This window comes from Pseudoalteromonas prydzensis, assembly GCF_011050055.1.
GTDB classification, from domain to species: Bacteria; Pseudomonadota; Gammaproteobacteria; order Enterobacterales; family Alteromonadaceae; genus Pseudoalteromonas; species Pseudoalteromonas prydzensis_A.
The window spans coordinates 1-57,671 of sequence record NZ_DRGM01000125.1 but is presented as its reverse complement, the minus strand read 5'-3'; the positions used below and the strand labels follow the sequence as shown (position 1 = coordinate 57,671).

Below are 57,671 nucleotides of genomic sequence, written 5' to 3'. Positions count from 1 at the left end.
TAATTCTTTGATGGTAGTCATGGTGAATTATTTCTGCCACTTTTGCATCATGATACAAACGCACGGTTAAAAACAACGGATTAAAGCCTTTTAACATCCCCGTTAATTGCGTAATAGAAATATCCATAGTGTACTTCGCACAGCCATCCACTTTAATTGCAAATCGGTTATTGCCTAATTGTACTTGCCGTGTACTGCCTTGTTTGCGTTCATTGGGCAACAATTTTAAAGCGCGTAAGTAGTTATGCTCACATAACGTCAAGTATTTAGGGAGACTTTGAATATATCGTTGTTTTACTGCAAGTGCTGTCACGTTACCGCCATAAAGTTAGAGATTAAAGGGAGCATATTCTAAGTGCGCTGCTTAAGTATACGCTCACGATTAAGCGCTAACCACTGTAATGAAATAACCGTCGCGGCATTATCTATCTCACCCGTTGCTAAACGGGCCATCGCCTCATTAAAACTGATAATATGTGTTCTTATATCTTCGCCTTCGGTTTCTAGCCCATAAACACCACTTTGCAGCTGGCTTAAGTCAGTGGGAGCTAAATAAAGGTGTAACCGCTCGGTAGTACCGCCTGGGCTTGAAAGGTACGATAGCATAAATTCCAATTCATGTAGCTCAAGTCCCGCTTCCTCAAATGCTTCGCGTTTGACGACAGTTTCATAATCAGTACTGCCATCCGTCATACCGGCTATGCATTCTAATAACCAAGGTGACTGCTTGCTCTTTATTGCGCCAATCCGTATTTGCTCTATCAGCAATATATTATTGGAGCTGGGATCATACGGTAAAACCGCTACAGCGTCACCGCGTTCGAGTATTTCACGGCTTATTGTTGCCGATTGTCCACCAGCAAATAGTGCATGCTCAAACTGATATAAATTAATATTAAAAAACCCCTTATAAAGTGCTTTTATAGGGGCTATTTTAACGTCTTGCTTGCCAAATTTTATAAGTTTTTCATCAGCCATTGCATTTCCTATGGTATTTTATTACTTGAATTAGCGCTTAGATAATAACTATCATGTCCGGGATATTATATTCTGTTACACTTGTTTACGCTGTTTTACGCAATTTTTTTTTTGTTATTAAGTAAAACAGGTTACCATGCTTTTAGAACGAAAATTGTCTAAGGACTGAACGAATAATGAAAAAAAACATTCTTGCTGCGCTGATTGGTTTATCTTGCGCATTAACTGCAACAGCATCAAATGCTGAAGATTTATTACAAGTTTATGAAATTGCCACAGCTAACGATCCCACTGTTTTAAAAGCAAAAGCGCAAGCCGATGCACAAGCTTATAACAGCGATCGTGCGATGAGTGCTTTATTGCCACAAATCGGTTTTTCTATGGGGTATGAAAAAACCGATAGCACATCATTTAACGGTACTGATGCGGCAGGTTATACCAAGATCGATAGCGATTCAGATACATTCACCCGTGGTCTTAGCCTAAGCCAAACACTGTTTGATTTAGGTGCCTGGAATTCACTAGGTATTGCAGACAAACAAGCGTTGCAAGCAACTGCTCAATATGATTTTGCCAAGCAAGATCTGATTGTTCGTGTTGCTGATGGCTATTTCAACGTATTAAGTTCGATTGATAACTTAGAATTCGTACAATCGGAAAAACGCGCCATTGAACGTCAACTTGAGCAAACCAAACAGCGTTATGCAGTAGGCTTAACGGCAATTACCGATGTGCATGAAGCGCAAGCACAGTTCGATAACTCGGTTGCCCGCGAAATCGTTGCCAGAAACGGCGTTGAAACTGCCCGTGAGCAGCTTCGCGAGATCACCGGTAAATACCACGCTAAGCTGGATATGTTAAACACTGAGACGTTCTCTACAGTTCAACCGACAAAAAAATCACCCGATTACATTAAGCTAGCAGAAGAAAACAACTTAAATCTGCAGGTCTCTAAAGTAACGGTTGATATCGCTAAAGATCAAATTGATTTAGCACAAGCGGGCCATTACCCTAAGCTGACTTTAGATGCCAGCTACGGTGATACACTAGCTGATAGCAATAGCAACACGGCACGTCCACGTGGTGATAGTACAAATATTGGCATCACCTTTAGTGTGCCAATCTATTCAGGCGGTGCTACTACAGCTGCGACTGAGCAAGCACGTGCTTTTTATGTGGCTGCAAGCGAAGATTTAGAAGCAAATTTACGTGGCGTCACTCGCTCGGTTATCACATCGTATAATCAAGTAGTATCTGATATTGCGACTTTTAAAGCGCTTGAGCAAGCTGTGGTTTCAGCAGAAAGCGCATTAAAAGCCACTGAAGCAGGTTTTGAAGTGGGCACTCGTACCATTGTTGACGTATTGATCAGCACACAAAACCTTTTTAATGCTAAACGTAATCTTGCTGATGTACGCTATCGCTATGTAGTCTCGACGCTACGCTTAAAACAAGCGGCGGGTACGTTAACAAGCAATGACTTACAAGCCATTAATCAAGGCTTAAAAGAAATTCAATAGCGATAAGTTTAACATTTCTCATTTAAAAGCCAGCAACTTGCTGGCTTTTTTGTATTTTTTTATTCATCCAGTTAAACTAACTCTTTTTCGAATATGAGATATTTTCGTGGTCAACTCATCTGCATTTAAATGGTCTTTCCTAGGTCCGCGTTATTGGCTTACTTGGCTTGGTGTATTTATTTTATATACGCTGTCTTGGTTACCGTCTAAACTGCAATTATGGCTAGGTAAGCAACTTGGTCGCTTGGTATATCGCACCATGAAAAAGCGTCGCCACATTGCTGAAGTTAATATAAGACTATGCTTTCCTGATATGCCAATTGAACAGCAACGGGCGTTAGTCAAACAGAATATGGAAAACACTGGCATTGCGACCCTTGAAACAGGTATGGCATGGTGGTGGCCAAATTGGCGGATAAAGCGCGTTTATGGCTCTGTGAAAGGGCTTGAACATTTTGCACGGATCCAACAATCTGGTAAAGGTGTGCTATTGCTAGTCCCGCATATTTTACACCTAGAAATAGCCAGCCGGATCATGGGCCTTAAACACCAAGGCATTGGCTTTTACCGCCCGCATAATAACCCGCTAATGGAGTTTTTTATGACCCGAGGCCGGTTACGATCAAATGAGTATTTAATTGGCAAACGCGATGTCAAAGGGCTATTAAAGGCACTTAAAGCTAAAAAAGTCTGTTATTACTTGCCAGATCAAGACTACGGTCGTAAACGCTGTGAATTTGCACCGTTTTTTGCAGTCCAAGATGCGGCAACAACCACTGGAACCTTATTATTTTCAGCCAGTAAAAATTGTGAGACAGTGAGCTTAACCAGCCGCCGTGATGAACAAGGTAAATACCATTTAGAAGTACTGCCTGCACTGGATAATTTCCCCAGTGGTGATGATAAAGCTGATGTGACCCGCGTCAACCAGCGAATAGAGCAAGCCGTAAACGTTGCTCCTGCACAATATATGTGGCTGCATAGACGTTTTAAAACACGTCCAGATATCGATGCACCTTCTTATTACAAGTGACAACGCCACTGTAATATGCTTTTATTAACAAATATAAATACAAGAGTATGAGTTATGTGGTTTTGGGTTAAGCATTTATCATTAGCTGCCATTTTAATTGCCGCAGCACTTTATTTTTTATTAGGTCATGGCCCAGTCATGGATATGAAAGATACCAAAAATGCAGCGGCGCAAGGTTTATCACGCTTTTATTCTGCATTACGTAACCAAGTTAGTAAAAATAATGAACGTGATAAGTATGTGCTTAAACTCCCTGCTCCTGATATAAATATCGATGCCGCATTAACCGAGCGCGCTAAAGTTGTTGAACCATCTTCCCCAAACTGGACGGGGAAATTTATCCCGAGACGGTTTGAAAACGGCTCCACCTTAAAAAAAGTGTTAACTGACTATGCACGCAATGAAGACATCGTATTGTATTGGTATTTAAGTAAAGATTATGTGGTGAAAGATCACTTTAGGGTTGATAGCGATTTCAACTCAACCCTTTATCAAGTTGGTCGCGCCATCAACGATGACTTTGAAAACGAGGTTTATACATTTTTTTGCTTTAAGCAGCGGGCAGCGGTGATCACCGAACTGCCCTCTGAATATGTACGGGAAAATTGCAAACGCCTAAGGAGTTAGGCGGTTAATGCAAACACCTGCTGCCATGCGTTGGTGACAAACAGAATATGCGGGGCAACCTCCTGTTTTGCAACACAACGTCCCTGCTGATCTAAGCTCAGCACATGGTAACGGGAGCGATAATCAATATAAGCCGCGATCAACCCTTGCTTAGTCTCTTTGCTAATACAGCCAAGCCGTGCAGCGTCCGTTAAAATCCTCACATTATCTGAATAAGTTGTTAGCTCAGCAAAGCGATGCGCATTATTTAGTACCAAGTATTGCGTTAAAAACTCAATATCAGCAATACCACCTGCATCTTGTTTCAAATCAAACTCAATGTCATTGCCCTTCGCTAAGTGAGTACGCATTTTTTCACGCATGGTGATCACATCTTCTTTGAGTTTTTGTGGGTCGCGCTGCTGGCACAAAATACCTAAGCGAATTTGCGCAAACCGCCGTTGTAACTCAGTTTGTCCAAAAATCATTCGAGAGCGTACTAGCGCCTGATGCTCCCACGTCCAAGCTTGCGTTTGCTGGTAATGATTAAAGCTTTCTAAATTAATTGCCATTAGCCCTGAAGCGCCTTCTGGGCGTAATCGAGTATCCAGCTCATATAAAATACCCGACGCTGTACGGGTATTAAATAAATGCATTAATCGCTGTGCAAGTTTTAAATAAAATTGACGTGAATCAATCGCTTTAGTGCCATTAGTTTGCTCTGAGCCGTCACTGTTATGCACAAATACTAAGTCGAGATCAGAATCATAACCCACTTCAAAACCACCGGTTTTGCCATACGCTATTACCGCAAAGCCTTTATGTTCATCATCAGTATTAGGTGGCACACCAAAGCGCTGCGCCATTTGTTGCCAAGCAAGATTGACAGCTTGCTCGACTATCGCTTCGGCTAATGCAGTTAAGTGATCGCTTACTTTCATCACATCTAACACACCGGTTGCATCAGCGGCAGCAATCCTTAGCTGATGGGTTTGTTTAAACTGACGCAATGCTTCCATTTGCTGTTCTAAGTCTGCGCTATCAATACGTAAAAAATACTGTCGTATTTCGTCTTTATAGGCACTCAAAGGAGTGGGCTTATACAGCACCGCAGGATCGATTAGCTCATCAAGTAAAATCGGGTAACGGGAAATATGTTCGCCAATCCATTTACTATGGCAACACAACGAAACAAGCTGCTTTAACGCGCCTTGGTTTTCATACAGCAACTCTAAATAGGCTGTGCGTGAAATAACCTTACTGAGTACTTGGCAGATCATACTAAATACATCACCCGTTGCTTGACTGTCTGATAGTTGTTTTAGCATTAACGGCATGAGTTTATCGAGAATATCGCGACCACGATGACCAATTTTAGTTTTCGTTAAGCGTGCTTTAAAATCTTCTAATGGCATTTGCCATGCATCATTTGGTTCGCTCAAGACACTAATATCGGTGTGTTCCCAAGCACTTATAAACGCACTTTCACACGGATCGACAGGCTCACTTTCATAGCCAATGACTTGTTCAAATTCACTGTGTATGCCAGCCATAATGTCATTTATTTGTGCTAAAGATGCGCTGAAATCACGCCGCCCTAACAAGTAATTTAACCGTTGTTGGTTGAGCTCATCATCAGGTAATGTTTGCGTTTGTTGATCGGCAAAAATCTGTAAATACTGCTCTACCCGTCTTAAAAATAAATAATTATCACGTAGTAACTGCGCTTCATCTTCGCCAATAACTTGAATGTTTTCTAGCTCCGCCAGTGCTTTTTGCAAGGATTGTGTTTGCAAATTAGCTTCTCGCCCGCCCCTTACCATTTGCAGTGCTTGCACCACAAACTCCACTTCACGGATCCCTCCTGCACCTAGTTTTATATTGTTAGTCAAGCGTTTACGGCGTACTTCTTGAGCTATCATTTGTTTCATTTTACGCAGCGATTCGATCACTGAAAAGTCAATATAACGACGATACACAAACGGTTTTAATAACTGATAGAATTCATCACTGTAGCGCGTTTGCGGGCCGATCAAACGCCCTTTGAGCATGGCGTAGCGTTCCCATTCACGACCTTGATCTTGATAATAATCTTCTATTGCTGTGAAACTCATAACCAAAGGGCCACTCTCACCAAATGGGCGCAGCCGCATATCCACTCTAAATACTTGACCGTCAACAGTGATTTGATTAAGTGCGGCAATCAGTTTTTGTGCAACTTTAGTGTAAAACACTTGCGCTTCTAGCGAGCGACGCCCACCTTGAGTTTTTACGCTGCGCGGATACGAAAAAATTAAATCGATATCTGACGAATAGTTTAACTCTTGGCCGCCTAACTTACCCATGCCTAATACCATCATAGCGAGGGGTTGTTGTTGCTCATCCAGTGGTTGCCCATTAACGATTGCAACCTGAGCGAACGCCCAATTATTTGCACTGTCAATTAACTGATCGGCAAGCGCTGAAATATAGCCAATGCTATCTGCTATGTCATTGCTATAACACAAATCTAAACACGCTACTTTTAACCAATAGCGCTCACGATAACGGCGTAAAATTTTATGACACTGCGCTTCATCCACCTCTGCCAAATTTAACCCTTGAAATGGATTTGGGCTATCACGCAAACTCATTTGTGTATCACAAAGTAACATCTCAATTAACTGCGGTTGAGATTGCAAACAACGCCATGCAAAGTCACTCAAGCCGATTAAATTAATAATTAACTCACTGGGTGATTGCTCTGGGTAGAGCTGCACAAAGCGCTCGCGGCCAAGGGTGTTTAGTGCTGCTGGAAGTTGTTCGCCTAGTGTCATCAAATACTCTCTTTTATATCCGTCGTAACCGTACTAGAATGATTAGCATAATAATAACCAGCCTAGGTTCTCAATGTCATATTTATCTTTATCTAACACTAGTTTACTCGCGATTGCTATCTGTTTTATGGTTATTTGCTTAGCTGTTATTTGTTTGCGGGTAGTAAGTCAACTTAAGGCTAAACAAGCATTAAAAGAAGAGCTTGCTCAACATGACAATTTTGCTCTAGGAATTAGTTTTGCGTCAGAAATCAGTGTAGTGGTAGCGACGGTGGCATTTTTATTTGATGAAATTAGTATCAGCACAGCCCAATCAAACCCGATTAAAGTGATTGTACTGATAGTGCTGTTATTTGCTTTTATTAAAATAGGTCACTTGATCCACCGCAAATGGATTTTGCACCGTTTTAACGAAGAAGCCGCCATCTTAAAGCAAAATGTCTGCGCTGCTTTAGTTGATTCTGGCATGTTAATCGCCAACTGTATTATCACCTTAGGGCTTTACCACTGGTCTCATACTCAAGGCTTTAGCAGCTTGCTCATCGTGTTTGTTTGCTTCCTTTTATTACAAGGAATTTTTGCCCTAGACAGCAAGCTACGTGAATATCGCTTTGCTCGCGCTAATCAAGGGGCATCATTACAGAATAACTTTAATTTAGAAAATACCTCTATCGGCATCCGTTATGCGGGGAAATCCATCGGTCTTGCATTAGCTATTTATGCAGGCCTTGCCAGTGCCACTTTTCATAGTGGCAAAATGGTAGAGAATTTATTCACATTAGCTTTACATTGCGGCACTATGTGGTTATTACTGTATCTATTAACGACTATAATCAAGTTCATTTCACTGCCAAACATTGATACTGCGCTTGAAATTGATCATCAAGATAATATTGGCGTAGCCTGCATTGAATTTGCTGTTTTCAGTGCAATAGGCTATTTACTAATAAGCATGTTTTCAATTTAAGCTTGGAAATGTTCGAATACGTGGGGCCTTATGCCGTTTGAAGTAAATAACTATCTACTGATCGACAACGACAGTGAATTCAGTCGGCAATTTACTGAGCACTACTTTGCTCGGCCACACGGAACCAACCCCAGTACCCTAGTCGTAGCAGGTACGAATACCCGTCAGTTGGTGAAGTTAATGTTTGATGAGTTAATCAAAGATTATTGCTACTGCGACTTTAGCAATGAAATTAGCGTGTCAGAACTGGCAAGCTACTTACATGAACACCATGATATTGCTGGCGTGCTGTTCAATCAAACGGACTATTTGTTAGCTGATGATAAACAACGCTTTATATTCAACTCGTTACATTCTGTACGATTTTTAATTAAAGAAGCAGAAGATGGTTACTTGTTTGAGCCCGTAGCCGATATGGCGCAAAACAATCACTTATCATGTCAAACTGAAATAGCCGAAACCCCGCAAGATTTAGACGCATTATGCGAAAAGCTCAATAACTAATTACGCAGCGCTGGTAATAAGTATTTGCACCAACGAGATGACTTACATACCATAACGCCATTAGCTATTTTTGTTGAAGGTCAGCATGCGAGTTCCTCATATTTATCAAGCAAGTTCCATTGTAATTGCGACCCCATTGCAGTTAGACGATGATGCCTCAGGCCATATTGGTCGCGTATTACGGATGAAAGTTGGTGAGCATATTTCATTGTTTAATGGTCAAGGTGGCGAATACCTTTGCGAACTCATTGAAGTTGGTAAAAAATCAGTGGTGGCAATGCCGCTTAAATTTGATGACAAAGATGTTGAATCGCCACTTAGCATTCACTTAGGGCAAGGTATTTCTCGCGGCGATAAAATGGACTTTACCATTCAAAAGTCGGTTGAATTAGGGATCACTGAAATCACGCCTATTTTTAGCCAGCGTTGTGGGGTTAAATTAAGCCCTGAGCGACTTGCCAAAAAACACCTACAATGGCAAAAAATAGCCATTGCTGCTGCCGAGCAATCAGGCCGCAATAGCATCACCACCATTCACCCACCGATCGATCTTAGCCAATGGCTTGCGCAAAAGAGTGATGAAATTAAACTCACCCTACACCCTCGCGCCGAGCATAGCATCAAAACAATCAAGGTGCCAAGTGCTGGCGTGCGCTTTTTAGTCGGTCCTGAAGGTGGCTTTACCGATGATGAAATTGCCCAAACCAAACAGCAAGCGTTTGTTGATATTCGTATTGGGCCACGCGTACTACGCACAGAAACGGCCGCTTTGACGGTGTTAAGTGCATTACAGCTACAATTTGGCGATTTAGCTAATTGAAAATAGCTAAACCACCCTCATATCTATAGCAATATATTCAGTAAGGCAACGAACATGGCAATTAAGTTAGGTATAATTTCAGATCCGATCAGCGGATTTAACATCAAAAAAGACACCGGTTTTGCAATGATGATGCAAGCCCAAAGCCGTGGCTATGAAATTTACTATATGGAAATGAACGATCTTTCATTACGTAAAGGTAAAGCGTATGCCACAGCCGCCAAAGCAACCGTGTTCGACGATGAGCACCATTGGTATGAGCTTGAAGAAAAAACCACCATCGCACTTGCTGATTTAGATGTTATCTTAATGCGTAAAGATCCGCCATTTGATACTGAATACATTTACGCAACCTACATTTTAGAACGCGCCGAACTTGAAGGTACGCTTATTATTAATAAGCCACAGAGCTTGCGTGATGCCAACGAAAAGTTATTCACAGCATGGTTTAGTGAACATACCCCTGATACTTTAGTAACTCGTTGCAAACACCAAATTCGTGCGTTTTTAGCCGAACATAAAGACATCATTCTAAAACCTTTAGATGGCATGGGTGGCGCCTCTATTTTCCGGGTTAGAGAAGATGATGCCAACATCGGCGTTATTTGCGAAACCCTCACCGAACACGGTAGCCGTTTTGCCATGGCACAAAATTATATCCCTGAGATCAAACAAGGCGATAAGCGCGTATTGGTGGTAGATGGTGAAGTGATCCCATATTGCCTTGCTCGCATTCCGCAAAATGGTGAAACACGCGGTAATTTAGCCGTAGGTGGCCGTGGCGAAGCACGTCCAATCAGTGACTCAGACCGTCGCATTGCCGAAGCCGTGGCACCGACATTAAAAGCCAAAGGGCTGATTTTTGTTGGTCTGGATATTATTGGTGATAAATTAACAGAAATTAACGTAACAGCACCAACCTGCGTGAAAGAAATTGAAGCCGCCTATGATATTTCAATTACTGGGCGCTTATTTGATGCCATAGAAAGAAAACTAGGCCGTAGTTAACTAAACTATGCCATACTAAAATTGACTAAATAACTGCTTGAGATAAATTTATTTTCCGAAATTTAAGTTAAATAATAAAGGGGTATCGTTATGCAATCATTAGAAAATCATTTTTTAATCGCAATGCCATCAATGCAAGACCCTTTTTTTAAACGTGCTGTCGCGTATATTTGTGAGCACAATGAAGACGGGGCTATGGGGCTGGTGATCAATCAGCCGATCAATATTACTGTCGGCGACTTGCTCGACAAAATAGAGATTGATAACGACAAATCCACCCAAGCTGCAAGTGTTGCGGTATTTGCTGGAGGACCTGTAAAAACCGACCGTGGTTTTGTACTGCATTCGCCAAAAGCAGGTTATAGCGCAAGCCAAGAACTCAGCAGCGAAATTATGATCACCACATCCAAAGATGTGTTGGCAAGTTTAACCACCGCTCAAGCGCCAGAGCAGTTTATTATTACGCTCGGTTATTCTGGTTGGGAGCAAGGCCAACTCGAACAAGAGCTACTTGAAAACTCCTGGCTAATTATAAAAGCCGATCCCGATATTATTTTTAACACACCGATTGAGCAGCGCTGGGAAAAAGCAGTCGCGACACTCGGATTTGATATTAGCCAATTAAGTTCAGAGGCTGGCCACGCATAAGCGTGGTCAAGCACAATTTTAAAGCACAGAGCTAGCATGACTAAAAAACAACTAAAGCCCAAAGGTGAGCGTACCGTGATGGGCTTTGATTTTGGCACCACCAGCATTGGTGTTGCTATCGGCCAAGAGTTAACGGGTACCGCATCAAGTCTCACTGCGATCAAAGCCAAAGATGGCATACCAAATTGGGATTTTATTAAAAAGCATGTCGATGAGTGGCAACCTGATCTACTCGTCGTCGGTTTACCGCTTAATATGGATGGCACCAACCAAGAAGTCACCTTTAAAGCTAAAAAGTTTGCCAACCGCTTACATAATCACTATGGGCTGCCTGTAGAGACCCAAGACGAACGTTTAACCACCGCAGATGCCAAAGCACGATTATTTGCGCAAGGCGGTTACCGTAGCTTAGGCAAAGGTAATGTGGATAATATGTCGGCTGTTATTATTTTAGAAAGCTTCTTTGAGCAAGCTTACGGGTAAGTGGTAGGTTAATAATAAGCTGCTCACTCAAGTCAGGAATAAATCCAGCTTGGCGATAAGCTTTTTCTATCGCGCCTTGTTGTCGTAGTATTTTTAAGCCTTTTTGCAATGCTTGAAAAGCCTGAGCGCCATCGGGATGGCGTTTTGATATCACAAAGTGACGACTATCATCTAACAATATCAGTATATTAGGTATCGCTTGTAAAACAATATCTTCTAGTACATATTGGTTATTCAGCTGTGGCATCAATGGCATTAACATAAAGTCTACCCATTGCATCGATACCATGCGCACTTGACTGAGCCATTCATCTTCGGCAACTAACTCTTTTAAGGGCAATTGCGATAAGGTTTTCCAGTCAGTTCGCCAACGCGGTGTAGAAACACTGGTTAGCTGATTAAAATCAGATAAGGTATGTAGATTAAATACTTTTTTATTGTGTGGTGATGCAAAAATCCCCGCAAAATACTCACCTTTACGGATCACCGCATTACTTATATATACTTTATCGGCCAGTGATTTAGCGTCTTCGTACCAATAGGTATCAAAACTTATCAGTAATCCACCTTGCTCTAACAGTTTGGTATTACGAAAGTTAATTTTACCAACTTGATAATTAAAAGTTTTATCAAAGCCTCCTAAATGCAAGGCTTGTTGGGCGATGATCATATCGACTACATCACGGCGAATAAACTGGCCACTAAAATCAGTGATGTCTTGTGGCTGTCTACCCACTAAAAAACGCGTGTAGTCATGATACACATCATCCCGAATAAAAATGCCGATGGATTGCTCTGTCTGTATCGCCATGGCATAAACTGGTGCACCAACAAGCCATATCACAACCGTGACCAGTAACCATTTTATGCACTTATTCATACTACTGACCTTTTGGTTCTAACCCGTCAATGGTTACTCCCTGTAAAAAACCAGCCCCTTGCTGTTCGTTATTTCTAAGTTTGATCATCAACCGTAAATCATTAGGTGAGTCGGCATGGTGCAAAGCATCTGCGTAGTTAATTTTTTGCTGCTTATACAATTCAAACAATGCCTGATCAAAGGTTTGCATGCCCATATCTTTGGCTTTGGCCATCGCCTCTTTAATACCGCCAATATCACCTTTTTTGATAAGCTCACCGACAATTGGGGTATTCAATAAAATTTCGATAGCAGCTACTCGACCATTACCATCTGCGGTCGGCACTAGCTGCTGCGCTATAATTGCCCGTAAGTTTAAAGATAGATCATATTTTAACTTATCGTGCTTTTCTTTAGGCACTAAATGCATAATACGGTCAATGGCTTGGTTAGCGTTATTGGCATGTAATGTAGCCACACATAAATGACCAGTTTCAGCAAAACTAAGTGCGTATTCCATGGTCTCTTGCGAACGTATTTCACCAATTAAAATTACATCGGGGGCTTGGCGTAAGGAGCTTTTTAACGCCGCCTCAAAACTTTCCGTATCAAGACCGACTTCACGCTGAGTAATAATACTTTTGCGATGTTCATGAACAAATTCAATCGGGTCTTCAATGGTCAAAATATGCCCGCGCTGATTACGGTTACGATAACCTAATAAAGCCGCCAATGAGGTTGATTTACCGGTGCCAGTGCCACCGACAAACAGCACTAAACCACGCTTAGCCATGATCACATCGGTCAATGTCGACGGTAGACCAAGCTCAGCAACCTCAGGAATTTGCGTAACGATACGACGTATAACCATGCCCGCTCGGTCGCGTTGCCAAAATGCCGAGATCCTAAAACGTCCTTCATCTGTCGCAATTGCAAAATTACATTCTTTGGTATTATGAAACTCTGCTTGTTGTTTTTCGCTCATCGCCGATTCAACTAACTCAAGCGACTCCTCGTCTGATATTTTTTCGTCACCGAGTGCAATCAGTTCACCATTGATCTTAGCGCTGACCGGCAATTGGCTTGACACAAATAAATCAGAACCTTGCTTTTCAATCATCAAATGTAAAAAGTAATCAAGAGAATGTGTCATTACTGCTCCTTATTGGGCCTAGCCGCCGAAATTATTTTTATCTTGTGCTTTAGCACGCGCTTCGGCATTGGTAACAACACCATGGTTCACTAAATTGATTAAACACTGATCCATGGTTTGCATACCATGCGATGCGCCAGTTTGAATCGACGAATACATTTGCGCAATTTTATCTTCGCGGATCAGGTTACGGATCGCAGGCACTGCAATCATAATTTCATGGGCTGCGACTCGCCCGCCACCAATTTTTTTCAATAAAGTTTGTGAAATAACCGCACGTAACGACTCTGAAAGCATTGAGCGGATCATACTTTTTTCTTCACCAGGAAACACATCGATAATACGGTCAATAGTTTTTGGCGCTGACGTAGTATGCAGTGTACCAAATACTAAATGACCGGTTTCAGCGGCGGTCATAGCAAGGCGAATGGTTTCTAAATCACGCAACTCACCAACCAAAATAACATCAGGGTCTTCACGTAAAGCACTGCGCAGCGCATTCGAAAAACTATGTGTATCGCGATGCACTTCTCGCTGGTTAATTAGTGATAGTTTATTGTCGTGCACAAACTCGATGGGATCTTCGATGGTTAAAATATGATGATGTTTGTGTTGGTTTATATGATCCACCATCGCAGCCAAGGTGGTCGATTTACCAGAGCCTGTTGGTCCTGTTACCAACACTAAACCACGCGGCGTATCTGAGATAGTTTTAAAGATATCCGGCGCACCTAAATCATCAAGCGTCAGCACTTCACTGGGAATGGTACGAAAGACAGCTGCGGGGCCTCGATTTGAGTTAAAGGCATTAACACGAAAACGTGCTAAATTTGGCACTTCAAACGAAAAATCCACTTCAAGATTTTGTTCATAGTCCTTGCGTTGATTATCGTTCATAATATCGTAAACTAGGCTGTTCACATCTTTGTTTTCCAGCGCTGGTATATTAATACGTCGCACATCACCATCAACACGGATCATTGGCGCAACCCCTGATGATAAGTGTAAATCGGATGCTTTGTGCTGCACACTAAAGGCCAATAATTCGGTAATATCCATTTATGACTCCACAACTAACTGATAATTATATGGTTACAATAGCAGAACGACTTAAGTCCGCCTATGCTAGAATTGCCCTAGCGGCAAAAAAACATCATCGTAATGAACACGATGTCTGCTTGTTGGCAGTATCAAAAACCAAACCTGCTGATTTCATTCTAGCGGCTTATCAACAAGGTCACCGAGAATTTGGTGAGTCATACGTTCAAGAAGCTGTTGATAAAATAACCCAACTAGCAAATTATAGCGATATCGTTTGGCATTTCATTGGCCCAATTCAATCAAATAAAACGGCGGCAGTGGCTGAACATTTTGATTGGGTGCAGAGTATCGAACGTGAAAAAATTGCCAAACGCTTAAACGAGCAAAGACCCGCAGATAAAGCCCCTTTAAAAGTACTGATCCAAGTAAATATCAGCTTGGAAGACTCAAAATCAGGCTGCCATCCCGATAAACTTGCAAGCCTCGCTGAATTTATTCAGCATTGTCCGAATTTAGAATTACGTGGCGTGATGGCCATCCCAGCCAAAACCGATGTTCAACAACAACAAATACAATATTTTGAGCAATTACGGGCTTGCTTTGATAGACTTAAAGCCCAATATCCTCAAATAGACACCTTGTCGATGGGGATGAGTGGCGATGTAGAGGCTGCGATTGCAGCAGGCTCAACCATGGTACGCATCGGCACGGATATTTTTGGCCAACGAAGCTAAGGTGATAACTAAGATATGTCAGATAAAACAATCGCATTCATAGGCACAGGTAATATGAGCTACGCCATTATTGGCGGCATGGTAAAAAAAGGATTTGCTGCATCGAATATTATTGCAACAAATCGTAACCAAGAAAAACTCGCTAAGGTAGCAGCAGATTTCGGGGTTAAAACCACCGCAGATAACAACGCAGCACTGCGCGATGCCGATGTTATTGTGTTGTCTGTAAAGCCGCAAATGATGGGTGATTTATGCCAATCATTTCAAGATTCGGGTATCGATTTTAGCGATAAGCTATTTATTTCTGTTGCCGCAGGCTTAACCGTTAAGCGATTACGTGAAATGCTCGGTCAAGACGTTAAAATGGTGCGTTGCATGCCAAATACCCCGTCTCTATTAGGGCGCGGTGTATCAGGTTTATTTGGTGCCGGCGAAACCGAGCAAGAACACGAATTTGTGCAACAAGTATTTGAATGTACAGGTATTGCGGTGTGGGTTGAGCAAGAGTCACAAATTAACGATGTTATTGCTGTAACGGGTTCATCACCGGCTTACTTTTTCTTATTTATGGAAGCCATAGAAGAAAAAGCCAAAGCACTGGGCTTTAGCGATGCAGACGCGCGCCGTTTAGTACAACAAACCGCACTAGGCGCAGCTGAAATGGCAGTATCACAGCCTGAAATTAGTATTTCACAATTACGTGCTAATGTGACATCAAAAGGCGGCACCACCCATGCAGCCGTTGAACATTTAAAAGCACAAGGCCTAACAGCCACCGTAGCCTATGCGATGGATGCCTGTATTGCACGTGCTGAGCAAATGGAACAAGAACTTTAAAAGCATTGCTAAGCTTTTAGCCCAATTTATGTTTACGGTTTTTTAATTAAGGTACGTTATGAACGCCATGCAATTTTTAATAAGCACATTATTCGATCTATTTTTAATGGTCGTATTAATGCGCTTTTGGCTACAAGCCGCCAAGGCTGATTTTTACAATCCGTTGAGTCAGTTTGTGGTCAAAGCCACTTCATTTGCTGTTAACCCACTGCGTAAAATTATTCCAGGCTTCGGTGGCCTAGACTTAGCCTCATTATTACTGGCGTTCATTGTCGCCGTTGCAAAAATTACCGCGCTGATCTTGTTAGTCGGTGCGACATGGGAGCTTGGCTTTGTACTTTTAAATGCGTTAGTAACTGTGATTAAAGAAGGCTTAAACTTGCTGTTTTGGGTGTTAGTTATTCGCGCGTTATTAAGCTGGGTAAGCCAAGGCAACAATCCGATCGAAGCAGTTTTTCAGCAACTAACAGAGCCAATGCTTAAACCTATTCGTAAAGTATTACCTCCGCTAGGTGGCTTAGATTTATCAATTTTAGTGTTAATTATTGCACTGCAATTTGCCCAATTTTTGTTTATGGATTTAATTCGTTAATCACATTATTCTCACCGAGGCCTATTATTAGGCCTCTTACTTAAGAGCTTCCTATGAAACAAATAGTCAGTATTTTATTCTTTGCATTAGCAGGCATTACTTTTAGTGCTCACAGTGAACAAATGCAAGGTGCACAATACAAAGAACTCGGCCCATGGCACGTACATTACATTGCATTTCCGTCAACCTTTATTCAACCACAAATTGCCAAAACCTATGGCCTAGAACGCAGTGGTTATAAGGGTATTGTGAATATTTCAATTCTGCAAGCCGATGCTGATGCGACAGCGCAAACCGCCACCCTTAAAGGTACAGCTAGGAATTTGCTGGGGAATAAGCAAACCTTAGACTTTAAAGAAGTGATTGAAGGCGACTCAATTTACTACCTTGCGCAAGTTGATTTTACTAACGAAGAAATCCTGCGCTTTGAAGTTGAAATACAGCAAGGTAAGCAATTTCAAAAGCTGCAATTCCAGCAAAAATTTTACGTAGATTAAACCATGAAAAAAACCTTAGTTTTAGCCTCCGGTAACCAAGGCAAAGTCAACGAGTTAGCGCAGATGCTAAGCCAGCTTGCAATCAACGTAGTGCCGCAAAGCGACTTTAACGTGCCAGAAGTGGCCGAAACTGGCAGCACCTTTGTTGAAAATGCCATTATTAAAGCCCGCCATGCTGCAAAAATTACTGGCCTACCAGCCATAGCCGATGACTCAGGTTTAGAGGTAGATGGATTAAACGGTGCCCCTGGCGTTTACTCAGCACGTTTTGCTGGCGAAGGCGCTAGCGATCAAGACAATATTGATAAATTATTAAGCGAACTTGCTGATAACCCAAACCGCAGTGCACGGTTTTGGTGTGTGCTGGTATTAATGCGTCACGCCGATGACCCAACCCCACTGATTTGCAGTGCTAGCTGGGAAGGTCAAATTACCTTAGCTCAAAACGGCCAAGGTGGTTTTGGTTACGACCCTATTTTTTATGTGCCAGAACTTGAATGCACCAGTGCGCAACTGACTAAACAGCAAAAAAATGCCGTTAGCCATCGTGGTCAGGCATTACAACAGTTACTGTCAGAGCTTAAGCTTAAAGGCGGCCTGTGAATTTACCACCATTAAGTTTATACGTGCACGTGCCTTGGTGCGTGCAAAAGTGCCCATATTGTGATTTTAATAGTCATGGTCAAAAAGGTGAGATCCCTGAAAAGGAATATGTGCAGCATTTAATTGATGATTTAAAAACCGATCTGCACTTAGTGCAAGGACGTAAAATTCATTCAATCTTTATCGGCGGTGGCACACCTAGCTTATTAACTGGTGAGGCCTACGTTAATTTATTAACGGCGGTGGATTCATTAATTGGTCTAAGTGAAAACTGCGAGATCACCTTAGAAGCCAACCCCGGCACCGTGGAAACAGGCCGCTTTAAAGACTATGTGGCAGCTGGCATTAATCGTATTTCGATTGGCGTGCAAAGCATGCAAGACGATAAGCTCAAAGCGCTGGGGCGTATTCACGGCGCCGATGAAGCCATATATGCCGCCGAGCAAGCCCATGAAGCGGGTTTAAACAGCTTTAACCTTGATTTAATGCACGGCTTACCGGGGCAATCTGTTATTGATGCGCTGAGCGACTTGAAAAAAGTCATCGCCCTTAATCCACCGCATATTTCGTGGTATCAATTAACGATTGAGGCCAATACCCAATTTGCCTCGAAACCGCCAACGTTACCGGCCGATGACACCTTATGGGATATTCAAGAGCAAGGCCAAGCCTTACTTGCTGAGGCAGGTTATCAGCAATATGAAATTTCCGGCTATGCAAAACCGGGCTTTCAATGCCAACATAACTTGAATTATTGGCGCTTTGGCGATTATTTAGGCATTGGTTGTGGTGCCCATGGTAAGGTAACCGATGCTAAAACAGGCATCATTACCCGCACTGAGAAAGTAAAACATCCTCGCGGTTATATGGATTTAGCTAAGCCCTATTTATTTAAACAGTGGCCAGTTGCACAGCACGACTTACCGTTTGAATTCTTTATGAATCGCTTACGGTTATTTGAAGCCTGCCCAATTAGTGACTTCACAGCGTTAACTCAATTACCGCTGCAAAGCCAAGCTGACGCACTGCAACAAGCAGTGGCTAAAGGTTTGCTTGAGCAAACGGATAGTCATTGGCAGGTAAGCCAAAAAGGTCATCGTTTTTTAAATGATCTGCTAGAGTTATTTGTGTAATTGCCAGTCAAGCATTGGTAATGACTCATTTTAATAATAATTAACAACCTTTAATGGTTTCTAACAACAAAAGGGAAAACATGCGTAAACTTACCTTTATCGCCGCCGCAGTGAGTATTGCACTGTTAGGTGGTTGCCAGCAAACACCTGAGCAATCAAGCACAGCCGTTGTACAAACACAGCCAGTGCAAAGTGAAATAGACAAAGCCAATGCATTTTTCGAAGATACCTTTAATCGTGATGTGATGAGCAGCCCGGTTTATCAAACATACATGGGTATCAAACAAGACTACGACAAATGGGATGACGGCAGCGAAGCACGCATACTAAAAGATCATCAACAAACCAAAGATGATTTAGTGGCATTAAACGCAATTAATCGTGACTTGCTAGATGACACCACAAAAGTTAGCTATGACTTAAAAAAACAAGACCTTGAAGAAAGCATCGCTGACTTTAAATGGCGTTACCACAACTACCCGGTAAACCAAATGTTTGGTACTCACTCGATGATCCCAGCATTTTTAATCAATCAGCACCAAATTTCTGATGTGGCCGATGCCAAAGCGTACATCTCACGTTTGAATGGCGTAACCACGGTAATTGATCAACTGATCACCGATTTAGAAGTACGTGCCGATAAAGGCATTATCGCTCCTAAATTTGTATTCCCACATGTGATTGATTCAAGCAAAAATATCATTCACGGTGCGCCATTTGAACAAGGTGATGATTCAACCTTACTTGCCGACTTTAAACGCAAAGTAACTGCACTTGAAATTGCTCAAGCTGATAAAGACGCGCTAATTACAGACGCTGAAAAAGCCCTCAAAGCGGCGGTTAAGCCATCTTATTCTAAGTTAATTAATTACTTAGCACAGCTGGAAAAACGTGCTGATGATCGCGATGGGGCGTGGAAGTTCCCTGACGGCGAAGCGTTTTACAATAATGCGTTAGCGCGTACCACCACCACGGATTTAACAGCGAAAGAAATCCACACTATCGGTTTAGCTGAAGTATCACGTATTCATGATGAAATGCGCCAAATCAAAGAAAAAGTTGGCTTTAAAGGCGATTTACAAGCCTTTATGCAGTTTATGAAAACCGATAAGCAATTTTACTTACCTAATACTGAAGCAGGCAAGCAGCAATACCTTGACGAAGCCACGGCGCTTATCAATACCATGAAATCACACTTAGATGAGCTCTTCATTGTTAAGCCTAAAGCCGACATGGTTGTTAAACGTGTTGAAGCATTCCGCGAAAAAGCGGCTGGTAAAGCATTTTATCAACAGCCTGCACCAGATGGTTCACGCCCTGGTATTTACTACGCAAACCTTTACGATATGGAAGCAATGCCAACCTATCAAATGGAAGCGCTGGCTTACCACGAAGGTATTCCGGGTCACCATATGCAAATAGCTATTTCGCAAGAGCTGGAAGGCGTGCCTAAGTTCCGTAAATTCGGTGGCTACACAGCCTATATCGAAGGTTGGGGCTTGTACTCAGAGTTATTACCAAAAGAAATGGGCATGTACGCAGACCCTTATTCTGACTTTGGTCGTTTATCGATGGAGCTATGGCGTGCATGTCGCTTAGTGGTTGATACAGGTATTCACGAAATGAAGTGGACTCGCCAACAAGGTATTGATTACTACGTAAATAACACACCAAACGCGACGTCTGACGGCGTTAAAATGGTTGAGCGTCACATTGTAATGCCTTCACAAGCAACGGCTTACAAAGTGGGTATGCTGAAGATTTTAGAGCTTCGTGAAGCGGCAAAAGTTAAACTGGGTGACAAGTTTGATATTCGCCAATTCCACGATGTAGTACTTAAAAATGGCGCAGTGCCACTAAACGTACTTGAGAGCTTTGTTGATCAATGGGTTGCAAGCAAACTAGCAGCTTAAGCATCCTTACTTTATAACATATACAAAGGCCGTATCTACGGCCTTTTTTATTGTCTGACAAATAGATAAACACTTGACCAACAAGTGCTTTACGCTAGGATAAAGCAATTGGTATACAAGCAACGTATAGGATTAACAATGGATACATGTATCAGTCAACTAAATCAACAGATGCAGCAGCATCAGTTGCAAGCCATTGTTGATAGCTTTGCCAGTTTATCTGCAACACAACAAGCCATGCAGTTACAGCACTTATACAGCAGTGCGCAACGCATGAGTGTAAAATATACTTATCTGCAAAATATCGCCACCCGTATATTAACTCAACACCCGCTACCAACGCCCATCATCAGTCAGCTAAATAATACCGAACAATTAAGTTTTTTTACCCCAGGGCTAAAGTTCAATCATGGTTTTACTCAGCAAAACCAACAGCAGCAAAATGTATTGCACCGCTTATTTAGCGAGTGTAGTGAGACTAAATTACCGTTTAATTATGTACGTTCACTGATGCTATTTGAAAGTAACGAAAACTTGCTGCAAGCATTAGCACAAGTTAATGATCTCGGGCTGACCCCAGTTGCTAGTTACATTGCAAATAACCCAGCCCCACATAGCTTACCAAAACATGAGTTTTCAGCCTTGCTGGCATTAATGGAAGTTGAATTTAAACAAACTCAGGGCAATATCAACACTGCCGCCTTCTTAAAAGCGTTACTCACATTATGCCAAGCAAGCCCAACTAAATCGCTTAGTGACTATAAAATATTGCTCAGTGGCGCTTACTTACGCTGTAAAACAGAGCAAATTGAGCGCTACCTTGCACAACATAAATAATATTAGTCAGATAAATAATATTCAACGCTGGTTACAACCCGTACTTTTTTAATTTGTGGGGTGTTTGAATCTCGGTCGATGATGCTAAATTGCCCTTGTCTTGCGGTGCGAATTTTACCAAGTTTTGACTGTGAGTCTTTGGCAAATTTTAATGCCACTTCACGGGCCTTCTCGGTGGCCTCTTGCACCATTGCTGGCTTAATATCATTAAGGCCAGTAAACATGTACTCAACGCGGGTTTCGTAATTATCTTGTACGATGGCAATACCTTGCTTGGCCAACTGCCCCACTTTAGTTAAGGCATTTTGCACTTTATCAGGCTGCTGTGAATACACGGTAATATTTGCGCGGGCAATATAACGAAATTGTTGATTTTCAGCGCCGTATTCGCGCGCTTGTTTATCAACGATTGATTGTCTGCTCAAGCTTATTTCTTGCTCATCAAAACCATGCAATTTTAAAAATGCGACCACGGCGGTACTTTTTTGCTCGACGCGTTCCACTAATTTTTCTAAATTGTTATCAGCGTCGCTAAATTGCACAGGCCAAATTACGGTATCGGCAACAACTTCGCGCTCGGCAAGTCCTTTAACTTCAACAGTGCGCTCCATATTTTTTACATCAAGTGCCGCTGATTTTAAAATCCAACCGCAACCTAAAATAGCAACACTTAATACCGCGGCTCCAAGTAACTGGTAATATCCATTTGGCTTATTCATTTTGCTTCCTTTGATAATTATCAATGTTAAGTTGGTTTGATACTCGAAAAATTAACCTAAACAGGTTACATTGAGCTGTATAAATTAGCAAAATATTAGCAAAAAGATTCTATTGCAGCGCCTCGCTAGAAAACACATAACCCGCAAGGAAAGGCCATGAGTGTAAAACGTATTAGTCAGTTTTTTAACCCTACATCGGTTGCCGTGATTGGTGCCTCAAATAATGTTTCTCGGGCAGGGTTTGTGGTGATGCGCAACTTATTACAGGGCGGATTTAACGGCCCGATAATGCCAGTAAGTCCAACTCATAGCGCTGTACATGGCGTGTTAGCATACCCTACAATTGGGTTGCTGCCGAAAATCCCCGACCTTGCAGTGATCTGCACCAACAAACACACACTACTGACAATTATTGCCGAGCTTGGTGAATTTGGCTGTAAAAATGCCGTGGTGATCGCAGCGGGGCTTAATCATCAGCAAAAAATAGCACTGCAAGAAGCGGCAAAAAAAGCCAATGTGTCATTACTTGGCCCCAACTGTTTAGGCTTGCTGATCCCACATATTGGCCTTAATGCGAGTTTTTCTCACACGGTTGCAAGCGAAGGTAAAATTGCCTTTGTTTCACAGTCAGCGGCTGTTTGCTCCACCATTTTAGATTGGGCTAAAAACAAAGAAATTGGCTTTTCCTACTTTGTCTCTGTGGGGGATTGCTTAGATATTGATTTTGCTGAGCTGCTGGACTTTTTAGGCCGCGATGCCAAAACCAAAGCCATTTTGCTGTATATAGATAATATCGAAAACATTCGTAGTTTTATCTCCGCCGCTCGCGCTGCGGCTTTTAGTAAACCAGTGATCGCAATTAAAACCGGAAAAACCGCCGCAGGGGCACTCGCCGCAGAAATTCACACTGGCGGTAAGCAAAGCTCAGATGCGGTGTATGACGCTCTATTCCAACGTGCTGGTATGTTACGAGTGAGTGATTTAACAGAGCTGTTTGCTGCCACCCAAACCCTTGCTATGCACCCTAAATTACTAAAAGTTGAGCAGTTGACCATTTTAACCAATGGCGGCGGCCCCGGCGTAATGGCCGTTGATAGCTTATTACAAAGTTCCGGTAAGCTGGCACAATTGAGTGAAGAAACCCGTGCGGCGCTCAATAAAGTGATCCCGCAGTCAGATATGACTTCGAACCCGGTGGATATTTTTGGTGACTCAGTTCCGGCACGCTACCAACAAGCACTGGAAATTTTATTGCATGCCAAAGAAGTTAAAAACTTACTGATCATTCACACGCCATCAGCACTGGCACCAAGTGAAGACTATGCGTTGATCATAGCGCAAACGCTCGATAAACTGCCGAAAATGGCGCGTCCTTATGTGATCACAAACTTTATGGGTGAAGATGCCGCCTATGCCGCGCGTCGCTTGTGCAGCAACTATGGCATTCCTACCTATCGTACTCCTGAGGGCGCAGTTCGCGCCTTTATGCACTTAGTAAGTTATCGCCGCAATCAAAAACACCTTACGCAAACCCCTGAGTCAAACACGGATGATGCAAAAATAAATAAGCACGCCGCAAAAGCGCTCGTGAATGAATTTTTAGCAGAGCAGCAAAGCTATTTATCAACCCATCAAGCGAGTCAAATACTCGCACACTATGGGGTTGAATGTATTCAAACCGAGGTCGCATACACACCAACAGAGGCCAAAGAGCAAGCCATAGAGTTAGGCTTTCCTGTGGCTCTTAAACTGATCAGCCCTAGCATTCCGTCTAAATCAGAAGTCGGTGGCGTGGTACTTAATCTCAATGATGCGCAAGAAGTTGAACAAACCGCTTTTGCAATGCTACTAAGAATAAAAAACACTTACCCAGATGCGATTATAGAAGGTTTCTCATTGCAAAAAATGGCACCCAGAGCGGGTGCCAATGAACTACGTATCGCCGTAAAAACTGAACCTAACTTTGGCCCAGTTATTCTTTTAGGTGAAGCCGGCACCGGTCTTGAGTTTGCACAAGCGGCGGTAGCCCTACCCCCTTTGAACATGAACTTAGCTAAATATTTAATTGCCGCAGCTCACGACAAAGGTGTGCTCAAAGAGCGTGTTTTGCCTGAGAAAGTTGATAAATACCGTCTGTGTGCACTGCTTACGCGTATTTCTCAGTTAGTGATTGATCAACCCGACATCACTTCGCTTGAGTTAAACCCAATTTTAGCCAGTAACGGCCAGTTTTTAGTACTCGATGCGACCATGACCTTAAGCCGTTATCAGGTACAATCGCATCGTAAGCGGTTATCAATCCGCCCTTATCCAATTGAGCTGGTTAAACAAGTGACGCTTAAAAATAATACCCTCGCGACACTCAGACCAATAAAGCCAGAAGATGAACAAGCGCACCAAGAGTTTGATCAGTCACTCAGCAAAGAAGATCGCTACAAACGTTTCTTTGGTGAACTTCCCCAGTTTAATCACGATCAGCTCGCCAAAATGACGCAAATTGATTACGACCGCGAAATGGCATTTATTATCACTCAAGACAACGCTACGCTTGGTGTATCTCGGGTATTAATGGACCCAGATAAAATCCATGCCGAATTTGCCATTGTTGTACGTTCAAACTGTCAAGGGCTTGGCTTAGGCAGCTTGTTAATGCGTGCTGCCATTGAATACTGCCAAAGCCAAAGTGTACAATTTATTGAAGGCATCACCCTGCCAGAAAACACCGGCATGATTGAATTAGCCCGCAAATTAGGCTTTAAGATCAGTCGTGATTTTGAAGAAGGCAGTATTAACATGGTACTTGCTTTAACCCCAATTGATAAACACGGATAATAACTTGAAAAACTTACGACAACGCACTGCTTTGCTCTTAGAAGGCAATGGTGAATATCGCAAAATCGGCCACATTATCGATATATTTTTAATAACGCTGATCATGATTAATGTGATTGCGATTGTACTTGAATCTGTCGTTACCCTAGCCCATCACTATAAACATGCGTTTTTAATGCTAGAAATCAGCTCAGTTAGTATATTCGCTATCGAATATTTATTACGCTTTTGGTCATGTGTTGACCGCGTAGAATATAAAAGCTTAGCCTGTAGTGACTTTAAACGCCGCTTAAAATACTTACTTTCGCCTTTAGCTGTCATTGATTTACTGGCAATCCTGCCTACGCTATTGATGATGTTTATCACCTTTGATTTACGTTTTTTAAGAGTATTTAGGCTGCTGAGGATCTTCAAGCTCACCCGTTATTCGCGGGCCATGCAGCTGCTATTACAATCATTTCGTGAAGAAAGCGGCTCACTGATCGCCGCCTTTTTTATAATGACAGTCGTGCTCATTTTAGCCTCTTGCGGCATTTACTTAATTGAACATGATGTTCAACCCGATAAGTTTGCCTCCATTCCTGCGGCAATGTGGTGGGCAATGGCAACACTCACTACAGTAGGCTACGGTGATGTTGTGCCTGTAACTCCAATGGGGCGAGTATTTGGTGGCGTTATTACACTACTAAGTATGGGGATGGTGGCTATTCCTACAGGTTTACTGGCTTCTAGCTTTTCAGAGCAACTGCGTAAACGGCGGGTACTTTTTAGTGATGCAGTACATGAATGTCTACATGACGGTAAATTAGATGATGAGCAACTGGAACATTTAGAGCACTTACGCTGCAAACTTGGCCTGAGTAAACAAGAGGCAAACAAAGCCATTAAATCTCAATTCAGCCAACGCACTCAAAACCTTTATTGCCGTCACTGCGGTGAGCGCCAAGACTAGATATAGGTTCTAGGGCCTGTTGACCTTTCAGGATTAAAATTTGTTCAATCTAGGGGCGATTTAATCGCGGCGCGAGGTTTGTAACCTAGTGGGCTAAGTAAAAATCGAGCAACAAAGAGTTAATCGCCCCTAGGCAGAACCCTTCGGGCAGCGCATGTTTGGCATTTATGCTACGTTATCGCCTATTTATGGGGAATAACCACACTACATAGGCTCTGCCTTGCCTAAAAACCAAACATACTGCTGCAAAATTAACCTCGAAAGATAAACAGGCCCTAGTATAAGTTTCAAGAATTTAGAGCACCAACACCGCGATTGAATTAATTAGGGGCTGGGTGCTCTAAAACGTTCTTACTCAGCAAATAAAACTCAAGCTAAGATTACTCTTCATTAAACAACGACTGCCAGTCTTTGTTTAATAATGCACTTACATCGTCACCAGGGATTGGTTTACTGAATAAATAGCCCTGAAATAGATTACAGCCTAAGTTACGCAAAAAGGTCAGCTGTTGTTTAGTTTCAACACCTTCCGCGACACATTCTTTACCTAAGCTTTTCGCCAATGCGAGGGTTGACTGGATAATCGCTTCATCATCGCTATCTATGCCAATATCAGTGACAAAACTACGGTCAATTTTAAGTACATCAATAGGAAAACGCTTTAAATACGTTAAAGAAGCATAGCCAGTGCCAAAGTCATCCATATATAAGCGACAACCCAACTCCTTCAATTTTGACATGCTGGCCAGCGCTTGCGGTGAATCATGCATCAGCACAGATTCTGTAATTTCAAACACCACTGAGCTTGCCGACACATCCGCATAAACTAACGCAGCGCGGATCTCTGCAACTAAAGATTGGCATTCAAAATCCAAGGCAGAAAGATTGATAGAAACATATAAGTCAGGTCTGTGTTGTTGCCATTGCTTGAGTTCTATCAGTGCTCTGGCTAAGGTTTGCAGCATAATTTTAGTGATCAAACCAACACTCTCAGCCGCAAGTGCGAACTCTTGTGGTTTATAGGTCGTATTTTCCGGCCACCGTAGTAGTACTTCAAGCCCATCTGCCTGATGGGTTTTGGCATTAACAATTACTTGATAATGGTTGCAAAACTCGTAGTTCTGATAGGCTTGATTTAATTGCGATTCCAAGTGTAGGGCACGTTGGACATGCTGATTCATTTCTTGCTTGTAAAATTGATAACAGCCTTCCAAGCTCTTTTTAGAGTGGTAAAGCGCTATATCAGCCGCTTTAATTAAACTTTTCGCACTGCCAGCATCATCGGGGGAAATGGCAACACCAATACTTAAACTGATACTAATAGCCTGATCATTAATAATGATATTGTCATTCATGCTAGCCATCAATTTAACGCACAATAAAACAACTTCTTCAATTTGTTGAATGCCTTCAACTAGCAGCATAAATTCGTCGCCACTAAAACGCGCAACACTATCTTTGGCTTGCAAACGCGACTTTAACCGCAGCGCCACCGCTTTTATGATTTCATCAGCGGCTTCGTGTCCTAGTGAGTCATTAAAGTATTTAAAGCGTTTAATATTAATGTTAAGCAGCGCGGTTTTTGAGTTTTGGGCTTTGGCTTGCTCAAGTGCATGCTCAACTCGGTCATTAAATAAGGTGCGATTTGGTAAACCGGTTAAGCTGTCGTAATTTGCCAGTAAAAATAACTCATTCTCAGCCAGCTTTTGCGCGTTAATATCGGTCAGGATCACCACATAGCTTTCTAGCCGTTGCTCAGTATCAGCCACCGCACTCACTTTGATTAATACATGGCGAGGCTCACCATTGGCAAGATAAACGGTATCTTCCGCAGAAAAATGCTCACCGGCTTGCAGGTCTTTCATAACACGTAGGTAATTAACTCTGACACTACGGCTTAACCCTAAGTGTAATGAACAGCTAGAGCGATGCTCAACGGGGAACTCAAATGCATTTTGTAGCGCTTTATTGGTGGCTAAAATGCGTAAATTTTTATCTAAAATAAACACCCAATCGCGAGTTTGCTCAAATGCAGCACCAAATAAACGCGCATGCTCTTCAAACACTAATTCACGCGTCATATTGGTGTAAGTGCCTGCAACTTTGTCAGGAGTATTCCCTTGCCAAGCCACCACTTTGCCAAAGTCTTTATACCAGCGCCAGTGCCCTGATTGATGCCGTAATCGATAAGTGCAATTAAAATAGCCCTTTTCGGTGGATAAAAACTCTAACCATTCAATGCGGAAGTTTTGTTTATCTTTAGGGTGAATTTTTGCTAAATAGTCATCCAGATTAACGGTTTCAACATCATAACCTAATTCATTTTTAAGCCGCGGTTGATAAATAATTGGACTTGTTGCTTGCCAGTCCCACACTCCTGAACGGCTGCCCTCTAACGCTAATTTTAAACGCGCTTCACTTTCTTGGCTTTCTTTATGTGCAGCTAATAACAATTGCTGTATCCGGTTACGACGCATGACCCAACTGGCAATTAAGACAAAAAACACTAACGCATATAGCGCTATAAATTGAGGCGCTCGCCATAATGGATACTTAACCACAATATCCAGTACTGCTGGTTTTGTATAATCACCTGTAAGTGGGTCTTTAGCCCAAATTTTTAATTGATACTGACCTGGGTTAAGTTTTGGAAATAACACCCGATTATTATTACGGGTATAAGATTTTTGCCCATCAGAGAGTTGATATTCATAAATAATACGTTCTTGATAGTTAAATGCCATCGCTGAAAAAGCCACGTCGAGGCCAATATCATCATGTTCTAAGATGATTTTTTTTATCGGTTGCTTAAGATCCGTAGACAATTCACGAGACATTAAATCGATACTGGTGATATTAACGTGGTCAATTAAACCATGCTTGGGATGATTATCATTTGGGTAAAAGTAACTAAACCCCTTCAACGTGCCATACACTATTTGCCCGGTTTTTAACCGTGTAAATGCACCACTATTAAACTCAGTAGAGCCCAACCCTTCTGATGTAGTAAATTGTTGAAAGTGCTTATTCTCTGGATTGAGTCGCCAAATCCCTTTGTGGCTGCTCATCCAGATCATGCCAGTATCATCTAGCACCATATCGTACATTAAAGTGCCGAGCTTATTTTTATCTAAGTCGATGGTATAAAGTAATTTATAGCTCGTTGCATCGAGGCCAATTAAACCAAAGTTGGATAAGCTGATCCACAGCACATTGTTATTATCAATAATATAAGACATCACGTTAACCGCAACGTTTTCATGCTGTTCTGGAACGGTATAAATGTTTGTCAAAGCAAATGTATTTGGATCGACCTGATAAAGCACCCCGGCATTATAAAACAGCGGTGAGTCGAGTTTGCTAGATAATGGCGGCAAGAAACCATACGCTAAAAACGGTTCAAAGCTTTCAAATTCACCGCCTAAAGGGGTTATTTTTTGGCTATCAATATTATAAACAAATATGCCATGATCGGAATGAACATAAAACAAGTCTCCATTAGGCATCAACATAGAGCCATGTACCCAACCAGTTATTAAATGTTGCTGATTAAGATCGGCCGTTTTCGCTGGAAAAATTTCATGGCTTTGAGGATCAAAGCTGAACATGCCGCGATTAGTGCGCAGCCACAGTTTATTTTTGTAAGGGGTTATCTCGTAGATATTAAATTCAGTGGTAAATAAATCAGCTTGATAATCTTTTAAAAACACTTGCCCCTGATTAGTTTTTAAATCAACCGCAGTTAAGCCATTATGAGTTGCTAACCAGAGTTTATCTTCATACTCGGTTATCCCCCAAATTGAAGGGTGCGACAAACCATCACCAGAAAGCATACTGGCATTCACATTTTCAAAATGATAATTTTCATAGGGCAAATAAAATGCGCCATCACTTTTAGTGGCGGTCCACATAGCACCGTTTTTATCTTTGACGATATCGATAATGCTGGGATCTACTAGTGAGTATTTACTTTCTTTTACTCGATTATTTTTAGTCAGCTCACCGGTATTCAAATCGAGACTAAATAAACCTTTATCGGTGCCTAAATCAACCACTCCATGGTCATTGATTATTTTCCAAATATTCAGATCGTTCAGTATGGTTTTATTTTTAAAAGGAATATCAGGGCGCTCAAACATACTCGGTAAATCACTAATATCAACTTGATATAAACCACGTACGGCACCCACTAACAGTTGCTCATTTTCGCCTATTGCAAACGACTTGATATAATTTTGATATATATGGTCTGGCTCGGTGCTTAAATGCTCTAATTTTCGGTATTGCCCTGTTGCTATATGATAGACATATGCGCCAGTACTGGCGGCAATAAAGATATAACCTTGGTAATGTAATAAATCGCGTATCACGCTATTACGAGTGCGCTCTGGTAATTCAAAAATAGTTTCAATTTGGCCCGTGGCTAAATCAAGACGAGCAAAATCCCAACCACGGCCAATCCATAATGATTCCTCATCCGTTGCAACCATACTAAATACAGACTGACTTAAGATTTGTTCTTCACTGGTGGGTTTTGATAAAAATTGTTGGTAACTATCGGTACTTGGATCATAACGAAACAGTCCAGCAACTAATGAAGCAATCCAAATATAACCTGCTGGATCTTGATAAATAACATCAATAATCGCTTCATTTAGCTCGCCATTAGGCCCTGCTACATGGACTACTTGATAACCATCGTAACGATTTAAGCCTCCTTCCGTCGCCAACCATAGATAACCACTATTATCTATTAACATGGTACTTACATAGCTTTGTGATAAACCTTCACTAGGCGATAAACGTTTTACCTGCGCAATAGCAACTTGACTAGCAACAACAGATGCGGCTAACCAAAAGAAAATACAAGCTTTAAACCATTTACCCATTTAAATTTCCACGTCTTTGTTTGAACAAATTAATACTGCATAGCGACTATATTTCGTTGCTGGTAAACAGCAAACAGTGTATCCAAAGGTGATGGTAATGTTAGCACAAAGTTAAACCCGATTGATTTATAAAAATCAGCTAACTCAGTGTAAGCAAACGTATAAACGAGTGAGTTTTGATTAGATAAGGCATGCTTTAGTAGTTGTTTTGCAAGCCCTTGACGACGCCAAGTTGGTGCAACTAACACGGTAGATAAAAATAAATAATCACTGCGATTTTGTATTCTACATGCCGCAACAATAATAAAGTCATGGTAAGCAACCCATACTTGATCATGTTTGATTGCTCGGCCACGGGCTTTATGTTGACTGTAAAACTTATTAACTAAGGGTGTTTTAATCGCCTCTAAACGCTCAAAACGCAGTGTGTTCATTAGCTTTGCATCGTTGCTAAATATTGCTCAAACTGCTGTTTCAAAAACATTTGCTCAGCCACTGGACGGCTATGAATGGTATTGTATATTTGCTCACGCGTACTCTTGCCGCGCTTAATTTGATACGCCCAAAACGACGCTTCATAATCTAGTTGTATTTGATATTTTTGTTCACGCGGTAGTAAGCATAAATTAAACGACATAAATTACCTGCTATTACTAATCATATTAATGCTCAGAGTATAACAAAATTAGCAAAAGGCTCGGAGTGAAACTCGCGCTTTTTAGCTTTTAAACGTAGATTGGTGGCGTTTTTCGTCCTAATATGGATACATTGTGATTAAATATCTTCTTCAATGCATAATGCTATGCTGTTTACTAGCGCCGCTTTGTACTATAGCGAAAACCCAACATATGCTATTTAATCGCCCCGCTGATACTCCACAAGCCCGCTATGTTATTGAGTTGATGACCCTTGCATATAACGAACTTGGTTATGATGTGCATATTATTGACTTTAATCACCAAAGTGCTTTATCAGCAGCCAATAATGGCACCCTGGATGGTCAACTAGGGCGCGTTTCAACTATCAGCCAACGCTATACAAATCTACATGCGGTTAACTTTCCACTGTTTGAATTTAACCTTGTACTATTAAAAAACTGTCAACAATGTCGATTTGAACAAATTAACAGTATCGCCATTCAAGTTGGCTACCCAGCTGCACAAAGTTACCTAGATGAACACCCCTTTATTGGCGATGTTATTAAAGTGAAAAGCGTGACCGCCCAGCTAAATTTACTCACCCAACAAAAAGTACAAGGGGTATTATTACTCGACTTTTTATTATCGACTAAACACCCTCAGTTTGATGTTAATCAATTTCAAATTGAAGTACTGGCACCAATCAAGAGTTTTCATTTTTTGCATGCTCGCCATAGTGCGTTAATACCTAAGCTTGAAGAGCAACTACATAAACTCAATGAAAACGGCACTATCCGGTTACTCAGGGCTAAACATAAGCTTGATTAAAAACCAAAATCCCCCTGCTTAGGTGAAGCGGGCTGTTCAGTAAGCGCTTTGCGCTTTTGTAAGTAACGTTTATAACGTTGTTGGCATAAACTGATCACGTGCTTTTTTTCTGCATTTGAAAATGAATTCCAACCAAAGCGCTCTTCACGACTGCGATAACAGCCTTTGCAGTAGCCTCGATTATTTACCTCGCAAATGCCTTTGCAAGGACTTGGAATTTCAAAAATTTCAATTTGTTGCATAGCCATCATCAGTTAATAACGAGTACTTTGAGTATAGCCCGTTTTTTAAACGAAAAAAAACCGTAACTTAATTACGGTTTTTTGAAACTGTGCAACTTTCTTATTGCTGGTGTTCGCTACAATTAAACTCAGCTTTACGATGAAAAGGCTTTGCGTACATAGCTAACACTAATGACTTTAACTCATCAGGTACGCGGGCCATGCGTTGCTCAAATGCCTGCGCGTCAGCTGTATCGATTACGGCTTGTTTGCAACCTCCAGCAATATAATTGCCTGGGTGCAAAAAGAACGAATCAATAATTTGTTCATCGATGGTTTTTGCTAACTGCTCAGGTGATTCACAGCCCGCTGTAATTGGTTGTCCAAACGCTAAATGAACATGCCCTTTGGCGGTACTAAAGCCTTCAACAATACTGGCAATATCTTCACCGGCAGACTTCACATACTGGCCGTGGTGGTGCTTATGATACAGCTCTTTCGCTTTCGCAATAGCACAAGGCTCATATTGATAAGAGATTGATACTGGTACAATTTTTAGCTCACGTATATATTCAGAAAATTCTTTCTTTTGCTTACGGCCATTTAATTGCAACATTTTTAGTAACGCCGGATCAGTTTGATCAAAGCCATCTTTTGCACGGCCTTCTTTTTGCGCAATCCAGATTGAATCGCCACCAGCAAGTGAATCATAAATATACGCTGAAAGTTGCGATAGGGCTTTGAGCATTTCTTTCGGCGCTTTGGCTGAGCGCTTGACAATAAAGCTTTTATTAAGACGCATTAGCTCTGTAATATAAGGAATTTGCAGCAAATTATCACCGATGGCGATACGTACTGTTTTCATCTTATGGCTAAATAACCCCCAATTCACTAATGCGGGATCAAGCACGATATCGCGATGGTTGGAGATAAACAAATAGGCTTGTTTGGGATCCAGTTGATCTAAACCAGAAAAAGTAACTTCTGAGGTAGTGCGCTTAACCAATAAAGCTAAATATTTCGCAACTTCCTGCTGCACTTGTTCAACAGAATTAACACCGCCCCATTTTTTTTGTAATTGCCGGCGAACTAAAAAACGCGCCAAAAATGGTACCGAGGATATAAAGCGCGGCAAGTTATATTTTGCTAATACATCAATAAATGCGTTATCAGCAATCAAACGAGCAACTGAGGCAGCTACTTCGTCGTCGTTGTAAGGTCTAATATCGGCGTACTTATCCACTAATTCACTCATTACTGCATCTATAAAGTTAAAAAAACGGCACGTAAAATACGTACCGTTTATATTATGCTCTCGATTATAACTCAGGCAAACTAAAATGCGAACTAAGTCACACTATTGCACTTTAGTTCAACCTGATAAGTGCTCTTAAAAGTACTTATAGAACACTTAATTAAGCAATGCTCTTACCAGTTACTTTTCGCTTTACTTGCCACGCTTTCGCCACTAAACGCAGCATAAGTGCAATTAAAATGACTCCGCAGATAAAGCTTAACCAATGTGGCAGTACTTCATGCTCTTCACCGAGTAATGGGGTGACTACAAAACCAAACTCAGTCACTAAATAATCAGTTAAAAAACCAAATATTAACGCAACACCAATAACCCCAGTTAAATAGGCGGCCACGGCACGCTTACCAAGCTCATTAGCCACTACACCTAGTGTAGCGATATTCGTTGCCGGTCCCGCCAGCATAAACACTAACACCGCCCCCGGAGATACCCCACTCAATAATAAGCCTGCTGCAATTGGCGTAGATGCAGTGGCACAAATATACATTGGAATACTGATCAATATCACCACTAGCATGGCAAAAATACCGCTGCCCCACTGCGTTAAAAATGACTCTGGCACATAGGTTTGTACTAATGCAGCAAAGAATAAACCAATCATTAACCACACCATGGTATCTGATAGCAGTTTATTACAGCTAAAGCTCACTGCTTGTTGCATCTTTTGCCATTGGCTTTGTGATGCTGCGCTTGGTGTATCGCAGCAACTGGTTTTAGCTTCAGGCGCTGCTGGTTTAGGAGCGCAACAGCTGGTTTTAACTTCAGGCGCTGCTGATTTAGGAGCGCAACAGCTGGTTTTAGCTTCTGGTTCTGCCGGTTTAGGAGCGCAACAACTGGTTTTAGCTTCTGGTCCTGCTGGTTTAGGAGCGCAACAACTAGTTTTAGCTTCAGGCGCTGCTGGTTTAGGAGCGCAGCAGCTGGTTTTAGCTTCTGGTTCCGCTGATTTAGGAGCGCAACAGCTGGTTTTAGCTTCAGATCCCGTCGTCGATTTTGCTTGCGGTTTCTCAGTATCACGCCCGACTAACACACCCGCAACGATGGCACTACAAATAGCGGCAATCGGACGAATAATCGCCATAAATGGACCTAATAACACATACGACACTGACACCGAATCAACCCCTGTTTCAGGGGTCGAAACTAAAAACGCAGTGGTAGCACTTTTTGAAGCACCAGCACGTCTTAAGCCAATCGCCGCAGGAATAACACCACATGAACACAGCGGCATTGGTGCGCCAATTAAAGCGGCTTTCACTGTGGTCCAAAAACCTTCTTTACCTAAATGCTTATTTAAAAAATTTGCCGGTAAATACACATTTAATAACCCAGCAATAAGTAAACCAAGCATTAACCAAGGGGCAGATAATAAAAATAACTGCCAAAAATTATTGAGTAAGTCCATCGATGTCCTCCAAAGTGGTTAATATTGAACAGTTATCTGCGGGCTCTTGTCCGCCACAACATTTGTCAGCAAGTACCGATAATGATTGATGAAAACGTGTTAATTCAGCAATGCGCTCTGCGACTAAGTCACGCTTTTGTATTGTTAAGTTTTTTACTTCATGGCATGAATGTTGGTGCTTTTTAAATTTAATTTGCAGCAACTCTTTGATCTCAGCCAAACTAAAGCCAACATTTTTAGCACGTAAAATAAACTCCATTTGCTTTAATGCAGCTTCACCATAATCGCGATAACCAGCCCCGGTTCGACTCGATGGCGTTAACAAATTATGTTTTTCATAGTATCTTAGGGTATCTGTAGAGACACCTAACTGATTAGCAAACTCACCTATTTTCATCTGTGTCTCCAATGAGTGTATTATCCACTGATGCCAAGTATAAACCTTAGAGTACACACCAAGGTCAAGCATTAAAATTATTTTCTTTAATAAGGACAGCGCATGAATATTACCCTTCTCGATACTGCCACATTAGCAGGCACATCACTTGAGCCTTTGCAAGCACTTGGCAATTTCACCAGCTACCAGCTCACCAGTCCAGAGCAAGTATTAGCTCACAGTGCTGGTGCTGATGTGTTGATCACCAATAAAGTGGTACTTAATCGCGAAACACTGGTAAAACTCCCAGAATTAAAGCTCATTTGTGTTGCCGCTACTGGCACTAACAATGTTGATTTAGTCGCAGCTAAAGAATATGGCATAGCCGTTACCAATGTTGCAGGCTATTCAACTTCTTCGGTTGTGCAGCACACCTTTGCTTTGATCACTAACTTACTCGGCAATACCCATCGCTATATTGCTGACTGCCAACAAGGCTTATGGCAACAAAGCGAGATGTTTTGCCGCCTGGATTATCGCTTTAATGATATTGGCGGTAAAACCTTAGCAATTATCGGTTATGGCTCACTTGGCAAAGCGGTTGCTGATGTTGCAAAAGCGTTTGGTGCTAATGTGATCATTAGTGAGCGTAAAGGTGATAGTCCTAGAGAAGGCCGCACGGAGTTTTTTCAAGCAATTAAGCGTGCCGATATTATTAGTGTTCACTGCCCATTAACGGATGAAAGCCGCGATCTAATTGGCAGCGAAGAACTGGCAATGATGAAACCAAGCGCCATTTTAATTAACACTGCCCGTGGTGGGATTGTTAACGAAGCACAGTTAGCGCAGGCATTAACTAATAAACAAATAGCAGGGGCTGGATTTGATGTGTTAACCAAAGAGCCTGCGGCAGATGATAATCCGTTAGCCGTTTATCGTGGCGACAACTTAATTTTGACCCCGCATATTGCGTGGGCAAGTGAGGAGTCAATCATTCGTTTGGTTAAACAAGTGAGCTTAAATATCAGTGCATTTAGCCAAGGCAAAAGTTTAAACCGATTGGTGTAATAAACTAAGTTTTAGCTTTTAGCACTATCCAAGGTGGTTAAATACAATGAGCCACCGCAAAAAAATAAAACTAAATCATTGATTTTAAAGTATATAAAATATTGGCAGATTCTTTGCTAATACTAAACAAATTAATAATCAATATTTAGCATCAGGATAAAATAATGAAAAAAGTACTTTTAATCGCCGCGCTTACTGCCCCTCTTCTAACCGGTTGCGTGATTGCCGTATCAGACGGTGAAGCAGAAACACATTGGGCTGGAGATAACTATTCAAGCTGGGAAAAGCGCCATCAATCTAATCGTGAAAGCATCGCTGCCTTAGCGTTAGATACTAGTTATCAAAGTGTATTAAAGCAATTAAAAACACCTGACTTTACAGAGTTATTAAAAAAAGAAAACGATGTGTACCAAGTGCTATTTTATGCCACTCACAGCATTCACTCAGATGGTAAAACAACTAAAGATGAATGTACGCCAATGGTGTTTAAAAATAATAAGCTAATTGGTGTGGGTGACAGTATTTATAATTCACTAAGCGCAATCTAGACCATCAATATAATAAGAGTGGATCATCATCCACTCTTATTTGTACTACACACTTGCAGCAATAACACGGGCCACAATTTTATCGCGCCCAGTAGCTTTAGCTTCATATAAAGCGAGATCAGCCTCCTCAAGCAGCGTGTGTTCAGCATACACTTGACCAAACTCGGTAGTGGCAACGCCTATACTGATGGTAACATGATCGGCATTTAGTGACGTTTTATGCGGGATATTGAGAGCATTTACGGCATCTCTGAGTTTATTTGCACACTGCCATGCATCTTGTTGGTTGGTATTTGGTAATACAGCGGCAAACTCTTCACCACCATAACGTGCAACAAAGTCGCTGCCACGCTCACATGCAGCAACCAATGCATGTGCCACACGTTTGAGACAATCATCTCCAGCACGATGACCATAACAATCGTTATAACGTTTGAAGTGATCTATATCCATTAACAATACCGATAATGGCGTGCCAGTACGCTGGCTTCGACGCCATTCCCGTGATAAATTTTCGTCTAGATAACGACGATTAGGGATCTCTGTCAGCCCATCAATTGAGGCTAGTACTTCAAGCAAATCATTTTTTTGCTTGATCAGTAATTGATTACGTACCCGAGCACGAACTATTGCCGTACTAAATGGCTTAGCAATATAATCCATGGCACCTAATTCAAATCCTTTCGCTTCATCATCATGGCTGGTATTCGCTGAAATAAAAATGACAGGGATAGCTTGCGTAGTTGGGTTTTCTTTTAATCGAACTAATACTTCATAACCATCAATACCCGGCATCACAATATCAAGAATAATTAAATCAACCTGAGTTGATTGAATAAATGTCAGGGCTTGTTCACCGCTTTCGACTAAAAATATCTCGTGATCATTTGCTAGTGTTTTCTCTAACACTAATCGGTTTATTGGGTCATCATCAACGATCAGTATTTTGGCTTTCTTCAACATTTACTGAGCCTTGTATTTGAATGTATCTATTTACCTGTGCTAATTCGAACAGCAGCTGGTTCAGCTCTAATTGCTCAACGTCTTGCGATTCTCGCAGTTTACCTTCTAATTGCTGTGCGACAGCACAGAGGCGATTAAACCCAAGATTTCCTGACACACCTTTAATAGTGTGCACTAATCGTTTTAAGTCATTAATCTTAGTCGAAACTTGCAATTGCTGCATATGACTAGCACACAACTGTGCAAACTTATCTAACATAACCTGTAGCAAGCCATTATCGCCCGAGAATTGCGCTAACATAAAAGAACGATCAAAAAATGCAACTTGGGTTACTTTCAGCTCATTGATTGCATTTAATAAAGTCGCAGCAATAACAGGTTTGGTGAGATGCTTGTTCATCCCAGCTGCAAATGAGCGTTGCTCATCGGCCAATTCACTGTGTGCAGTAAGCGCAAAAATAGGTAATTGTTGTTGAGTATACTGTTGTCGCAGTAAAGCCGTTGCTTGTAAGCCATCAACTTCTGGCATCTGAATATCCATCAAAACCAGATCCGGCTTTACTTGTGCTACTAAATCAATCCCTGCCATCGCCGAATTTGCAGTCATAACATTAATATTTGCTTGGTTTAAAATATTGCTAATAATATCTAAGTTCAGTTGATTATCATCAATCACTAACACTAGCAACCCGGCAACATTAAGCATAGGCACTGTCGTTGCAGTATCAAGCTTATAGCATTCATTGAGTGGTTTGAGCTGCTGTAATCGTTGTACTAGGGCGGAACTTTTAATACTGATAATTTGCAGGTTATTAAAAATGGGCAGCACGATGTGCGCATCATTTTTAACAACATAGAGCTGAGTGTTATTTTTCATCAGCGCAGCTTTTATATTAGGCCGCTCAATAATACTAACCACATCAATATCATTAGCAATAATTCGCTGTGGTTCCGCAAGCTCAGTCGTGTCGGTTAGTTCAGATAACATACAAAAACGTAGCTGCTGTAGTGGCCGCAACGCCTCAGGTAAATTAATCCCCCGCTCAGAATGTATTACCAATGTATTGTGCCAATTGGGCAGGGCTGATTGCTGCTCAATAGTAAACGTGATTGTAAAGAAAAACTCACTGCCTTGGCCTTTATCACTCACTACGTTAATTTCTGAGCCCATTAACGCCACTTCATGTTTTACAATGGCAAGGCCTAAACCGACACCTTGATGAGTACGGGTGAGCGATTCATCACCTTGGGTAAATGCGTCAAATAATCGACTTTGATCGGCTTTATCAATGCCTACGCCAGTATCTCGCACTGTAAAACACAGTGTTTGCTGCGCTTGAGTTATATCATGCGCGGTTATTTTAAGTGTGATAGTGCCATGTTCGGTAAATTTCACCGCATTAGTCAGTAAGTTACCTAACACTTGTTGCAAGCGAATATAATCACCCACCAGTTGAGGCGCAATTAACGGGTCGACCTCAATATTAAAAGTGAGACCTTTTTGCTGGCAAAGTCCAATTAACACACTCTCACAGCTATCTACCAGCGCGACTAACTCAAAGTTAACCAAGTCGAGTTGTAGTTGATTATTCTCGCTTCGCGCAAAATCAAGCATCCGATTAAGCATAGCTAATAAACTTTGTGCAGCACTTTTTGCTTGCGCTGCATGCTGTTGCTGCTGCGTTGTTAGGCCTTGTTGGGCAACCATATCAATCAAGCCGGTCACCGCATTAAGTGGTGTGCGAATTTCATGGCTTAAATTCGCAATAAAGCGACTTTTTGCCTCGGTTGCTCGCTCTGCATCTTGCTTGGCTTGTGTTAATGCACTGACATCTTGAATATGAATAACATAATAATAAGGCGCTTGCTGCTCATCCCACACTAAAGAAACACTCAACTGCCACCAAAGATTAAGCTCTTCTTGGCCTAATGTAAGGTGATACACTTTCTTTTTCTCAGTCAATAATAAAGCTAATAGCGATGCTATTTCTTGCCATTGCTGCTGCGGGAATAACTGTGCTAATAATAAATTGGGCGCTGCTTTATCAATATCAAAAATCTTACGAGCCGTCCTATTAAGCTGTAATACGGTATGCTCAAGTGACAATAAAATCACCCCATTAGCGGCATATTCAATGGCACTGCGAAATTTAGACTCAGAGGCTTTTAATGCCAACAGTGCATCCTGTTGAGCTGTGATGTCGCGGCCAATTCCCATCGAGCCCAATAATTGATTTTGCTCGTTATAAAATGGCGCTATGGTTAATTGAAATGTTTGTAGTTGGGTTTCAAGGCGCTGCTCTGCTTTCGTTTTGGTTGTTAATACTTGTTGTTCCAGCTCGCTAATTTGACCATTATCATCACTAATATCACATAACTGCTGACCAACTAACTGCCCTTGTTCAACCCCAATGTATTGCTCATAAGCACGGTTGCAACCTAAAAATGAACCATCAATATTTTTAAAGTAAATTAAATCAGGCACACTATTTAGCATGGTATTGAGCAAGGCTAAATGTCGCTCTTTAGCTTCATAACTGCGTGCTAATTCACGGGTTTTAATTTTAACTTGGTCATCGAGTTCGCTGTTAGCTTGTTGTAAAGAATCAACAAGCTGCTGATTTTTATTAAGTACCCATTTTATCCGGCTAAACCATGGCTGCCAGTTAGCTGGTATTTGATAATTTGAGGGAGCCTTATAGTCCACCTCATTTTGTTCAAGATACGCCATTAAGTAGGTCATAGGTTTTACAAAAATGCGCTGACTCAACCAAATTAAAGTCGTGAACATCATCACTAAAAACACGCTTAAAAAAACAACTTCAATGACTACCTCTGTCACTATTGGTGATACTAATTCGGAGTGCGACACAAAGTAACCAACATAAATGGGGAGTTGTTTTTGCGCTTGTAAAAGAGTGAGATTGCCAAACCTAGCGTCCCCTTTAACTGGCTTATTGGTAATGCTTGCCAAAGGCCAATACTCTGTCAGTGGCACTCCTTTTTTAATCTCATTTCGCGAACTAGCAATGACCTTTTGCTGATCATTTAAAAATATATATTCACCACTGCTAGGAGATATTTTTTGCAACCAATTTGAAAAGGCGGCCAAGTCATAAATCAACATAATGTAATCTTCACTGCCTTGCTCACGCGCATGGCCAATCGAAAAATAGTTTTTTCCCGCAATCTCAATAATCGCGCTCGAGGTTAGCGAGTTATCAGTAAATGCAGGACGCAGGTGACCATCAAGCACTTGGGTTAACATTAAGCTATCCCCGTCATGGCGGCGTTTGATATAAGCAAAGCCTTGTTCATTAACGTAAGCAACCGCAGCTAAAGATTGAATTAACGATAATGCTGTATTAAAAGCAGGCCCCAGCGCAATCACTTGCTGCCATTGTGCAATTGCATTCGCCGTGGAAGAAAATTTGCCCTGCCCGACAATTTCACCACCACCGTCGGGAATTTTTCGGTAGTAATAATCATCTTGCTGATTAATATCTTGAAGCCATTGTTGCTCAAATTGATAAGAAAGTGGTTGTTCATATTGGGAAAAAAGCGTAGCAACCAAGCCATTAGCACCATTCATAGCATGCTCAACTTGCGCTGCTAGATTGGCAAAATCAGCCTCATGTTTAGCAACAGCACGCTCTACCTTAATATTGTACAAATGTAAGCACAATAGAAAAGCCACTAACAATGGCACAATAAGTGCCACTGCCAGTGAACGGTAGTAATGTTTTAAAGGTAGAAAGTTCAATTTACAATCCGATGCTTGGCGCTAATTTTGCAAGTTAGGTTATCGAGCCAAGTGGATCGGTGCAAGTTATAAATTTTCCTCCGCAAACGATGCTAATCGACTTCTTACTACACCATTTAAATTCACCGTGGCGCTGCCCTCAAAATCTTTGAAGCGCTCCACAATATACGTCAAACCAGAAGTAACTGGGGTTAGGTAATTACTGTCAATTTGCGCAAGGTTACCAGAGCAAATCAGCTTTGTGCCCTCGCCACAACGGGTAATAATGGTTTTCAGCTGCGAGGCCGTTAAGTTTTGACTTTCATCTAAAATCACCCCCGAATTGATATAATACTATCATACCCTCAATAAACTTGAACAAAAAAGTTTTTACACACATACTCTAGCTAAGAATCAAAGGTGAACGAAAATGATACTTCGAAATACAACAAAAACTAAAATAATTAAAACATCAGTCAACTTTGGAAAAGGAATGTCTTTTCACCTCGATAAATCAGGGCAACCTATTAAGACTGAAAAAGGCATCAGAACTCACTCATATAGGCACGATAAAATAGAACCTAATTTTCCAGTGCTATATCACCCGACTCGCTTCACCGAATGCCAAGAAATGAACTTATTTTTAATGCACCGCTTTGAAGGTCATTTCAGTCTCAAAAAGAATCAAATAGACAATGAGGCTTTTAGTGACGCTTATCATGCCAGCCAACCGGGAAAGCCATTAGATGTTAAGTCTGTTCGCAGTATAGCTAAGCACTTAAAAGCTTTCTTAGATTGGTTGGATAAAGATGATGCATCCTATTTTGAAGTAATAGCTGCACCACTTTCAAAACAATCTGTAGATGATGATATTTCTAGGTTACCTGTGTGGAGATATCACAAACATTTATGTGAAAGAGTCGAAACCAAAGATAAGTCTAAACGCATAAGCTTTAACAGCGCTCAAGAACGAATTAGAGCTGTTAAAGCATTCTATATATGGAGCCATAAGCGCGGAGCTATAGATAGCCTCCCCTTCTCACTTGAATACAAACAGGTACGTATTAAATCGAAAGCTAAATCAGGTGTCAGTTCGTTGTTTCAATTACCTACCAGCAACAATCGTTCTGGGGGCTTATGGAAATGGGTCAGTAATTTGAGCATTCCAAATACATTGAAACAAAAAGAAGACTCACCAGACAAAGGTCTACAACCATATTCTCCAAAAGAACTTAAACAGTTACTGGAGACGAATACAGCTCAAAAAGAGACTTATAAACTTTATTTGCAGTGTGCCTTGTTAGGTGGACTTCGATCTTTTGAAATTTCGGCCATCGACCAGAAAGACCTCTTTAACCCTGATGAAAAAGAAAACGAGAAACGTATTCCAAAATTGAACATTGTACGAAAAGGACATAAGCCAGTGAGATTAACAATAGCGCGAGTTCTAATGAAGCTTTTGTACAATCACACTTTGACAATTCAAAATATGAAGCGACGTACCAAACATGAGACTAATCATGGTATGGACAATAGCGAACATCCGCTTCCTTTGTTTATGAATAGTTCAGGATCGCGGATAAGCGAAGATACACCGGGGAATACTATTTCCATAGTTAGAAAAGAACAAAGGAAGCAGGGATTAGAAATACTATTACGCACATTCCATGACTTACGCGCTACCTTTGCTACTTATGTCGCTAAATACCTAATTGACAAAGGTGAATCAGAAAGTTCCATCCGACAAACACTAATGACTTTGATGAGTCACGAAAGCTTTAAAACAACCAAACGTTACATCGACTTTGCCAAAAGTGTATCAGTGGATGCATACGGAGCGATGTCAGAGTGGGTAAAAGATATCTACGGTGATGTTAACGAATTGCTTATGCGTGAGGCTGAAGATGCTACAGCAAGTTAAAACGCGGAAGTCCAATCGTATTCCTGCTAGATTTAAACCTCATTCAATTGTTCTAGCCGAACAGTTAGACGTTTTATTTAACAGGGCATATGACAAAGAAAGCAATATTAGCACAGGTGACGACACTGCTATTTCAATGAGTCGCTTGCGGAATGCTTGTGTCAGTTTACAGCACATTCTTCCTCTAGCCCTTAATAAGGTTAGTGCAGATACTGCGACATCAATTCAAACTTCGGGATTAAATGCTCTATCAGACTTTGAAATTTGGCAAGAACTGGAATACTTTTGCATTAATGAAATAAATGATGTCAAGCTACCTAGTTATGCTACTCGTATAGAAGAAGCTTTAGAAAACATAGCTAAGTTTCATTTTTATGATAACGCTATCAACGCTCCTTTTAGGCTAGTAAATGGGGCTACTTCAATCGACATAACTAAATTATTCGAACTTGAATTCCATCAAGTAAAAGAGACTCGTAAATTACTAAAAAAATATCTGGACTATCTCGTCCTTCCAGAATTAAGCCTCAAAGATTCTTCTATTAGAGACAACATCCTCAAAACTGCGACTGCTATTATAAATATTTGTCTACATGATACTTTTAAGAATACTGAACGCGTCAAACTGCCATTATTGGCAACATTAAAGGATAGGGAATTCGTTTCATCATTTATATGCAATCACAACTTCCGTACTTTTTTAAAATTTATACTACCCGATGTGTGGGGTAAAGCTAGAGTCAATCAATTTAAAACTGAAGCCGAAGTGATAGGGTATGCACAAAGCATATCATCCAAATTTGGCAATGAAGTTGATGCTTTTTTGAAAAATCAGATAGCAAGCGCTTCGGAAGCTAATACAACAAGAGTTAGATCCTCAACTTTATCATTTCCAAGGTGGTTGAATAGTGCTGGTAGCGTAGCATCACCAATAATTAAGCTGCTTAGTGAGCGTGGAATTCAAGGGTTTGCAGAAAATGGCCTTCAGGGATTTAAATACCTTTATAAGCATTACCAAGAAGAAACTCAAAATAACCAGCAGTTTTTACTGCTACTAAACGCTGCATTGGACCTTTACCACTTTGTTACGGGTGAAAAAATCGCAAAGGAAAGTTTATTACCCTACTCATTGGGCTATTACCTTAAAGAAAGTGACACTACCGAATGGCAGAAGCATGAGTGGGTATATGACAATGCCTATAAATTTTATCAAAACCTAGTCGAATACCATAAAGTTTTTACAAAGCGAATTGATGGCGAGAGCATAGGCATCGTCACTCTCAAAGGTTACATAGGTAGTATGGCTAGAGCATTGAAAGAAAATGCATCATCATTAACAGATGAACAAATGAAGCTTATTGCCAATCATGGGGTTCATGCTTTTGTTGAAAATAACTGTGAGATACTAAAGGCTATAAGAGAGGCAATTCAACTAAAATCAAAACAAGGCGATTTGTCGGTTTTTGTTGGTAATCAATATCAGAGCGCTATCGACAAATTACTATCGTTTTATGGTCTAGATACTATTAAAAGCTTTCCGGTCAACACCGAATTAACTGCACAACATCAAGAGCAACTCTCTCAGAATCAAGATAAGCTCTACTCATATAGAGAAGTAGTAGAATTAGCATATTACATAGAAAAAGGGCTTTCTGAGACCTTACTCACAATTAAAGACAAAGTTACACTTTATGCAGCAAAAGTCATATTGAAAACTGGTTGGAATTCAACTCCTACGCTAGAGCTTGATACTGACGACTTATTTTTCTTTAACACGCCATTACATTCAAGTAAAACTCCTGCTCTTCGTTTATTTAAACGCCGAGCTAATTATCAAACACAATGGCATAAATTTGAAATTAAAGCCGAAGATCTAGAAAAAGAAGGCGTCTTATACGGCGACGTTGTCGAACCAGTAATATTTGATATTAAGGCTGCGACTAAACTTACGTCTATTTACCGCCCTTCTATTGAGAACCTATCAAAAAGAATTTTTGTTTTTCCCAAAGTAAATAGTATTGGAGAAGTAAAGATTCAATTATTAACAGCATCACGTTTCAAGACCACTATAGATAGGATATTGACTGAGCTTGGGTGTGATATCGTATTTAATTCGCAAAAGATCAGAAAATCAGGGCTTAACTACATTTACCGAAAAGTTGCCAAAGAATTTAAGTGGTATCAAAAAGCTGGCAAGCACTCTTATGAAACGTTCTTGCGTCATTATTTAATGCAAGATAACAAAGATGTTGCAATGACAATCAACAGAGCGACAAAAACAATGGCAGACTATTTTGTTCGCGATGTTACCGACAAAGTAATCATTTTGCAGACTCCACCAGAAGACGGTAAAAAAGTCCCGAATGGCACATGCATTAACTCAAAAGATAAATCCGCAGTAGTGGCATTCGAATCACAAAACAGGAAATTATTAGACCAGCGAGATACAAACGAGCATGCATGTGCCGACTTTAACGCATGCTTGTGGTGTCCGTTCTATCGCTGTGTTGCTGACGCATTGCATGTTTGGAAACTTTTGTCATACCGGGATTTTGTTGTTGCTGATATGGAAAACTCAGCCGCAACATTTGACTCTATAACAGAGCAACTGGAAAACATAGAGCAGTTGAAAAATAGGGTTAACGAAATATTAGCTGATATTGCCAAGCTTAATGCTCAAGCTGTGACTGATGGAAAAGAACTATTGAGAACAGAGGGTATTCATCCTCATTGGAAAAACACAGGTTTGCTATGACCAAAGAGATAACTAAAACAAAACTACTTGATATCGCTGTTGTAAAAACACATACAGGTCAAATCACTATAAAACCTTTGGTTCAGGTGTTAGAAGATTTTAAAGTTGATGATACTAGCGCTTTTAATTCGATTGCTTTGTGGGAAAACAGAGCATTGAATATTGCTAAACATGGCACTATTCACTTTGGCGATGACACTTGGATAAGCTATGAAGAAACGCAAAGAAATGTGAATTTTAAAGGTGTTGATGAATTAGCATATCAAATTCGAATTTATTCACTAATTAAACTCACACATGGTGATGTTGTAGGCGGTAAACCTCTAAAAATCTCTACACTTCAAAATGATGTAACGTATCTAAATTTATTTGCAGCCTTCTTAAGACAAAGAGGTTATCACTCATTTCATGAGTTGGAGTTCAAATCTGACTTAGTTATTAGGAATCTCATAAAAGACTATTTATATGAAGTCAGGAAAATAGCTATTTACAGACAATCACACTCATTTACTAAACTATTTGACGTGCAGCGCAGCTTTCGTCTTTTTGGCCCTAAGGTGTGTAGTGTTTTTATTGATGTACTTAACCAACTAAACGAGTTACACCATCCGAGACCAGTCACTTATTCGCACCCTGTCATTCCTACTAAAGTAATGAAAAAAATTCTGAAGTTTGCAGAAAAAATAGTTGAAAACTCTAAGGATAAGATAGAACGATGGCTAGAATTAAATGCACGCTTAATAGATAGTTTAAATGAAGGCTCCGTTGAACCACCGCCCAAAATTAGTACAGGTGAGCTAATAGCAAAACATGTAAGAAACTTACCCGATGAAGTGGAATTCATTCAATTATCCGAAGAATTAGAAGATTTAAAATTAGCCACATACATTAATATCTTGGCCTATACAGGCATGAGATATAACGAAGTACTTACATGCAAGGTTGGCTGTGCCAATTACAAAGATGATATTTATTACATTACGGCAATCATGACCAAAACCGACAACAGTAAGGTTGAGATGGAATGGTTTTCAAACGCTGAAGTACATGAGTGTGTTGGTATTTACGAAAAATATGTGTTCGGTATGCAAGAAAGGGCAAAAGCTGTACTTTCTTCATGCAGAGCCAATATAACAAGTAGTCAAGCACACAACTTGAAAGAAGGGTTAGAAAGAAACCGTCTTTTCGGGGTTTCACATAGTAGCTGTAGTGTTAGTTTTAGCGATGCTGGGCGATTCACAAAATTTGAGGTTAAAAACAGTGAAAACATTGAGCTTTTTGACTTAACTCTAGACGATGATGATATAGCAGAGCTTGAACGCCTTGAATCTAACTACAAAGAAGTTAGAGGAGAGAATAGAGGTGTCCCATACGAAGAAGGCGATACGTTTAGATTAACCGCTCACATGTTTCGACATACGTTGGCCTACTTTGTCATTGCCAATAAATTAGGTGAGCTTGATGATATTAGATATCAATTTAAACATTTAACCAGCCTAATGACGTTTGTTTATACTCGAAGAGCATTTTTGGCCTCAACAACTTTAATTAAAACTACTGAAGAGTTTAATGAGATTTTAATTGACCGTGTTGCAGAAGAGTTAATAGATGAAGCCGAGTCACAATCACTTAAAGGTGGTGCTGGTGAGCAAATTAATAAAACATCTAAAGATCTGATAATAGGTATTACTGATAGTCAAAGTAAAGATTCGACTGTGATTAAGCAGATCCATTTCAGTTCAATTGAAGAACTGAAAAAATTTCTCGTCAAAAATATTAAAAACATACGTGGCTTGCCTACGGGGTACTGCACTGCGGGAGAAGCTTGCAAGATAAAAGGAGCAGGAATCCCTAGTGGCTGTGTGTATTGTGGTAGTAAAATCATTACCAAACGCCACAAGGTCAATTGGCAAGTGATAAAAAAAGATGCGACCCAGAAACTAGAGGCATATGCAGCATCAACCACAGAAGAGCAAGAAGATTACGAGCTATTTGCTATTCACTGGAAAAATAATATAGCAGCAGCTGACTATGTATTAGATGAAGGCAAAGCGCATACAAACCAAGGAGAACAAGCATGAGTAGCGCATATGATGATATAAAACGTGCTTTTGAAGAGATGAAATCTGATGGCAGCAAGATAACCAAAAATGCAGTAGCAACGAGAGCTAAAAGAAATATTGCGAATCTATCTAAAGAAGAAGAAAAATGGGTAAAGTTACGAGAAAGTATTGAAAAAGCTCAATTAACTTGGGAAGAAAAAAATAAAGATAATTTAATAAAACAACTCAGAACAAAGGTAGCCGAACTAAAAAGCAAGCTTGCTAAAGAAAAGCAAAAAAATAATATCGGCACTAAGGAAATCGATAATAAAGATACAAAGTTATTAGTGTTGTTGAGTGAAATGTACGCAGAAATAGATAAGCTCAAACTGATTAATGCCGATTTACAAAATCAACTTCAGCATTCAGGGCAACATACAGAAATAAGAGTGGATACGTCTACTGGTGAAATTATTGAATTAGTTTCAACGAAACAATAGATTAGATGTAGTAGCTCATATCTCAACTTACAGTTTTGTTGATTAGGCTTAGACTTCACCTGACAGGCAGCAAGAGCGAACAAGAGACGGTCAGAGTGATCTGGATATGTGAACTTAATTCTACAAAGAGGACGCTTAGCGACCCCGTTCATGCAATAAAATTGAGTTTAGGCAATCCGCATTAATTGTATAATGATATTTCTGCTTCTAAAGAGTATGTTTATGAGAACCATTGGAAAACTGGCAAAAGATTTAGATATCAATGTTGAAACAATCCGTTTCTATGAGCGCCAAGGTCTGATAGAGCAACCTTTAAAACCAGAGTCTGGTTACAGAATGTATGGCGATGCCCTTACCAGTCAACTCAAATTTATTCTGAAAGCTAAAGCATTAGGGTTTACGCTGAAAGAAATTGAATCGCTTATGTCACTAAGTGACAGTTGCGCTGATATTGAGTCGATGGGGTTGCAAAAACTTAATCTCATTCGTAATAAAATTGCTGATTTACAGCGATTAGAGAAAGTAATTCAAGATATGACAGATTCTTGCAAGGCCAATCAAGACCCTCAATCCTGCCCGGTAATAAATTCACTTAAATAGCTATTGACCCCGTACTTATGTACGGAGTTTATACTACCTTAAAAATTGAGGTAGATAGTTATGATCAATAAAATTCTAGATAAAGTAGGTTCTGGTGGCGTTTGGCTAGCCGCCCTTAGCTGCACAGCATGTTTTCCTGCACTCGGCTCATTGGCATCTGCTCTTGGGTTAGGTTTTCTTTCACATTTTGAAGGGATAGCGGTGAACACCTTATTGCCATTATTTGCTTCACTAGCGTTGTTAGTTAATTTCTATAATTGGTATCAACATCGAGATTCATTGAGAGGCGTTTTAAGTGTCATTGGCCCAATTGCAGTATTGCTGACCCTTTATCCTTTATGGCAATACGACTGGAGCACTTACTTATTTTACTTTGGGATCATTTGGATGGTCGTAATGTCTATTTTAGATATTGTTAAGCCCATTAAGGAACCAGTATGCAAGGTATAGAACTAGAATCTAAAATCACTTGCCCTGAATGTGGATTTAGCAAAGTTGAAACCATGCCTACAAACGCTTGCCAATGGTATTACGAATGCGAAAGCTGTAAAGCACTACTTAAACCGTTAAAAGGTGATTGTTGCGTTTATTGCTCTTATGGAACAGTTAAGTGTCCTCCTATTCAAGAAGGCAATGCATGTTGCTCAGGTAAGTAGCCTAGTATTCGGTGGTTCTGTGTCAACCAAGTAATATCTTAAATGCGATTGCGATTAACACTAAACCACCAAATAGTTCAGCTTTAGATTCCAGCCATACGCCACTTCTTTCGCCGATATTCACACCAATCCAGCTAAAGGCAAACGTCGTGACGCCTATTATCAAGCAAGCTACGGCTATATCTACCTCAAGCAATGTGATTGCATAACCTGCCGCCATTGCATCAATACTGGTGGCAATAGCAAGAACAAATAGCACACGATGAGTAACATTAGCAATATCTTCTTCAATTCCTTCAGATTGGGACTCATAAATCATTTTGCCACCGATAAATACTAGCAAAATAAAAGCTATCCAAGGTGCATAATCTTCAATCCAAGATGATAAACCTTTACCGCTGTAATAGCCTAAAAGAGGCATAAAGCCTTGGAAAAAACCAAAATAAGCAGCGGCTTTAATAAAGAGCTTTTCAGCATTTACTACTTTTTTAGAACCTAAGCCTATGGATACTGCAAACGCGTCCATACTGAGTGCTATAGCTAATACAAATACTTCAAACAAACCGATTAAACCTGAATAAAATTGTTATAAGATTACGTGACGTATAATTAGTTACTTGACTGATGTTAAACACCTAAGATTTACTGACAATTTTTCTATTATCAAAGCCTTATTTTTACACCAAATTTCAGCCAGATATTCAGTAACAGTGCCAACACTTGAAGGAAACAGAATATTCCCCGCCACTTTGGCGAAAGGTCCATCAGTTTCGAGTAGAACTCTATCTTGAGGTATCCACGATATTACTTTTTTAGCTCTGGCTGAAGTTAGCATGGCTGGCCCAATAGAGAAGAAACAGCCTAGCTCGACGGCTTCTAGAACTTGCTTCTTAGTACCTAAAAACCAATGAAGAATAGAAGTACCAGCATTGGGATGTAACTTAAGTTGTTCAAGAACTTCACCAGTCGCGTTAAGACTATGGATAGTTAGTATTTTGTCATCAAAGCCTTCACATTTTTTTAGAATATGCGTGAAAACCTCTAATTGATCATCAAAGTAATCAGCGTAACCTTTTGAGCCATCCAGTCCAATTTCTCCAATATATCTAGTTCTATCAACTAGCTTATCGAATAGTGCTAATTCATTTTTTCTTAGATGAGCAAGTTGAGGGTGAAGCCCCAAGGCCGTCTTACAGTGTTTTATGCCACTTGTTAACTGGACAGTACCTTCAAAAGCTGAAGGCACCGTAGTTACTGATAGCACGTAATAATTACTGCTTTTTATGTCGTTCAATACCTCTTGATGATCTGGATATAAATCAACGTGGCAATGAAGATCCATCATGACGATTTATCCGCTTGGAGAAATAATTCAACCTCTGCCAATCCTCGCTTAATAGTTGATTCTAATTTTTCTCGTATATCTTTTTCTTGTGGTATTGGCCCTGAACTTCGAAGCCAAGAACGATAGTTATCGGATTGTTTCAATCTAATAATGGCAGTTTGAACCGCTTGGAGATCATCGCGAGTATCTTTTTCTTTGATAAGATCTCTCAACCGCTTTGTCTTGTATGGCGCATCTTGTGTAAAACCAGCATGAAAAACTGACGCTCTTCGAATAAGGCAAGGTACACAATGCCCACACTGTTTATGTTCTCTGTGCCAATGACTGCATGAAACACTTAGGGGAACTGCTTTTCTAATTGCGTCTTGATCAACACATTCCGCTAACATTTCACCTTTAGTTTTGAATTGATAGGGGTTTACAAATTTGACATGAAACCCAGTGTCTCTAAGCAAAGATTCAAGCCTGCTTAGAAAATTAGGATGAGTAGTTCTAGTGCTATGGCTACCAATCCGTCTTCTGGTAAGCGGCGGATTTATAGAAATATAGCCATTCTCTGGGACGACAATAGTTTCAATACTGCTATCGCAATTAGCATTTCTTAAGGCTGATATACCAAGTACCGCCATAGCTAGGAAGTTAAAGCTTCTTCCCCTCATACTAATGTCAGTTTTACCTTCTAAGTGCTTAATAATATGGGGAGACATTGAATAGGACAATTCGCCGAATGGCGGGGATAATAATTGCTTAATGTCTTCTTGCTTAGCGCCATCACCACGATAAGCGTGACTAACCAAGAGAGGCTTTAAATCTGATTCTCCGTTCAAAATATCAATTGCACCAACTGCGCTATCAAGACCACCAGAAAAAAGGCAAACAGAGTTGAGTCCAATTAATGATTTTGCTTTTGCTTTCGCTTGCTCACTTGTTTTAGGAGTCGGCATCGGCATAGTTGTTTTTTCAAAAGTAAACAGCCATTGATCGCCTGTAAGAAAGTTGAGCAAAGAACTCAGTTCAGGTTCTACAAAATTCCACATATCCTCATCAGTTACAGGAACATGCAAATGCATTTTTCTAGCCCATGCATTTTCTGCATTATCCCTTAATTCAAATGTATCAGCAGCGGTAACGGCGGTAGCAATTGTTATCAGATCTATTGAATCAGCATCTACATTCAATCCTAAATCACGAACTGTTTGTAGTAGTTGTTTTGACACCAAGCTGTGCTTAGTGATGTCATTTTGATGCGTATGAAACATTTGGACAGGATGACAATCATCAGAAAAGTCAGGCAAGTTAGCAGGGTCATGGTTAAAGTAAAAATTAGTCATTAAAGCTCTCCCATTCATCAACCGTCATAGCAATAGCATCGGCTTGAATTTTAGTAATATTTTCTTTGCTAATAGTACTGGGGTTGCCATTAGTTACTTTGTCTAACTGCTCTTGTGTAATCACTTTTATTAGTTCCCTTAATTCAACTTCCATTTGATGATGCTTGCTTGCTGGCTCAACATGAAACCAAGCTCTGCCCATGCCTTCAACCACATCCTGAAAAATAAGGTCTGTTAAATAACAGCCTATGGCTTCTTGGATAACTTCGTCAGTAAAACTGTTTGGGTCAAATTCTTCTGTATCGGGGAGTGCTTCTTCTAGTGCGTAATCCAACGCAACTCTTACAGCATCCGAATCGGCATTATCAGGCGCTAAATGGCTAGCAATTTTGTCGATTGCTTGATCAGTCGATAGCCCAGTTAGATCACCTAATGATAAGCTTTGATTATTAACCGTTACGGTGTCGCCACGCATGACACCAAGCAATCCAGAACCAGCAGTTATGCCGCTTGATAGTCTCCTGCTTGTGCTTTTACCTCCGCCAGAGCCTTTTCTAGAGTAACTTTTTAATGAACGCCTTAGATCTGAGGTTGAGCCACCTGTTTGCGCATATTTACCAAATGCTCTTCTGGCACTGGCAAACCTATTTGGAGGCGGTGTTGCTGTAGGTGAACCACCGATTTCTTGTTGAACCTTGTCATTGTCAATATCATTGCTATTGTCATTCTGATCATCAGCTTGATTATTATCAGAGCCAGCTTGCTCATCCCCATCAGTACCTGATGCAGGTTCTATTGTGACAGGATCTCCTTGCTCTGCCCAAGATGGAATAAGTGGACTCTTATTATTTGGTCCTGTTGACGATGCGGACGTACCCATATTACTTAGTTCCCTCTAGTTCTTTTAAAATTGGATTAAGCCATCTTTGGCGGGGCAAGCTTTTTAAAAATGTAAGAAGACTTAAGCTACATTTATCATCCTGCTTGGCAAGTAACACAGCCCCATAAATGCCTGTTGGTCTTTCGGTCCAATCACCAATCAACTTAAAGTTTTCAATCAAACCATCCATGACTGACATGTATTCTTCCTTCGGAGTTGTGGTAATCGCAGTAGAGTTAACGCCACTGACCCTTACCTTTTGCTTCATTAATTCTTCTACGAGTTTTTGAGCGGCTCCAGACATTACCGAATTAACAGCCCCCATTGGAATGCTTTCTCTGCTCAGATATGCCGCTGGTGTCAAATCCATTTCAGTGAACATGGGAGGTAATTTCGACCATTTATCAATAAAAGCTAGGTCGAGTTTCCACTCTTCAGGTAAATTAATTTCGTCAAATTCGACTTCTGAATTTTCAAGATCCGCTAATACTTTTGGATATCCGTTTTCCTTATCAATTAATTCATAAAGCTTGTTGGTAGCCTGAGTGCCTAAGCACCTCTCAAAAATTACCAGCTTAGTGATAGTTTTTTCATCAAGCTGCATTCCTCTGCGATGAGCGGTTTTCTTTCTCATCTTAACCTGATTGAGTAATCGCTTAACTATGCGAGGGTTGCCGTTAATGTTTGTGGATTCAGCTAATAGTGGAGCTAACTGTTCAGCAACCACAAATTTACTTCTGAGTTCGGAATGCTTTTCAATCTCGTGATCTTGAAGTAGCTCGTCAACGGTAATTTGTGGTTGTTTCCACGACAGCCTTAATGACTCTTCAAGGGCACATCTTATCGTTTCTAATTGCGCATCGGTAACGCCGTGATCTTGAGCAGTAAGCATCATTAAATATGCCCTTATCTCCAGAACGCCGGGTCTTGGTACATGCACAGGAATTTGAATAAGCTTGTCTAAATAATCAGTTTGATGTCGTTGAGATGCACCTTTGTGATACTCAGGCACTGCCAAGCGGATCATGTCCTCATCGGCGGCAATAACAAATGCAGTATTGGGTAAAAATAGAAATAACCTGATCGCCTCAAGGGTCGAAATAGCATTAAATGGAGAGCAGCGATCTAAATTATCGACATAGACAATAAGTGGCTTATCAAACTCCTTTAACAGATCAGAATATGCTTTTCGGAATTCTTTAATTTCTTTAGGTGGTGAAAATGATTTATTATCTTTGATCAAACCTTTGTTTTTCTTCGCGACATCCTTAGCGCCATCGACAGCACCTTTTACATCATCAACATCCAGTTCACCATCGTCACCACCACTGAATAGTCCCATGATCTTCTGTATACCACCCATAGTTGGTATACCAGCTAATGCTGCACCACCATCCATTAGCAATCCCATCAGTCTGATCTTATCTATTCGTCCAGCAAACTCTTTTGCTTTTGCACTGAGATTTTTATCGTCTGCTGCTTTTTTAACTAAAGTAGATGCAATTGTTTCTAGTAACGCCGCTTTAGCGTCATCATACCCTTGGAAAGTCCATGCATCGAAATGTACTTGGATATATTCTTGTTCATCACTTTCCAGAGAAGCCTTAGTAAGTTCAAGAATCGTCGATTTTCCAGCGCCCCAATCACCAAAAACGCCTATACTAATAGGCATTAACTCCTTTTCTGTTATAAGATCTTTTATTGACTCAGCCGTTTCATTAAAATTTAAGAAATCAATTTTTGATTCTTTATCAGACCACATAACGTCTCCTTTTATTTATTATTTCTTTTGTTCCATTCTTTCAATAATTCGGTGAACCGTGGGGCGGCTAACAGAATATTTCTTCGCTAATGCAGAGATCGATTCACCATTTAATTTATCTTTATATAATTCTTTCGCTTGTTTGTCTGATAAAGCAGGCAATCTGCCCATGTGTTTGCCTTTAGCTTTAGCCTCTTCACGACCTTCTGTGGTTCTGGCTTTTATAAGATCCCGCTCAAGTTGAGCGAATATGTGGCTACGCATAATGTTTGAGATTATTTCTCATCAAGCCAGATTGGGTGAGTACTAGGAAATCTTCGTCAGATTTGAGCCTGAAGCAGTCGTAAACGATGGTACAAAATTACTTCAGCTAAAATTCACTTTGATACGAAACCGGACATTAGGCTTAGCGTATCTCATGACAAGTGTTCCAACAATATAGTCGTTGCTCTTACTTTTAAATTTAAATCTTGTTTTAGATCCTCTGTACAATTAGTAACACACCAACGCGACTTTAATGTGGAATTAGGATCATCGGTTAATTTATTCTATCTAGATAGCTCTTCTATTTTTTATCTTTGATAAACATCGGTATAAAACGGGCAGTCCAAATAATGTTAGCAGTGTTTGCTGTCACTACCCCCCAACAATTATTTTCTTGGAATAGCTATTTGAGTTACTTCCCAATCTTTTCAAATTAAATAACTTTTTATTTGACTCTATAGCCACTATAGATTTTATACTTATTTTAATATTGTTTCGGAATGTTAAATATGTCAGAAAAATGTAGTGGTCAGTGTCAATCATCTCCTACCAACGAAGACGTAAAAATTGATACACAATTAGATAACTATAGTGGCGCGTTTGTCAGTACATATAAAGTGCCTCAAATGGACTGTCCTTCAGAAGAGAGATTGATCAGATTAGCACTTGACTCAATTCAGCCTTCAGTTGGATTGCAGTTTGATATTCCTAATCGCTTAGTCAAAGTTTTTCATGATGAAAATTTAGATGAGATAACAAAAAAGTTACAACAACTTAAACTCGGTGCAGAGTTAGAGTCAACTAAACAAAGTTGCAGTACAGAAGCTGCAAAAGCAAAAGACTTAGCCCAAAAAAATGAGATGAAAGAAGCATCAACCCTAAAATGGTTGTTAGCCATTAATGGAGTCATGTTTTTTATAGAAGTAATTGCTGGGATTATTGCACAGTCTGCTGGCCTAATTGCAGACTCATTAGATATGTTTGCTGATGCTGCTGTGTATGGTTTAGCTATTTATGCCGTAGGTAAAAGTATTAGCATGAAACTTAGAGCAGCACATATATCTGGTGTGCTTCAAGTTATTCTAGCGCTAGGTGCTTTGAGCGAAGTCGTAAGACGCTTTGTTTACGGTAGTGAACCGATCTCTTCTTTAATGATGATATTTGGTGGAATAGCACTAATCGCTAACGTTGCTTGTCTGTTTTTGATATTTGGCAACAAAGAAGACGGCGCTCATATGAAAGCGAGTTGGATTTTTTCCGCAAATGACGTTATCGCAAACGTTGGTGTAATTTTAGCTGGCTTATTAGTTACAGCAACAAGCAGTCGTTATCCAGATTTAGTGATTGGTTTGATAATTGCTCTTGTCGTTTTAAACGGTGCTCGCCGCATCTTACAGCTAAAGTATTAAGCAGAGAAATGAAAATAATGCACTCATCGTATATCAAATCAAATATATCATACGTGATAATGATTTTAATCGCGGTGCAGTCTGTGTTTTTTTCGCTAGAAGAGCTTGAAATAAACTTAAGTGAAAGTTCT

52 protein-coding genes and 1 pseudogene (1 of these 53 running past the window's edge) are annotated in these 57,671 nt (G+C 40.6%); 30 read left to right on the top strand and 23 right to left on the bottom strand.

Annotated features, from left to right (window positions below; translation table 11 throughout):
• Together ENH88_RS11830 and ENH88_RS11825 are read right to left on the bottom strand one after the other, a co-directional pair.
• Positions 1–313, bottom strand: partial view of a DUF1249 domain-containing protein gene (locus ENH88_RS11830; RefSeq protein ID WP_304182454.1) — the 5' portion only. The gene continues 146 nt to the left of window position 1, outside the view; only the first 313 of its 459 coding nucleotides appear in the window; it begins with the start codon at positions 311–313; the stop codon falls past the left edge of the window.
• 38 nt (positions 314–351) lie between these two features.
• Positions 352–978, bottom strand: coding sequence for an NUDIX domain-containing protein (locus ENH88_RS11825; protein WP_304182453.1), 627 nt, complete (start codon positions 976–978; stop codon positions 352–354).
• A 176-nt stretch (positions 979–1,154) separates the two neighbouring features.
• On the opposite strand from ENH88_RS11825, the gene tolC reads away from it, so the two are divergent.
• The 3 genes from tolC (at position 1,155) to ENH88_RS11810 (ending at position 4,158) form a co-directional block, all read left to right on the top strand.
• Positions 1,155–2,498 carry an outer membrane channel protein TolC gene (tolC, locus tag ENH88_RS11820; protein ID WP_304182452.1) on the top strand — a complete coding sequence of 448 codons (1,344 nt, stop codon included), beginning with the start codon at positions 1,155–1,157 and terminating at the stop codon, positions 2,496–2,498.
• 106 nt (positions 2,499–2,604) lie between these two features.
• On the top strand, positions 2,605–3,531 hold the full coding sequence (gene lpxL / locus ENH88_RS11815; RefSeq protein WP_304182451.1) for an LpxL/LpxP family Kdo(2)-lipid IV(A) lauroyl/palmitoleoyl acyltransferase: 927 nt from the start codon (positions 2,605–2,607) through the stop codon (positions 3,529–3,531).
• A gap of 54 nt (positions 3,532–3,585) precedes the next feature.
• On the top strand, positions 3,586–4,158 hold the full coding sequence (locus tag ENH88_RS11810) for a TcpQ domain-containing protein (RefSeq protein WP_304182450.1): 573 nt from the start codon (positions 3,586–3,588) through the stop codon (positions 4,156–4,158).
• Here ENH88_RS11810 and glnE read toward each other — a convergent pair.
• Positions 4,155–6,953: a bifunctional [glutamate--ammonia ligase]-adenylyl-L-tyrosine phosphorylase/[glutamate--ammonia-ligase] adenylyltransferase gene (gene glnE, locus ENH88_RS11805; protein ID WP_304182449.1), complete on the bottom strand. Its 2,799-nt coding sequence runs from the start codon at positions 6,951–6,953 to the stop codon at positions 4,155–4,157. The two genes, ENH88_RS11810 and glnE, sit on opposite strands and share 4 nt — an antisense overlap.
• Before the next feature lie 73 nt (positions 6,954–7,026).
• On the opposite strand from glnE, the gene ENH88_RS11800 reads away from it, so the two are divergent.
• From ENH88_RS11800 to ruvX, 6 genes are all read left to right on the top strand, one after another.
• Positions 7,027–7,920, top strand: a complete 894-nt coding sequence (locus ENH88_RS11800) for a hypothetical protein (RefSeq protein WP_192541718.1) — start codon at positions 7,027–7,029, stop codon at positions 7,918–7,920.
• Between the two features lie 30 nt (positions 7,921–7,950).
• Positions 7,951–8,424 carry a hypothetical protein gene (locus ENH88_RS11795; RefSeq protein WP_304182448.1) on the top strand — a complete coding sequence of 158 codons (474 nt, stop codon included), beginning with the start codon at positions 7,951–7,953 and terminating at the stop codon, positions 8,422–8,424.
• An 85-nt stretch (positions 8,425–8,509) separates the two neighbouring features.
• Positions 8,510–9,244, top strand: coding sequence for a 16S rRNA (uracil(1498)-N(3))-methyltransferase (gene rsmE / locus ENH88_RS11790; RefSeq protein WP_304182447.1), 735 nt, complete (start codon positions 8,510–8,512; stop codon positions 9,242–9,244).
• A gap of 54 nt (positions 9,245–9,298) precedes the next feature.
• The gene (gene gshB / locus ENH88_RS11785) at positions 9,299–10,252 is read left to right on the top strand and encodes a glutathione synthase (protein WP_304182446.1); all 954 of its coding nucleotides are present in this window, start codon (positions 9,299–9,301) and stop codon (positions 10,250–10,252) included.
• Between the two features lie 90 nt (positions 10,253–10,342).
• A complete protein-coding gene (locus ENH88_RS11780; protein ID WP_304182445.1) occupies positions 10,343–10,900 on the top strand; it encodes a YqgE/AlgH family protein in 558 nt (185 codons plus the stop codon).
• 36 nt (positions 10,901–10,936) lie between these two features.
• Complete coding sequence (ruvX, locus tag ENH88_RS11775; protein ID WP_304182444.1) at positions 10,937–11,383, top strand: Holliday junction resolvase RuvX; 447 nt, start codon at positions 10,937–10,939, stop codon at positions 11,381–11,383.
• On the opposite strand, the gene ENH88_RS11770 is transcribed toward ruvX, so the two are convergent.
• From ENH88_RS11770 to ENH88_RS11760, 3 genes are read right to left on the bottom strand one after another with little or no spacing between them, the layout of a single operon-like run.
• Positions 11,346–12,263 (bottom strand): hypothetical protein, encoded by a 918-nt coding sequence (locus ENH88_RS11770; protein ID WP_304182443.1) that lies wholly within the window; start codon positions 12,261–12,263, stop codon positions 11,346–11,348. The two genes, ruvX and ENH88_RS11770, sit on opposite strands and share 38 nt — an antisense overlap.
• Before the next feature lies 1 nt (position 12,264).
• Positions 12,265–13,395, bottom strand: a complete 1,131-nt coding sequence (locus tag ENH88_RS11765) for a PilT/PilU family type 4a pilus ATPase (RefSeq protein WP_304182442.1) — start codon at positions 13,393–13,395, stop codon at positions 12,265–12,267.
• An 18-nt stretch (positions 13,396–13,413) separates the two neighbouring features.
• Positions 13,414–14,454 (bottom strand): type IV pilus twitching motility protein PilT, encoded by a 1,041-nt coding sequence (locus tag ENH88_RS11760; RefSeq protein ID WP_145234931.1) that lies wholly within the window; start codon positions 14,452–14,454, stop codon positions 13,414–13,416.
• Positions 14,455–14,456: 2 nt separating this feature from the next.
• Here ENH88_RS11760 and ENH88_RS11755 point away from each other — a divergent pair, with 2 nt between their 5' ends.
• The 8 genes from ENH88_RS11755 to ENH88_RS11720 all read left to right on the top strand — a co-directional run bounded on the left by ENH88_RS11755 (position 14,457) and on the right by ENH88_RS11720 (position 21,582).
• Positions 14,457–15,170: a YggS family pyridoxal phosphate-dependent enzyme gene (locus ENH88_RS11755; RefSeq protein WP_304182441.1), complete on the top strand. Its 714-nt coding sequence runs from the start codon at positions 14,457–14,459 to the stop codon at positions 15,168–15,170.
• A gap of 15 nt (positions 15,171–15,185) precedes the next feature.
• Positions 15,186–16,007 (top strand): pyrroline-5-carboxylate reductase, encoded by an 822-nt coding sequence (gene proC, locus ENH88_RS11750; RefSeq protein WP_304182440.1) that lies wholly within the window; start codon positions 15,186–15,188, stop codon positions 16,005–16,007.
• Between the two features lie 58 nt (positions 16,008–16,065).
• Complete coding sequence (locus ENH88_RS11745; RefSeq protein WP_304182439.1) at positions 16,066–16,599, top strand: YggT family protein; 534 nt, start codon at positions 16,066–16,068, stop codon at positions 16,597–16,599.
• A gap of 53 nt (positions 16,600–16,652) precedes the next feature.
• On the top strand, positions 16,653–17,096 hold the full coding sequence (locus tag ENH88_RS11740) for a DUF4426 domain-containing protein (RefSeq protein WP_304182437.1): 444 nt from the start codon (positions 16,653–16,655) through the stop codon (positions 17,094–17,096).
• A 3-nt stretch (positions 17,097–17,099) separates the two neighbouring features.
• Positions 17,100–17,699 (top strand): XTP/dITP diphosphatase, encoded by a 600-nt coding sequence (locus ENH88_RS11735; protein WP_304182436.1) that lies wholly within the window; start codon positions 17,100–17,102, stop codon positions 17,697–17,699.
• Positions 17,696–18,832 carry a radical SAM family heme chaperone HemW gene (hemW, locus tag ENH88_RS11730; RefSeq protein WP_304182435.1) on the top strand — a complete coding sequence of 379 codons (1,137 nt, stop codon included), beginning with the start codon at positions 17,696–17,698 and terminating at the stop codon, positions 18,830–18,832. Before ENH88_RS11735 ends, hemW begins: the two co-directional genes overlap by 4 nt.
• 80 nt (positions 18,833–18,912) lie before the next feature.
• On the top strand, positions 18,913–20,745 hold the full coding sequence (locus tag ENH88_RS11725) for a DUF885 domain-containing protein (RefSeq protein ID WP_304182433.1): 1,833 nt from the start codon (positions 18,913–18,915) through the stop codon (positions 20,743–20,745).
• A 138-nt stretch (positions 20,746–20,883) separates the two neighbouring features.
• On the top strand, positions 20,884–21,582 hold the full coding sequence (locus ENH88_RS11720; protein ID WP_304182432.1) for a hypothetical protein: 699 nt from the start codon (positions 20,884–20,886) through the stop codon (positions 21,580–21,582).
• Positions 21,583–21,584: 2 nt separating this feature from the next.
• Here the strand turns inward: ENH88_RS11720 and ENH88_RS11715 are convergent, their stop codons facing one another.
• Complete coding sequence (locus tag ENH88_RS11715) at positions 21,585–22,301, bottom strand: SIMPL domain-containing protein (protein ID WP_304182431.1); 717 nt, start codon at positions 22,299–22,301, stop codon at positions 21,585–21,587.
• Between the two features lie 156 nt (positions 22,302–22,457).
• On the opposite strand from ENH88_RS11715, the gene ENH88_RS11710 reads away from it, so the two are divergent.
• A complete protein-coding gene (locus ENH88_RS11710; protein ID WP_304182430.1) occupies positions 22,458–25,133 on the top strand; it encodes a bifunctional acetate--CoA ligase family protein/GNAT family N-acetyltransferase in 2,676 nt (891 codons plus the stop codon).
• Between the two features lie 4 nt (positions 25,134–25,137).
• A complete protein-coding gene (locus tag ENH88_RS11705; protein WP_304182428.1) occupies positions 25,138–26,085 on the top strand; it encodes an ion transporter in 948 nt (315 codons plus the stop codon).
• A gap of 380 nt (positions 26,086–26,465) precedes the next feature.
• Here the strand turns inward: ENH88_RS11705 and ENH88_RS11700 are convergent, their stop codons facing one another.
• From ENH88_RS11700 to ENH88_RS11690, 3 genes are read right to left on the bottom strand one after another with little or no spacing between them, the layout of a single operon-like run.
• A complete protein-coding gene (locus tag ENH88_RS11700; RefSeq protein ID WP_304182427.1) occupies positions 26,466–30,974 on the bottom strand; it encodes an EAL domain-containing protein in 4,509 nt (1,502 codons plus the stop codon).
• A gap of 29 nt (positions 30,975–31,003) precedes the next feature.
• Positions 31,004–31,408 (bottom strand): GNAT family N-acetyltransferase, encoded by a 405-nt coding sequence (locus tag ENH88_RS11695; protein WP_304182426.1) that lies wholly within the window; start codon positions 31,406–31,408, stop codon positions 31,004–31,006.
• Complete coding sequence (locus ENH88_RS11690; protein ID WP_064667173.1) at positions 31,408–31,611, bottom strand: DUF3283 family protein; 204 nt, start codon at positions 31,609–31,611, stop codon at positions 31,408–31,410. Before ENH88_RS11690 ends, ENH88_RS11695 begins: the two co-directional genes overlap by 1 nt.
• Positions 31,612–31,822: 211 nt before the next feature.
• On the opposite strand from ENH88_RS11690, the gene ENH88_RS11685 reads away from it, so the two are divergent.
• A complete protein-coding gene (locus ENH88_RS11685) occupies positions 31,823–32,440 on the top strand; it encodes a transporter substrate-binding domain-containing protein (RefSeq protein ID WP_304182424.1) in 618 nt (205 codons plus the stop codon).
• On the opposite strand, the gene ENH88_RS11680 is transcribed toward ENH88_RS11685, so the two are convergent.
• From ENH88_RS11680 to zntR, 4 genes are all read right to left on the bottom strand, one after another.
• A complete protein-coding gene (locus ENH88_RS11680) occupies positions 32,437–32,682 on the bottom strand; it encodes a DUF1289 domain-containing protein (protein ID WP_304182423.1) in 246 nt (81 codons plus the stop codon). The two genes, ENH88_RS11685 and ENH88_RS11680, sit on opposite strands and share 4 nt — an antisense overlap.
• 100 nt (positions 32,683–32,782) lie before the next feature.
• Complete coding sequence (locus ENH88_RS11675) at positions 32,783–33,916, bottom strand: 1-acyl-sn-glycerol-3-phosphate acyltransferase (protein WP_304182422.1); 1,134 nt, start codon at positions 33,914–33,916, stop codon at positions 32,783–32,785.
• Positions 33,917–34,076: 160 nt separating this feature from the next.
• Complete coding sequence (locus ENH88_RS11670; protein ID WP_304182420.1) at positions 34,077–35,378, bottom strand: SO_0444 family Cu/Zn efflux transporter; 1,302 nt, start codon at positions 35,376–35,378, stop codon at positions 34,077–34,079.
• Entirely contained in the window at positions 35,362–35,775 is a 414-nt protein-coding gene (zntR, locus tag ENH88_RS11665) for a Zn(2+)-responsive transcriptional regulator (protein ID WP_304182418.1), read from the bottom strand. Before zntR ends, ENH88_RS11670 begins: the two co-directional genes overlap by 17 nt.
• Positions 35,776–35,877: 102 nt before the next feature.
• Here zntR and ENH88_RS11660 point away from each other — a divergent pair, with 102 nt between their 5' ends.
• Both ENH88_RS11660 and ENH88_RS11655 read left to right on the top strand, forming a co-directional pair.
• Positions 35,878–36,822, top strand: coding sequence for a D-2-hydroxyacid dehydrogenase (locus tag ENH88_RS11660; protein ID WP_304182417.1), 945 nt, complete (start codon positions 35,878–35,880; stop codon positions 36,820–36,822).
• Positions 36,823–36,986: 164 nt separating this feature from the next.
• The gene (locus tag ENH88_RS11655; RefSeq protein ID WP_304182416.1) at positions 36,987–37,370 is read left to right on the top strand and encodes a DUF3192 domain-containing protein; all 384 of its coding nucleotides are present in this window, start codon (positions 36,987–36,989) and stop codon (positions 37,368–37,370) included.
• Between the two features lie 45 nt (positions 37,371–37,415).
• Here the strand turns inward: ENH88_RS11655 and ENH88_RS11650 are convergent, their stop codons facing one another.
• The 3 genes and pseudogenes from ENH88_RS11650 to ENH88_RS11640 all read right to left on the bottom strand — a co-directional run.
• Entirely contained in the window at positions 37,416–38,333 is a 918-nt protein-coding gene (locus tag ENH88_RS11650) for a diguanylate cyclase (protein WP_304182415.1), read from the bottom strand.
• Positions 38,302–42,096 (bottom strand): hybrid sensor histidine kinase/response regulator, encoded by a 3,795-nt coding sequence (locus ENH88_RS11645; RefSeq protein ID WP_304182413.1) that lies wholly within the window; start codon positions 42,094–42,096, stop codon positions 38,302–38,304. The genes ENH88_RS11650 and ENH88_RS11645 overlap by 32 nt, the downstream gene beginning before the upstream one ends.
• A 66-nt stretch (positions 42,097–42,162) precedes the next feature.
• Positions 42,163–42,420 (bottom strand): annotated as a pseudogene (locus ENH88_RS11640) (PhoH family protein); the annotation flags it as partial.
• Positions 42,421–42,505: 85 nt separating this feature from the next.
• Between ENH88_RS11640 and ENH88_RS11635 the strand changes: the two are divergent.
• The 7 genes from ENH88_RS11635 to ENH88_RS11605 all read left to right on the top strand — a co-directional run bounded on the left by ENH88_RS11635 (position 42,506) and on the right by ENH88_RS11605 (position 50,549).
• Complete coding sequence (locus ENH88_RS11635; RefSeq protein ID WP_008113382.1) at positions 42,506–43,996, top strand: site-specific integrase; 1,491 nt, start codon at positions 42,506–42,508, stop codon at positions 43,994–43,996.
• The gene (locus ENH88_RS11630; RefSeq protein ID WP_013465872.1) at positions 43,980–46,751 is read left to right on the top strand and encodes a hypothetical protein; all 2,772 of its coding nucleotides are present in this window, start codon (positions 43,980–43,982) and stop codon (positions 46,749–46,751) included. Before ENH88_RS11635 ends, ENH88_RS11630 begins: the two co-directional genes overlap by 17 nt.
• Positions 46,748–48,832: a hypothetical protein gene (locus tag ENH88_RS11625; protein ID WP_008113384.1), complete on the top strand. Its 2,085-nt coding sequence runs from the start codon at positions 46,748–46,750 to the stop codon at positions 48,830–48,832. The genes ENH88_RS11630 and ENH88_RS11625 overlap by 4 nt, the downstream gene beginning before the upstream one ends.
• Positions 48,829–49,293, top strand: a complete 465-nt coding sequence (locus ENH88_RS11620) for a hypothetical protein (RefSeq protein ID WP_008113385.1) — start codon at positions 48,829–48,831, stop codon at positions 49,291–49,293. Before ENH88_RS11625 ends, ENH88_RS11620 begins: the two co-directional genes overlap by 4 nt.
• A 222-nt stretch (positions 49,294–49,515) precedes the next feature.
• On the top strand, positions 49,516–49,893 hold the full coding sequence (locus ENH88_RS11615) for a MerR family transcriptional regulator (RefSeq protein ID WP_008464133.1): 378 nt from the start codon (positions 49,516–49,518) through the stop codon (positions 49,891–49,893).
• Between the two features lie 60 nt (positions 49,894–49,953).
• Positions 49,954–50,343: an organomercurial transporter MerC gene (gene merC / locus ENH88_RS11610; protein ID WP_008109712.1), complete on the top strand. Its 390-nt coding sequence runs from the start codon at positions 49,954–49,956 to the stop codon at positions 50,341–50,343.
• The gene (locus ENH88_RS11605; RefSeq protein WP_008109710.1) at positions 50,331–50,549 is read left to right on the top strand and encodes a GDCCVxC domain-containing (seleno)protein; all 219 of its coding nucleotides are present in this window, start codon (positions 50,331–50,333) and stop codon (positions 50,547–50,549) included. Before merC ends, ENH88_RS11605 begins: the two co-directional genes overlap by 13 nt.
• A 22-nt stretch (positions 50,550–50,571) precedes the next feature.
• Here the strand turns inward: ENH88_RS11605 and ENH88_RS11600 are convergent, their stop codons facing one another.
• The 6 genes from ENH88_RS11600 to ENH88_RS11575 are packed head-to-tail and all read right to left on the bottom strand — an operon-like array spanning position 50,572 to position 56,131.
• Complete coding sequence (locus tag ENH88_RS11600; RefSeq protein ID WP_008109708.1) at positions 50,572–51,111, bottom strand: manganese efflux pump MntP family protein; 540 nt, start codon at positions 51,109–51,111, stop codon at positions 50,572–50,574.
• Between the two features lie 51 nt (positions 51,112–51,162).
• Positions 51,163–51,894, bottom strand: coding sequence for a Qat anti-phage system TatD family nuclease QatD (qatD, locus tag ENH88_RS11595; RefSeq protein WP_008109706.1), 732 nt, complete (start codon positions 51,892–51,894; stop codon positions 51,163–51,165).
• Positions 51,891–53,225 carry a Qat anti-phage system QueC-like protein QatC gene (gene qatC / locus ENH88_RS11590; RefSeq protein ID WP_008109704.1) on the bottom strand — a complete coding sequence of 445 codons (1,335 nt, stop codon included), beginning with the start codon at positions 53,223–53,225 and terminating at the stop codon, positions 51,891–51,893. The genes qatD and qatC overlap by 4 nt, the downstream gene beginning before the upstream one ends.
• Positions 53,218–54,105, bottom strand: coding sequence for a hypothetical protein (locus ENH88_RS11585; protein WP_008109702.1), 888 nt, complete (start codon positions 54,103–54,105; stop codon positions 53,218–53,220). Before ENH88_RS11585 ends, qatC begins: the two co-directional genes overlap by 8 nt.
• A 1-nt stretch (position 54,106) precedes the next feature.
• On the bottom strand, positions 54,107–55,867 hold the full coding sequence (locus tag ENH88_RS11580; protein WP_024596196.1) for a KAP family P-loop NTPase fold protein: 1,761 nt from the start codon (positions 55,865–55,867) through the stop codon (positions 54,107–54,109).
• Between the two features lie 18 nt (positions 55,868–55,885).
• A complete protein-coding gene (locus tag ENH88_RS11575; protein WP_016899212.1) occupies positions 55,886–56,131 on the bottom strand; it encodes a helix-turn-helix domain-containing protein in 246 nt (81 codons plus the stop codon).
• 509 nt (positions 56,132–56,640) lie between these two features.
• Between ENH88_RS11575 and ENH88_RS11570 the strand changes: the two genes are divergently transcribed.
• On the top strand, positions 56,641–57,540 hold the full coding sequence (locus ENH88_RS11570; RefSeq protein WP_013465880.1) for a cation transporter: 900 nt from the start codon (positions 56,641–56,643) through the stop codon (positions 57,538–57,540).
• Positions 57,541–57,671: the final 131 nt, after the last annotated feature.

Bases quoted from the DNA above. Each gene is read 5' to 3' on its own strand.
- ENH88_RS11655 (WP_304182416.1), top strand. From the start codon at position 36,987: ATGAAAAAAGTACTTTTAATCGCCGCGCTTACTGCCCCTCTTCTAACC.
- ENH88_RS11735 (WP_304182436.1), top strand. From the start codon at position 17,100: ATGAAAAAAACCTTAGTTTTAGCCTCCGGTAACCAAGGCAAAGTCAAC.
- ENH88_RS11700 (WP_304182427.1), bottom strand. From the start codon at position 30,974: ATGGGTAAATGGTTTAAAGCTTGTATTTTCTTTTGGTTAGCCGCATCT.
- ENH88_RS11685 (WP_304182424.1), top strand. From the start codon at position 31,823: ATGCTATTTAATCGCCCCGCTGATACTCCACAAGCCCGCTATGTTATT.
- ENH88_RS11605 (WP_008109710.1), top strand. From the start codon at position 50,331: ATGCAAGGTATAGAACTAGAATCTAAAATCACTTGCCCTGAATGTGGA.
- ENH88_RS11760 (WP_145234931.1), bottom strand. From the start codon at position 14,454: ATGGATATTACCGAATTATTGGCCTTTAGTGTGCAGCACAAAGCATCC.
- ENH88_RS11635 (WP_008113382.1), top strand. From the start codon at position 42,506: ATGATACTTCGAAATACAACAAAAACTAAAATAATTAAAACATCAGTC.
- ENH88_RS11615 (WP_008464133.1), top strand. From the start codon at position 49,516: ATGAGAACCATTGGAAAACTGGCAAAAGATTTAGATATCAATGTTGAA.
- ENH88_RS11675 (WP_304182422.1), bottom strand. From the start codon at position 33,916: ATGAGTGAATTAGTGGATAAGTACGCCGATATTAGACCTTACAACGAC.
- zntR (WP_304182418.1), bottom strand. From the start codon at position 35,775: ATGAAAATAGGTGAGTTTGCTAATCAGTTAGGTGTCTCTACAGATACC.
- ENH88_RS11620 (WP_008113385.1), top strand. From the start codon at position 48,829: ATGAGTAGCGCATATGATGATATAAAACGTGCTTTTGAAGAGATGAAA.
- ENH88_RS11680 (WP_304182423.1), bottom strand. From the start codon at position 32,682: ATGCAACAAATTGAAATTTTTGAAATTCCAAGTCCTTGCAAAGGCATT.
- proC (WP_304182440.1), top strand. From the start codon at position 15,186: ATGTCAGATAAAACAATCGCATTCATAGGCACAGGTAATATGAGCTAC.
- glnE (WP_304182449.1), bottom strand. From the start codon at position 6,953: ATGACACTAGGCGAACAACTTCCAGCAGCACTAAACACCCTTGGCCGC.
- ENH88_RS11800 (WP_192541718.1), top strand. From the start codon at position 7,027: ATGTCATATTTATCTTTATCTAACACTAGTTTACTCGCGATTGCTATC.
- ENH88_RS11720 (WP_304182432.1), top strand. From the start codon at position 20,884: ATGGATACATGTATCAGTCAACTAAATCAACAGATGCAGCAGCATCAG.
- ENH88_RS11770 (WP_304182443.1), bottom strand. From the start codon at position 12,263: ATGAATAAGTGCATAAAATGGTTACTGGTCACGGTTGTGATATGGCTT.
- ENH88_RS11570 (WP_013465880.1), top strand. From the start codon at position 56,641: ATGTCAGAAAAATGTAGTGGTCAGTGTCAATCATCTCCTACCAACGAA.
- ENH88_RS11725 (WP_304182433.1), top strand. From the start codon at position 18,913: ATGCGTAAACTTACCTTTATCGCCGCCGCAGTGAGTATTGCACTGTTA.
- gshB (WP_304182446.1), top strand. From the start codon at position 9,299: ATGGCAATTAAGTTAGGTATAATTTCAGATCCGATCAGCGGATTTAAC.
- merC (WP_008109712.1), top strand. From the start codon at position 49,954: ATGATCAATAAAATTCTAGATAAAGTAGGTTCTGGTGGCGTTTGGCTA.
- ruvX (WP_304182444.1), top strand. From the start codon at position 10,937: ATGACTAAAAAACAACTAAAGCCCAAAGGTGAGCGTACCGTGATGGGC.
- ENH88_RS11695 (WP_304182426.1), bottom strand. From the start codon at position 31,408: ATGAACACACTGCGTTTTGAGCGTTTAGAGGCGATTAAAACACCCTTA.
- ENH88_RS11575 (WP_016899212.1), bottom strand. From the start codon at position 56,131: ATGCGTAGCCACATATTCGCTCAACTTGAGCGGGATCTTATAAAAGCC.
- ENH88_RS11630 (WP_013465872.1), top strand. From the start codon at position 43,980: ATGCTACAGCAAGTTAAAACGCGGAAGTCCAATCGTATTCCTGCTAGA.
- ENH88_RS11780 (WP_304182445.1), top strand. From the start codon at position 10,343: ATGCAATCATTAGAAAATCATTTTTTAATCGCAATGCCATCAATGCAA.
- ENH88_RS11740 (WP_304182437.1), top strand. From the start codon at position 16,653: ATGAAACAAATAGTCAGTATTTTATTCTTTGCATTAGCAGGCATTACT.
- ENH88_RS11625 (WP_008113384.1), top strand. From the start codon at position 46,748: ATGACCAAAGAGATAACTAAAACAAAACTACTTGATATCGCTGTTGTA.
- ENH88_RS11715 (WP_304182431.1), bottom strand. From the start codon at position 22,301: ATGAATAAGCCAAATGGATATTACCAGTTACTTGGAGCCGCGGTATTA.
- qatC (WP_008109704.1), bottom strand. From the start codon at position 53,225: ATGACTAATTTTTACTTTAACCATGACCCTGCTAACTTGCCTGACTTT.
- tolC (WP_304182452.1), top strand. From the start codon at position 1,155: ATGAAAAAAAACATTCTTGCTGCGCTGATTGGTTTATCTTGCGCATTA.
- ENH88_RS11690 (WP_064667173.1), bottom strand. From the start codon at position 31,611: ATGTCGTTTAATTTATGCTTACTACCGCGTGAACAAAAATATCAAATA.
- ENH88_RS11765 (WP_304182442.1), bottom strand. From the start codon at position 13,395: ATGACACATTCTCTTGATTACTTTTTACATTTGATGATTGAAAAGCAA.
- ENH88_RS11585 (WP_008109702.1), bottom strand. From the start codon at position 54,105: ATGGGTACGTCCGCATCGTCAACAGGACCAAATAATAAGAGTCCACTT.
- rsmE (WP_304182447.1), top strand. From the start codon at position 8,510: ATGCGAGTTCCTCATATTTATCAAGCAAGTTCCATTGTAATTGCGACC.
- ENH88_RS11745 (WP_304182439.1), top strand. From the start codon at position 16,066: ATGAACGCCATGCAATTTTTAATAAGCACATTATTCGATCTATTTTTA.
- ENH88_RS11650 (WP_304182415.1), bottom strand. From the start codon at position 38,333: ATGTTGAAGAAAGCCAAAATACTGATCGTTGATGATGACCCAATAAAC.
- ENH88_RS11795 (WP_304182448.1), top strand. From the start codon at position 7,951: ATGCCGTTTGAAGTAAATAACTATCTACTGATCGACAACGACAGTGAA.
- ENH88_RS11810 (WP_304182450.1), top strand. From the start codon at position 3,586: ATGTGGTTTTGGGTTAAGCATTTATCATTAGCTGCCATTTTAATTGCC.
- ENH88_RS11660 (WP_304182417.1), top strand. From the start codon at position 35,878: ATGAATATTACCCTTCTCGATACTGCCACATTAGCAGGCACATCACTT.
- ENH88_RS11670 (WP_304182420.1), bottom strand. From the start codon at position 35,378: ATGGACTTACTCAATAATTTTTGGCAGTTATTTTTATTATCTGCCCCT.
- ENH88_RS11580 (WP_024596196.1), bottom strand. From the start codon at position 55,867: ATGTGGTCTGATAAAGAATCAAAAATTGATTTCTTAAATTTTAATGAA.
- ENH88_RS11755 (WP_304182441.1), top strand. From the start codon at position 14,457: ATGACTCCACAACTAACTGATAATTATATGGTTACAATAGCAGAACGA.
- ENH88_RS11825 (WP_304182453.1), bottom strand. From the start codon at position 978: ATGGCTGATGAAAAACTTATAAAATTTGGCAAGCAAGACGTTAAAATA.
- qatD (WP_008109706.1), bottom strand. From the start codon at position 51,894: ATGATGGATCTTCATTGCCACGTTGATTTATATCCAGATCATCAAGAG.
- ENH88_RS11710 (WP_304182430.1), top strand. From the start codon at position 22,458: ATGAGTGTAAAACGTATTAGTCAGTTTTTTAACCCTACATCGGTTGCC.